This is a genomic window from Aromatoleum toluvorans (genome assembly GCF_012910905.1).
GTDB lineage: Bacteria > Pseudomonadota > Gammaproteobacteria > Burkholderiales > Rhodocyclaceae > Aromatoleum > Aromatoleum toluvorans.
Window position 1 is genome coordinate 1 of record NZ_WTVN01000023.1, and the last position, 57,671, is coordinate 57,671.

Annotated in this window: 44 protein-coding genes and 1 pseudogene (1 of these 45 running past the window's edge); 19 read left to right on the top strand and 26 right to left on the bottom strand. The window is 68.9% G+C overall.

The genetic code is table 11. The annotated features are described in order from the left end of the window. The 7 genes from GPA22_RS14720 to GPA22_RS14750 form a co-directional block, all read right to left on the bottom strand. Nucleotides 1-1,340: VWA domain-containing protein (locus tag GPA22_RS14720; protein WP_169256822.1), on the bottom strand; the 1,340-nt coding region annotated here is incomplete at its 3' end. Next, nucleotides 1,337-2,329: a VWA domain-containing protein gene (locus GPA22_RS14725; protein WP_169256823.1), complete on the bottom strand. Its 993-nt coding sequence runs from the start codon at nt 2,327-2,329 to the stop codon at nt 1,337-1,339. The genes GPA22_RS14720 and GPA22_RS14725, both read right to left, overlap by 4 nt. Continuing rightward, nucleotides 2,326-2,805 carry a DUF4381 domain-containing protein gene (locus GPA22_RS14730; protein WP_169256824.1) on the bottom strand — a complete coding sequence of 160 codons (480 nt, stop codon included), beginning with the start codon at nt 2,803-2,805 and terminating at the stop codon, nt 2,326-2,328. The genes GPA22_RS14725 and GPA22_RS14730 overlap by 4 nt, the downstream gene beginning before the upstream one ends. Then, a complete protein-coding gene (locus GPA22_RS14735; protein ID WP_169256825.1) occupies nt 2,802-3,713 on the bottom strand; it encodes a DUF58 domain-containing protein in 912 nt (303 codons plus the stop codon). The genes GPA22_RS14730 and GPA22_RS14735 overlap by 4 nt, the downstream gene beginning before the upstream one ends. A gap of 48 nt (nt 3,714-3,761) precedes the next feature. Next, a complete protein-coding gene (locus GPA22_RS14740) occupies nt 3,762-4,772 on the bottom strand; it encodes an AAA family ATPase (protein WP_169256826.1) in 1,011 nt (336 codons plus the stop codon). Between the two features lie 7 nt (nt 4,773-4,779). Next, nucleotides 4,780-5,946: a hypothetical protein gene (locus GPA22_RS14745; RefSeq protein WP_169256827.1), complete on the bottom strand. Its 1,167-nt coding sequence runs from the start codon at nt 5,944-5,946 to the stop codon at nt 4,780-4,782. Beyond that, complete coding sequence (locus tag GPA22_RS14750) at nt 5,943-6,698, bottom strand: polyprenol monophosphomannose synthase (protein WP_169256828.1); 756 nt, start codon at nt 6,696-6,698, stop codon at nt 5,943-5,945. Before GPA22_RS14750 ends, GPA22_RS14745 begins: the two co-directional genes overlap by 4 nt. A gap of 137 nt (nt 6,699-6,835) precedes the next feature. On the opposite strand from GPA22_RS14750, the pseudogene GPA22_RS22785 reads away from it, so the two are divergent. Continuing rightward, nucleotides 6,836-8,383: pseudogene (locus GPA22_RS22785) on the top strand (glycosyltransferase); the annotation flags it as partial. Between the two features lie 531 nt (nt 8,384-8,914). Here the strand turns inward: GPA22_RS22785 and GPA22_RS22790 are convergent. The 11 genes from GPA22_RS22790 to GPA22_RS14805 form a co-directional block, all read right to left on the bottom strand. After that, a complete protein-coding gene (locus GPA22_RS22790; RefSeq protein ID WP_246264411.1) occupies nt 8,915-10,090 on the bottom strand; it encodes a glycosyltransferase family 87 protein in 1,176 nt (391 codons plus the stop codon). A 56-nt stretch (nt 10,091-10,146) separates the two neighbouring features. Then, nucleotides 10,147-10,971 (bottom strand): cytochrome c biogenesis protein CcsA, encoded by an 825-nt coding sequence (gene ccsA / locus GPA22_RS14760; RefSeq protein ID WP_169256830.1) that lies wholly within the window; start codon nt 10,969-10,971, stop codon nt 10,147-10,149. Next, on the bottom strand, nt 10,968-11,813 hold the full coding sequence (locus GPA22_RS14765; RefSeq protein ID WP_169256831.1) for a hypothetical protein: 846 nt from the start codon (nt 11,811-11,813) through the stop codon (nt 10,968-10,970). Before GPA22_RS14765 ends, ccsA begins: the two co-directional genes overlap by 4 nt. Continuing rightward, nucleotides 11,810-12,757, bottom strand: a complete 948-nt coding sequence (locus tag GPA22_RS14770) for a formylglycine-generating enzyme family protein (RefSeq protein ID WP_169256832.1) — start codon at nt 12,755-12,757, stop codon at nt 11,810-11,812. Before GPA22_RS14770 ends, GPA22_RS14765 begins: the two co-directional genes overlap by 4 nt. A 12-nt stretch (nt 12,758-12,769) precedes the next feature. Next, nucleotides 12,770-13,618, bottom strand: coding sequence for a formylglycine-generating enzyme family protein (locus tag GPA22_RS14775; protein ID WP_169256833.1), 849 nt, complete (start codon nt 13,616-13,618; stop codon nt 12,770-12,772). Next, nucleotides 13,615-14,601, bottom strand: coding sequence for a cytochrome c biogenesis ResB family protein (locus tag GPA22_RS14780; protein ID WP_169256834.1), 987 nt, complete (start codon nt 14,599-14,601; stop codon nt 13,615-13,617). The genes GPA22_RS14775 and GPA22_RS14780 overlap by 4 nt, the downstream gene beginning before the upstream one ends. Before the next feature lie 24 nt (nt 14,602-14,625). After that, on the bottom strand, nt 14,626-17,229 hold the full coding sequence (locus GPA22_RS14785) for a cytochrome c3 family protein (RefSeq protein WP_169256835.1): 2,604 nt from the start codon (nt 17,227-17,229) through the stop codon (nt 14,626-14,628). Nucleotides 17,230-17,260: 31 nt separating this feature from the next. Further along, a complete protein-coding gene (locus tag GPA22_RS14790; RefSeq protein ID WP_169256836.1) occupies nt 17,261-18,853 on the bottom strand; it encodes a B12-binding domain-containing radical SAM protein in 1,593 nt (530 codons plus the stop codon). A gap of 153 nt (nt 18,854-19,006) precedes the next feature. Then, a complete protein-coding gene (locus GPA22_RS14795) occupies nt 19,007-20,377 on the bottom strand; it encodes a LuxE/PaaK family acyltransferase (protein ID WP_169256837.1) in 1,371 nt (456 codons plus the stop codon). Between the two features lie 116 nt (nt 20,378-20,493). Beyond that, nucleotides 20,494-22,998: a cytochrome c3 family protein gene (locus tag GPA22_RS14800; RefSeq protein ID WP_343036058.1), complete on the bottom strand. Its 2,505-nt coding sequence runs from the start codon at nt 22,996-22,998 to the stop codon at nt 20,494-20,496. A 328-nt stretch (nt 22,999-23,326) separates the two neighbouring features. Then, a complete protein-coding gene (locus GPA22_RS14805; RefSeq protein ID WP_169256839.1) occupies nt 23,327-24,757 on the bottom strand; it encodes a diguanylate cyclase in 1,431 nt (476 codons plus the stop codon). 294 nt (nt 24,758-25,051) lie between these two features. Between GPA22_RS14805 and GPA22_RS14810 the strand changes: the two genes are divergently transcribed. The 3 genes from GPA22_RS14810 to GPA22_RS14820 are packed head-to-tail and all read left to right on the top strand — an operon-like array spanning nt 25,052 to nt 28,925. Next, nucleotides 25,052-26,311 carry a glycosyltransferase family 9 protein gene (locus GPA22_RS14810; protein ID WP_246264404.1) on the top strand — a complete coding sequence of 420 codons (1,260 nt, stop codon included), beginning with the start codon at nt 25,052-25,054 and terminating at the stop codon, nt 26,309-26,311. Then, nucleotides 26,308-27,510: a DegT/DnrJ/EryC1/StrS family aminotransferase gene (locus tag GPA22_RS14815; RefSeq protein ID WP_169256840.1), complete on the top strand. Its 1,203-nt coding sequence runs from the start codon at nt 26,308-26,310 to the stop codon at nt 27,508-27,510. The genes GPA22_RS14810 and GPA22_RS14815 overlap by 4 nt, the downstream gene beginning before the upstream one ends. Then, on the top strand, nt 27,507-28,925 hold the full coding sequence (locus tag GPA22_RS14820) for a B12-binding domain-containing radical SAM protein (protein ID WP_169256841.1): 1,419 nt from the start codon (nt 27,507-27,509) through the stop codon (nt 28,923-28,925). The genes GPA22_RS14815 and GPA22_RS14820 overlap by 4 nt, the downstream gene beginning before the upstream one ends. A 31-nt stretch (nt 28,926-28,956) precedes the next feature. Here GPA22_RS14820 and GPA22_RS14825 read toward each other — a convergent pair whose 3' ends face one another. Beyond that, nucleotides 28,957-29,313 carry a DUF2249 domain-containing protein gene (locus GPA22_RS14825; RefSeq protein ID WP_169256842.1) on the bottom strand — a complete coding sequence of 119 codons (357 nt, stop codon included), beginning with the start codon at nt 29,311-29,313 and terminating at the stop codon, nt 28,957-28,959. A gap of 330 nt (nt 29,314-29,643) precedes the next feature. On the opposite strand from GPA22_RS14825, the gene GPA22_RS14830 reads away from it, so the two are divergent. Next, the gene (locus tag GPA22_RS14830; RefSeq protein WP_343036059.1) at nt 29,644-32,784 is read left to right on the top strand and encodes a bifunctional diguanylate cyclase/phosphodiesterase; all 3,141 of its coding nucleotides are present in this window, start codon (nt 29,644-29,646) and stop codon (nt 32,782-32,784) included. 10 nt (nt 32,785-32,794) lie between these two features. On the opposite strand, the gene alr is transcribed toward GPA22_RS14830, so the two are convergent. Both alr and GPA22_RS14840 read right to left on the bottom strand, forming a co-directional pair. Beyond that, complete coding sequence (alr, locus tag GPA22_RS14835; RefSeq protein WP_169256843.1) at nt 32,795-33,856, bottom strand: alanine racemase; 1,062 nt, start codon at nt 33,854-33,856, stop codon at nt 32,795-32,797. Next, entirely contained in the window at nt 33,853-35,154 is a 1,302-nt protein-coding gene (locus tag GPA22_RS14840) for a D-amino acid dehydrogenase (protein ID WP_169256844.1), read from the bottom strand. The genes alr and GPA22_RS14840 overlap by 4 nt, the downstream gene beginning before the upstream one ends. 134 nt (nt 35,155-35,288) lie before the next feature. Here GPA22_RS14840 and GPA22_RS14845 point away from each other — a divergent pair, with 134 nt between their 5' ends. Continuing rightward, nucleotides 35,289-35,753, top strand: coding sequence for a winged helix-turn-helix transcriptional regulator (locus GPA22_RS14845; protein WP_169256845.1), 465 nt, complete (start codon nt 35,289-35,291; stop codon nt 35,751-35,753). 3 nt (nt 35,754-35,756) lie between these two features. Here the strand turns inward: GPA22_RS14845 and GPA22_RS14850 are convergent, their stop codons facing one another. Together GPA22_RS14850 and GPA22_RS14855 are read right to left on the bottom strand one after the other, a co-directional pair. Continuing rightward, a complete protein-coding gene (locus GPA22_RS14850; protein ID WP_169256846.1) occupies nt 35,757-36,482 on the bottom strand; it encodes a hypothetical protein in 726 nt (241 codons plus the stop codon). Between the two features lie 4 nt (nt 36,483-36,486). Then, nucleotides 36,487-36,801: an EF-hand domain-containing protein gene (locus GPA22_RS14855; RefSeq protein WP_169256847.1), complete on the bottom strand. Its 315-nt coding sequence runs from the start codon at nt 36,799-36,801 to the stop codon at nt 36,487-36,489. A gap of 404 nt (nt 36,802-37,205) precedes the next feature. Here GPA22_RS14855 and GPA22_RS14860 point away from each other — a divergent pair, with 404 nt between their 5' ends. The 3 genes from GPA22_RS14860 (at nt 37,206) to GPA22_RS14870 (ending at nt 40,713) form a co-directional block, all read left to right on the top strand. Then, a complete protein-coding gene (locus GPA22_RS14860) occupies nt 37,206-38,384 on the top strand; it encodes a porin (protein WP_169256848.1) in 1,179 nt (392 codons plus the stop codon). Nucleotides 38,385-38,519: 135 nt separating this feature from the next. Continuing rightward, entirely contained in the window at nt 38,520-38,933 is a 414-nt protein-coding gene (locus tag GPA22_RS14865) for a TerB family tellurite resistance protein (protein WP_246264406.1), read from the top strand. 145 nt (nt 38,934-39,078) lie between these two features. Then, nucleotides 39,079-40,713, top strand: coding sequence for a sulfatase-like hydrolase/transferase (locus GPA22_RS14870; protein WP_169256850.1), 1,635 nt, complete (start codon nt 39,079-39,081; stop codon nt 40,711-40,713). Between the two features lie 10 nt (nt 40,714-40,723). Here the strand turns inward: GPA22_RS14870 and dmeF are convergent, their stop codons facing one another. Together dmeF and GPA22_RS14880 are read right to left on the bottom strand one after the other, a co-directional pair. After that, on the bottom strand, nt 40,724-41,707 hold the full coding sequence (dmeF, locus tag GPA22_RS14875; RefSeq protein WP_169256851.1) for a CDF family Co(II)/Ni(II) efflux transporter DmeF: 984 nt from the start codon (nt 41,705-41,707) through the stop codon (nt 40,724-40,726). Nucleotides 41,708-41,736: 29 nt separating this feature from the next. Continuing rightward, complete coding sequence (locus GPA22_RS14880) at nt 41,737-42,057, bottom strand: cupin domain-containing protein (RefSeq protein WP_169256852.1); 321 nt, start codon at nt 42,055-42,057, stop codon at nt 41,737-41,739. A 324-nt stretch (nt 42,058-42,381) separates the two neighbouring features. Between GPA22_RS14880 and GPA22_RS14885 the strand changes: the two genes are divergently transcribed. The 7 genes from GPA22_RS14885 (at nt 42,382) to GPA22_RS14915 (ending at nt 50,574) form a co-directional block, all read left to right on the top strand. Continuing rightward, entirely contained in the window at nt 42,382-43,305 is a 924-nt protein-coding gene (locus GPA22_RS14885; protein WP_169256853.1) for a hypothetical protein, read from the top strand. Between the two features lie 215 nt (nt 43,306-43,520). Further along, a complete protein-coding gene (gene nosR / locus GPA22_RS14890; protein WP_246264417.1) occupies nt 43,521-44,819 on the top strand; it encodes a response regulator c-di-GMP phosphodiesterase, NosR family in 1,299 nt (432 codons plus the stop codon). A gap of 67 nt (nt 44,820-44,886) precedes the next feature. Next, complete coding sequence (locus GPA22_RS14895; protein ID WP_169256855.1) at nt 44,887-45,468, top strand: response regulator; 582 nt, start codon at nt 44,887-44,889, stop codon at nt 45,466-45,468. Further along, nucleotides 45,468-46,121, top strand: coding sequence for a GTP-binding protein (locus GPA22_RS14900; RefSeq protein WP_169256856.1), 654 nt, complete (start codon nt 45,468-45,470; stop codon nt 46,119-46,121). The genes GPA22_RS14895 and GPA22_RS14900 overlap by 1 nt, the downstream gene beginning before the upstream one ends. Further along, nucleotides 46,118-47,305 (top strand): sensor histidine kinase, encoded by a 1,188-nt coding sequence (locus tag GPA22_RS14905; RefSeq protein WP_169256857.1) that lies wholly within the window; start codon nt 46,118-46,120, stop codon nt 47,303-47,305. The genes GPA22_RS14900 and GPA22_RS14905 overlap by 4 nt, the downstream gene beginning before the upstream one ends. 7 nt (nt 47,306-47,312) lie before the next feature. Continuing rightward, the gene (locus GPA22_RS14910; RefSeq protein WP_169256858.1) at nt 47,313-49,553 is read left to right on the top strand and encodes an ATPase, T2SS/T4P/T4SS family; all 2,241 of its coding nucleotides are present in this window, start codon (nt 47,313-47,315) and stop codon (nt 49,551-49,553) included. A gap of 31 nt (nt 49,554-49,584) precedes the next feature. Next, complete coding sequence (locus GPA22_RS14915; protein WP_211169145.1) at nt 49,585-50,574, top strand: ATP-binding protein; 990 nt, start codon at nt 49,585-49,587, stop codon at nt 50,572-50,574. Nucleotides 50,575-50,616: 42 nt separating this feature from the next. Here the strand turns inward: GPA22_RS14915 and GPA22_RS14920 are convergent, their stop codons facing one another. Beyond that, nucleotides 50,617-52,674, bottom strand: coding sequence for an ATP-binding protein (locus GPA22_RS14920; protein ID WP_169256859.1), 2,058 nt, complete (start codon nt 52,672-52,674; stop codon nt 50,617-50,619). Between the two features lie 97 nt (nt 52,675-52,771). Here GPA22_RS14920 and GPA22_RS14925 point away from each other — a divergent pair, with 97 nt between their 5' ends. From GPA22_RS14925 to GPA22_RS14935, 3 genes are all read left to right on the top strand, one after another. Then, nucleotides 52,772-53,365, top strand: coding sequence for a hypothetical protein (locus tag GPA22_RS14925; RefSeq protein WP_169256860.1), 594 nt, complete (start codon nt 52,772-52,774; stop codon nt 53,363-53,365). A gap of 259 nt (nt 53,366-53,624) precedes the next feature. Next, complete coding sequence (locus tag GPA22_RS14930) at nt 53,625-56,816, top strand: EAL domain-containing protein (RefSeq protein ID WP_169256861.1); 3,192 nt, start codon at nt 53,625-53,627, stop codon at nt 56,814-56,816. 83 nt (nt 56,817-56,899) lie between these two features. Continuing rightward, nucleotides 56,900-57,671 carry the 5' portion of a CheR family methyltransferase gene (locus GPA22_RS14935; protein WP_169256862.1) on the top strand. 692 nt of this gene lie beyond the right edge of the window, so only the first 772 of its 1,464 coding nucleotides appear in the window; the start codon lies at nt 56,900-56,902; its stop codon lies off the right edge, out of view.

Genomic DNA, 57,671 nt, shown 5'->3' on the forward strand with positions numbered 1-57,671 from the left:
GTTTCGGGCGGGGGCGGGCGCTGCATCAGTTCGCGCACCAGCTCGCGGTTGTGCAGGATGTCGGGATCGTCCGGGCGTCGTTGCAGGGCCGCCTCGTAGGCTTGCAGGGCGTCGTCCAGGCGCTGCAGGCGCGCCAGCGCGTTGCCACGGTTGTAGAGGGTGTCGGCATCGCCGAAGGGCTCCAGCAGCGCCGCTGCGTCGGCATATTTGCCGGCGCGGTAGTATGCGACGGCTTTCCAGCGCGCGTCCGCGAATCGTGCGGCGGCGGCTTCGGCGGCGCCGTCTTGCAAGGCCTGCATTGCGCGCTGGTCGGGGCGCTGCCACCAGTCGGCGAAGTCGCCGGCCTGCGCGGCGGGCGGGGGCAGCAGCAGGACGGCGACGAACATCGCGACGACGCCGCGGCGGAAGGCGAGGGCGGCGAAGGGCAGCAGCAGTGCCAGCAGCCAGGGACCGAGGTCGCGCGGCGTCGCGGTTGTCGGGACCTGTTCCTGCCGCAAGGGCATCGCAGCTTCGAGATGGGCGAGGAGGGTGCTGACGTCGCGGTCGTCCGTGCGCCGGGCGAGGTCGAGTCCACCGCTCGCGAGGACGGCGTCGTGCAACGCGGCGGTCGGGTTATCACTGCCGCTGTCAGCCAATCGCAGCCGCGAGACGCGCACGCGCGCAGCATGCAGATCGGCGACGGCCTGCAAGGTGGGCGCTGTCGCGTCGTCAGTGGCGCTGAGCCAGAGCACGTCCCGCGTCGTCGTGTCGTTGTGGGCCAGCAGCTTCGCCGCCATCTGCAGCGCGCGTTCCGGCCGGTTTCCGGCGACCGGGAGGACGTCCGGCGTCAGTTCCGCAACGAGCAGGCGCAGCGTCGCGGTGTCGGTGGTCGGTGGCGCGACGAGGTAGGGTTCCCCGGCGTAGGCGATCAGTGCGGTCTGGCCGTCGGGCATGCGGGCGAGAAGATCGAGCAGCTTGATCTGCAGGGCTTCGACGAGGCTGCCGCCGGGCGCGTGCTCCGAGGCGGGCGACAGGTCGGCGACCAGCACGCGCATCGCGTCGCTGCGCAGGGCGACGTGCGTCCGGCCCTGCAGGGCGGGGCCGGACAGCGCAAGGATGGCGAGGGTCAGGCCGGCGGCGATCAGTGCACGCACGGTGCCGGTGCGCGTCGGCCTTGCCGGTTCGACCAGATGCGGGAGTAGCGCGGCATCGACCACGCCTGTCCAGTTGCCGAACGGGGACGGTGGTGTGCGGGACAACCGCCCGAGCAGCGCCCAAGCGGGCAGCAGGGCGAGCAGCCACCACGGACGCAGCAGGGTGAAGCCTGCGAAGCCGATCGCGAGATTGTCGGCGGGATTCATGCGCGGTGCGCCTGTGGTGGCGCCGGTCGACGACGCAGGGCGAGGATCGCGACGACGAGCAGCGCGGCGGCGAGCGGCCAGGGGTAAAGCTCGCGCGCGGGCCGCATCGCGATCTGGCCGAGGGCGAGCGGCTCGAGGCGGTCGACGAGGCGGTAGAACTCGGCCAGCGCCCGCCCGTCGGTGGCACGTCGATAGGTGCCGCCGGTCTGGTCGGCGAGCGCACGCAGCGTTTTTTCGTCGAGATCGGCTGCGGCGTTGGCGCTGTTGCCGCCTCCCGGCCCCGTGCCAATGCCGACGACGTGGATGCGTAATCCTTCGCGCTGCGCGATCCAGCCTGCCTGTTCCGGTGACAGCTGGCCGGCAGTGTTGGCGCCGTCGGTGAGCAGGACGAGCACGCGCTCGCTGCCGCGGAACTCGCGCACGCGGGTGGTGGCGAGGGCGATCGCGTCTCCGAGGGCGGTTTCCCGGCCGGCCAGGCCGATGGCGGTGTCGTCGAGCGCGGCGCGCACGGCCCGCAGGTCGAAGGTGAGCGGAGTGTGCAGATAGGCCTGTTTGCCGAACACGATCAGGCCGACGCGGTCGCCGTCGCGGCGGGCGATGAAATCCTGCGCGAGCCGGCGCGCGACGTCCAGGCGGGTCAGGGGCGGGCCGTCGAGCGCGAGATCCGTGGTCCCCATGCTCGCCGACACGTCCAGCGCGAGCATCAGCTCGCGGCCGCTGACGGGCAGCACCTGCGAGTCGGACGGGCCCAGTGGCCGCGCGGCGGCAAGCACCAGCAGCACCCAGGCGAGCGTCGCGAGGAAGAGGTCGAGACTGGCGCGCGCGTGTGCGGTCCGTGACGCGGGAGCTTCCATGCCGGATGTCCCGGCCGCGAACGGCGCGAGCGACGGGACGCGCAGGGCCGCATTTCCGTCCGTCGGCGGCAGCCAGCGCCTGACCAGCCAGGGTAACGGCAGGAGCGTCAGCAGCCACGGCCACAGGAAGCTCATGGCGCGTTGCTCCTCAGCCAGCGCCGCGCGAGCGCCAGCAGGGCCTCGGCTTCGCCCTGGCTCAACGCTGGCGCTGCGGTCGCGGGACGATACGGCAGGGTGTCCAGCACCGCGCCCGCACCGGCGACGAATGCACCGTGCCCGCCGTGCGCGTCGAGGAAGTCCAGCCATGCGGGACCGCTGAGGCCCGCTATCCGTGCGTCCGGAAAGCGCCGTCGCGCATAGCGGCGCAGCACGGTGCAGACCCCGCGCGCGAGTTCGACGGCATCGTGCGTCTGCGTGTGGGCGCGTGCGACGGCGTCGAGGTCGCGCAGGGCGGTCCGCAGCGGTTTGCCGCGCCGGTGACGGTACGCGAGCCAGGCGGCGACGGCGATTCCGGCCGCGAGGAGAAACCACCAGCCGGGCGCGGGTGGCCACGCCGCAGGGGGCGGCGGCAGGTGGATGTCCCTGAGCTGATCGATCGAAGGCGGGATCATGCGGCGGCTTCCGGTCGCAACAACGAGGCGAGGATTCGCCGCGGGTCGTCGTGCGTGGCCAGGGGCAGGCGTGTCGCGCCGAGGCGTTGTGCCAGTGCGGCCAGCTGCGCGCTGCGTTGGCGAAACGGCGCGCCGTAGGCGTCGCGTACGGCCGGGTCGCGCAGGTCCAGCGTCCGTTCGCCGTCCGGGGCGGTAATGCGGTAAATGCCCGGCGGCGGCGGCGAGGCTTCGAGGGCGTCGAAGACGTGCACGAGCGTGATGCCCGAGGCGCCGCGCAGTGTGGCGAGGGCGCGTTCGCCTGCCGCATCGAGATGGTGGAAATCGGACAGCACGATTGCGCGGGTGCCCGGCCGAACGGAGTGCGCAAACGCACGCAGCGCTGCCGTGAATGGCGCCGGAGCGGAGGTCGGAGTTGGTTCCGCGGCAGCCGCGACGAGCTGATGGATCAGTCCGAGGGCACCGCGCTCGCGTCCGCACGGGGGCTGTTCGCGATGGGTGTGCCCGTCATGGACGGTGCCGCCGATGCGATCGCCGGCGTCGATGGTCGCCCACGCGAGGAGTGCGGCCGTGCGCGCGGCGATTACCGACTTGAACGCGTGGCGGGTGCCGAAGCGCATCGTCGATCCCAGATCGACGAACACGCGGACCGGTCGCTCGCGTTCCGCGTGAAAGAGCTTGGTGAAGGGGCGGCCGCGCCGGGCCGTGTGGCGCCAGTCCATGCTGCGCAGATCGTCGCCGCCCTGGTACGGGCGCACCTCGGCGAAGTCCAGCCCCGCGCCGAGTCCGGGGCCGCGATGCGCCCCGGCGCTCGTGTCGCGCCCGGCGTTCATCGAAATGCGCAACGCGGCAGCCTGGGCCCGCAGCGCGATCAGGTCGCGTGGTGTCGGAGCGATGGCGCTGGTCGGCACGGTTGGCTGGCGGGTCGTGGCGGGATGCGTTGGGATCGCGACCCGCGTTTATGGCGCCGGGACGCGTTCGAGCAGCGTCGCCGTCAGCGTGTCCGCAGTGAGGCCGTCGGCGATCGCCTCCCAGCCGGGCAGGATGCGGTGGCGGAGCACGTCCGGGGCCAGCGCCTGGATGTCGTCGGGCGACACATAGTCGCGCCCGTGCAGCCAGGCGCGCGCGCGGGCGCAGCGGTCGAGCGCGATGCCGGCGCGCGGGCTGGCGCCGAAGCGCACGGCGCCAGCGAGATCGGGGCCGTACTGCTCCGGCGTGCGCGTCGCCGCGACGAGCCGCAGGATGTAGTCCTCGACGTTGGGGCTCATGTGTAGGTCGAGCACAGCGCGGCGGGCGGCGAACACCTGTTCCTGCGTGATCGCGGGTGACAGCGCGGGGCTGGCGGGGGACGCGATCCCGGCCCGGGCTTCCGCGCGGGCGAGGCGCAGGATGTCGCGCTCGACGGTCGCTTCGGGATAGCCGACGCGCACGTGCAGCAGGAAGCGGTCGAGTTGCGCCTCGGGCAGCGGGTAGGTGCCTTCGTGCTCGATCGGATTCTGCGTCGCGATGACGAGGAACAGGCGCGGCAGCGTGTGGGTCGTCTGTCCGATCGTCACCTGGCGCTCGGCCATCGCTTCGAGCAGCGCCGACTGCACCTTGGCCGGTGCGCGGTTGATCTCGTCCGCAAGCAGCAGGTGATGGAACAGCGGGCCGCGTTCGAAGTGGAAGCTGCCGTCCTGCGGGCGGAAGATCTCGCTGCCGGTGAGATCCGCCGGCAGCAGGTCGGGCGTGAACTGGATGCGGTGGAAGTCGGCGTCGATCAGCGCTGCCAGCGCATGGGCGGCGCGCGTCTTCGCGACGCCCGGCGGTCCCTCGACGAGGAGGTGGCCGTCGGCGAGGAGTGCGACGAGGAGGCGCTCCACCAGGACGGCCTGCCCGAGCACGGCGCCTTCGAGCGTGCGGCGCAGCGTGTGGAAGGCGTCTGCGAGTGTCATGGGGCGGATCGGGGCGGGGGCGTCGGTCGATTTCATGGTGACCTCATGCGGGCTGCGCGGCATCCCGCGAGCGGAAGGCGAGCCACACGAGGGCGGCGAGCAGGGCGGCGAACAGGAAGGCGCCCTGGTTCTGCACCAGCCAGCGCATGTCGACGAGGCTCCGCCACGTCGCCGGAGCGGTCCCCCAGACGAGCGCGAGCTTGCGCAGCCACCAGATCGTGGCCGGCAGTGCGATGCCGAAGCCGCCGACCAGCGCGAGCCATTCGCGCCGCTCGCGGGCGTCGAGCGTCGGCCACAGCGCCAGGGCGAGCGGGATCAGCATGAGGCAGTCGTATTCCTTCAGGCGCGGCAGCAGCAGTGCCGTGCCGGCGACCGCCACGAGTGCCCGCAGCAGCGGCGTTGGCGCACGCGCGACTGCGCGCAGCGTGAGCACGACGGCGAACGCGGCCCACAAGGCGTAGGCGGCGACGATCGCCGTCCCGCCCTGCAGCTCCATGCCGGATTTACGCACCAGCATCGAGAAGCCGAAGCCCGGAACCTCGTTCGCGTGCCCGGTGGCGGCGCGCAGCCAGTCGGCAAAATGCACCGGAAAAAGCAGCGCGTCGCCGCCGTACCAAGCGGCAACGGCCAGCGCTCCGGCGAAGGGGAGGAGGATCTCGCGGCGCTGGAAGAACGGCAGCAGCAGGTAGGCCGCATACAGCGGCTTGAACGGCGCCATCGCGACGCCCAGCGCGGTGACGGGCCGTCCTCCGGCGCCGCGCCAGATCAGCCACAGCAGTGCGCCGTAGAAGGGGACGCCCATGTTGCCGGACACCAGTTCCGATACGAACACGCCCGCGGCCGGCGCCAGCACGAGCAGTGCGACCGCCCGGGTCGATCCGCCGATGCGGCCGGCCGCGTACAGGAAGAGGGCGCTGCCGGCGGCGTACGCGAGGACGTAGGCGTAGCCCAGCAGGGGCGTGCCGGTCATGGTCGCGAGCCCGGCGAGGAGGCGCGTGCCGGCGTAGGGATAGGTGTGTGGCAGGAAATAGCCTGCACAGTCGCCGACGAAGCGGTACGGGTCGTCGTGCGCGAGGGTCGCGTCGATTGCGCAGCGATAGACCGTGGCATCCCACAGCCAGGCGTGGTGCTCCAGCAGGAGGGACAGCCCGAACAGCACGCCCGGGACAAGGCACAGCGCAAGGCCGGTGCGCATCAGGATCGCGTTCATCGTGCCTGCTGCTCCGCAACGCGCGAGCGCGGTGTGGCCACGGCGCCGTGCGCCAGTGCCCAGCGCGCGAACTCGACGATCTCGCGCAGGCCGAGCTTCGATGCCCCGACCTCGCGGTCGGGAAAATGCACCGGAATCTCGCGGACCTTCGCGCCGGCGCGCGCAGCGTTCTGCAGCATCGCGACGATGAACACGTAGCCCTGGGCCCTGACGTCGGCGAAGCGCGATTGGCGCAGCGCGGCGGTGCGCCATGCGCGGAAACCGGCCGTGCAGTCGCGCACCGGCGCGAGGCCCAGCCAATGGCGGGCGACCCGGTTGCCGGTCCACGAGAGCAGGCGGCGGCGCCAGCCCCAATCTTGCGGCGTGCGGTTGCCGTCGAGGTAGCGGCTGCCGATGGCGACGTCGGCACCGTTCCCGATGGCGGCGAGCAGGCGCGGCAGGTCCGATGGGCTGTGCGAGAAATCGGCATCCATCTGGATCACGACGTCGGGGGCGTGATGGGCCAGCGCGTGATTCAGTCCGCGCACGTACGCCGCGCCGAGACCGACGCGCGGGCCGCTCAGCAGCGACACGCCGGGCAGCCGTGCGGCACACGCGCGTACTTCCGCGGCGGTGTCGTCGGGAGACTCGTCGTCCACCACGAGCACCTGCACCTGCCGGTCCGGCGCCGCGAGCGCCGCGTGCACCGCGCCGATCAGGCGCCCGATGTTGCCGCGCTCGTTGTAGGTGGGGATGACGACGACGATCTTCATGGAAATTCGTTGCCCGGCCGTGGCTGCGCGGGGCGGACGTCGACCAGGCACGTGGCGACGGCTGCAGCTGCCGGGGCGCGTAGAATACAGGCCCACGCCCACCGGATCCACTCGCGTTTCATGCAAACGTCAAGCGCATGAAGATTTCCATAGTCATTCCCGCGCACAATGCCGCGGCCCTCATCGGCGGGCTGCTCGACTCGCTCGAAGGGCTGCGGCTCGACGGCGTGGACGGCTGCGAAATCATCGTCGTCGATGATGGCTCGAGCGACGGGACGGCACCCCTGCTCGACCGTCGCCCGGCCGTGCGCGTGCTGCGTCACGAGCGCTGCGCCGGCGCGGGAGCGGCGCGCAATACCGGCGCGCGCGCGGCATGCGGCGAGTGGCTGGTGTTCCTCGATGCCGATACGCGCATCCGCGACCGCGACTTCCTGCGGCGCTGCGTCGCGCTGGCTGCGCGCCACCCCGAGTACGACGCGTTCTCGGGCTGCTATCACGACGAGAACCCGGGCGGAGGGCGCTTCGCGCGCTACCTCGACGCGTGCGAGACCGTCATGCGCCGCGGCAGCCTCGATCGCAGCGCGCCGGCTTGTCTCGGTGGCTCGGTGTGCGCGATCCGCCGCTCCGTGTTCCTCGAGCTCGGCGGTTTCAGTGAGGACCGCCGCGTCGCGCTGGAGGATCCCGAGCTCGGCTGCCGGCTGGCCGCGGCCGGTCACCGGCTGTGGCTGTCCGGCGAGCTGCGCGTCGAACACCGACAGCCCCGCTGCCTCGACTACCTGCGCGAACTGGTGCCCCGCACGCGCCACTACCTGCAGCTTATCCGCCGCTACCGCAGCTTCAACCCGATGATGGGCGGGGCCGGCGAAGGGATAGGGCGCGGGGCGCTGGTCCTCGGGCTGCTCCTCGCGCCGGGGGGCATCGTGTCCCCGGCGTTGCTGGCCGCAGCCCTGCTGCTGCTGGGCGTGGCGGGCTGGCAGGGTCGTGCCCTGGCGCGGGAGCTCGCGCGCCGGCACGGCTTCGCCTTCGTGCTGCCGGGGTTCGCGTTCCACGCGCTGGCGAGTGCGGCAATCGTGGCCGGCGGCCTGCTGGCGCTGCGGGACATCGCGGCGCATACGCTGCGCAGCCGCGCCATCGATCTCGCGGTCGTGCTCGCCTACCTCCGCAGCCTGCTGTCGCGCGGCTCGCCGGGCTACCTGATCCAGTTCCTGACGCACCGCTGCAACGCGCACTGCGGCCACTGCTTCGACATGCCGCAACGACACGCGATCGGGCGCGACCGGGAGCTCGACCTCGCGCGCATCCGCCGTGTTGCGGCGAGCACCGGGCCGGTCGGCCACCTGTCCCTCACCGGCGGCGAACCCCTGTTGCGCGACGACCTCGTCGAGATCCTCGCCGCGTATTACGGGGCCGGCGTGCGCTCGTTCAGCGTGTCGACGAACGGCTCCTACCCGGAGAAGATCGCCGCCCTCGTGGCGCGCCTCGCGGGCATCGCGCCGTTCGGGCGCGTCATGGTGACCGTTTCCGTCGACGGCGTCGGCGCCGCGCATGACCGCCTGCGCGGCGTGCCTGGCCTCTTCGCGAAGGTCGAGCACTCGCTGCGCCTGTTGTGCGAGGCGCGCCAGTGGCTGCCGCAGTTGCGCGTGCATGCCTGCATCGCGGCGACAGGGGAGAACGTGCAGGACGTGCCGGCGATCGTCGCCCGCCTGCGGCGCTTTCCGCTCGACCAGCTCGAAATCACCCGCCTGCGCGGCACGCCCGCCGATCCGGCCGTGCAGGGGATCGACGACGCGACCTACGCGCGCGCGGGCGCCGCGGTCGCCGCTGCGAACGGCGGCGCGACCGGCCTGTCGCGCGTGTTCGCGCTGCTCGACCGCGCGATGTATATGATCGTGCGCTCGCCCGACGAGCCCTGGCCCTGCGGCAGCTGCCTCGCCGGACGTCGGCTCGCGGTGATCCGCGCGGACGGCGCGGTCCTGCCCTGCGAGATGATCCGCGACGTCCGCGCGCAGGATGCCTCGACGCACGGCGACTTCATCATCGGCCGCCTGGACGACCATGGCGACGACCTGCGCGCGCTTCTGGACGGCCCGCAGGCGCGCCGGATCACCGATTACATCCGCGACTCGCAATGCCGCTGCTCCTTCGAGTGCGCGATCTTCGCGACGATGAGCTACCGCCCGTGGACGCTGCCGCGTTTCCTGCTGCACGGTGCCGGCTCACTGCGCGCACGTCTCGTTGCGCCGCAGCGCGGCGAGGCAGCGGCTGAGCGCGAGTCCCAGCAGCAGCGCGAGGATCCACGGCGCGATCAGGACGGGGAGCACCTTGGCGAGTTCCTTCGCGCCGAGCAGCGCCGCGAGCCCGCCCGCGAGCAGCCAGTACTCTTCGCGCCGCGCGCCGCGCTGCCGCATGTCGGCCCACAGCCAGGCCGCAGCCGGCACGATCAGCGCGAGGTCGTACAGGAAGGCTAGCGGCAGTGCGAGCGGCGTCGCGAGGCACAGCACCGCCGCCTGCAGGCCGTGCGATGCCGCGTGTCGCCGGCCGCGCCACCACACCCACGCGACAACCGCCAGCATCAGTGCGCTGACGAGGGACTGCAGCACCCATGCCTGCTCCGTCGTCATGCCGGCAAGGCGCGCGGCCGCCCACGGGGTGGTCATCGCCGGCAGGGCGAAGGCGCCGACCGAAAAACCTTCGAGATGGAAGAGGCTGGTGCCGATGAAGGCGAACCAGGGATCGTCGCCGAGCGCTACCGCGCTGAGTGCGATCAGCGCCAGCACGCTGGCGCTCGCCGCGCCGAAGGCGCGCCAATGGCCGCCGGCGAGCAGCGCGAAGGGGATCAGCGCGCCGAAATGCGGCTTCACGCTCGCCAGTCCGATCAGCACGCCGGCCCACACCGGCCGCCTGCGCAGGAGCAGGAGGCCCGAGCCGATGAGCCCGGCGGTGAGGAAGCCGGTCTGGCCGTACATCACGTTGAAGAGCGCCGGCGGGGCCGCGAGCGCGAAAGGCAGGCCGAGGCGGTCCGGAAGGATTCTCCGCACGGTCAGCAGGTAGGGCAGGGCCGTGACGCCGAGCCATCCCGCCCAGGCGGCCAGGTAGGGCAGATAGGCGAGCGGCAGCACCAGCAGGATGAAGGTGGGCGGATACATCCACGGCGCGAAGCCGACGACGCCAACCTGCTGGTCCGTGAGCGTGCCATAGATCCGGCGCGCGGCTTCCCTGCCGGCCGCGACCATCGTGCGCGGCAGGTAGACGAACTCGGCGGGGAGCTCGCGCACGATCATCGAGGCTGCATACGTCGGGGTGAAATCGGTGAACAGCGGCGTGTCGCCACGTGCGGCGTCGCGGTATCCACCGACGATCTTCGCGCCGACGAAGATCGTGTACCCGACCATCACCAGCCACAGCAGGACGCGCAGGGTTCGCAGCCCCTGTCCGGGAACCGGGGTGTTCAGATCGCCCCCTTGTGCAGCGCCGTGGTCACGAAGGGAATGCCGAAGAAGGTGAAGAAGGCGACGACGAAGGTGCCGGTGACCAGCAGCGAGTTCGTCAGCGGCGGCGTGCGGAAGGACGCCCGCACGTGCAGCGTCAGCCCGATCGCCAGCCAGGTCACCAGCGACCAGACTTCCAGCGGATCCCACGACCAGTAGCGGCCCCACGCATCCTGCGCCCAGATCGCGCCGGCGACGATGCCCAGCGTGTCGAAGATCAGCGCCAGCGCCATGCAGCGGTAGGCCGTGGCATCCAGTTCGCGGTCGCCGGGGAAGCGGGCGAGCGCCGCGGTGCCGATGCCGAGCTGGCGGAAGATCGTGATCAGCGCGATGCCCAGCGCGACGAAGGCGGCGCCGAGGAAGATCTTCAGGAACGCGATGTGGATGAACAGCCACACCGTCCGGTAGGTGGGCGGCAGCGAGGACTCGTCCATCGGGATCAGCATCATCCAGCCCATCAGCATGGTCACGACGGGCAGCGCGAAGGCGGCGAAGGCGCGCACGCGCGGCAGCAGCAGGTAGCCCAGCCACACCGCCGCGACCAGCCCCCAGACGTTCGCCGACAGCATCTCGAAGGTGTTGATCACAGGCAGGTGGCCGATGCGCAACCAGCGCGCGCCGAAGGCTGCAGTGTGCAGAAGCCATCCGCCGATCAGCAGCGCCAGGACAAGGCGTGGCCAGTCGCGGCGGAACACGAGCCCGATGATCGCCGCCGCGGTGGCGACGCTGTAGGCGATTACCGAGGCCCAGAAGGCGATCAGTTCGGTTTGCAGCAGATCCGTCATTCTTTCTCGTACATCCTGATCTTGTCGGCGTGCTTTATCTCATATTTCGTCACGCCATCCTTGTCCGCCGTACCGGGAATCGGCATTTTCACCGCGACGCCCTTGCCGTCGCGGCGCAGTTCCGCCTCGGTGAAACCGGGTGGAATGCCGTGGCTCGGCCCCCACGGGCCGCGGCCCAGTTGCGACTCCCATTCCCAGATCGCCGAGCGCGCCTGGGCGACCCTGAGGCGAAAAGGGTCCTTGTCGGCGACCACGTGCAGATAGCTGCGCATGCCCCCGAGCGCCGACTCGAGGTCACCCATCGCTTCCGATGCCGTGGCGTGGCTGAAATACGCATCGGCGCGGAGCCGGTCGCGGTCGATCGCGGACTCGTAGTACTGGCGTGCCTCGCCGAAGCGCCGGCGCTGCATCATCGCGTCGCCCATCAGGTGAAACGCCTCGGCATCGTCGGGCGCGAGGTACATCGCCTTCAGCAGCGATTGCGCGGCTTCGTCCGCCTTGCCCGCCTGCAGCGCGGTGCGGGCCATGCCGTTGAGCGCATCGACGGTCACCCGCCGCACTTCGTCGAGATGGCCGGCCCTGTCCTGCGCCGGGTCGATGCGAAGGGCCCCGCTGCCGGTCGGCGCGGGCGCCTGTTCCTCGCCGCGGAAGCGCGCCGGGCCATGCGGCGCCATCGACGGGAACGCCGACGTCTCGCTACCCGGATGGCCCGACTCGACCCCGCGCCCGGGCATCAGCGAGACCACGGTCGCGAGCAGCGCCACCGCGAACGGCACGGCGAGGATCGCGCCGCGGCGATAATCGCGGACCGCTGCCGGCCGCGCGAGCGCTTTTCCCGTCATTTTTCGGCGACCACTTTGGCCGTGCCGGCCTTCAGATGCTGCCGGACCGTCGCCTCGTCGACCGCGAAGCGCGTGCCGAAGCAGATGAACCCGCCCTCGGGGCGGTGAAGCGTGCGGGCGTAGATCGACATGCCCTGGGCATGGGTCGACCACCGCCCCCCCTTGAGCACCCGCATCGGGTGGTCGAGGTCCGCGCCGGTCGTGCCACCCTTCGGCGGCGCGGGATTGCGCATGCCGTCCTTCAGCGCAAGGTCATGGGCGTTGTTGTACCAGTCGGCCACATGCTCGAACACGTTGCCGCCCATGTTGTAGAGGCCGTAAGCCGAGCGGCCGTTGGCGAACGCGTCGACCGGAGCGGGGCTGCAGCCCGCGTGCGACTTGAAGCCGGCGAAGGTGTCGTCCGGGTATTCGTCACCCCACGGGAACATCCGCCGGTCGGTCCCCCGCGCCGCCTTGACCCACTCCATCTCGGTGGGAAGCCGGAAACCGAGCCATTGCGCCAGTTCCTTCGCCAGGTCGTTCGACAGGTGCGTGGCCGGCAGATCCTGCTCCGGGGACTTCAGCGTGTAGCCGCCCGCAGCGTCGCCGGTCAGCGAGCAGCCCTCGGTCTCGCCGGCGTACTTGCTGCGCCGCTTGAGCCCCGGCTGCTCCAGGAAGCGCTTGAGGTCACGTGCGCGCGCCTCGAACTTGGCCATGTAGAAGCCGTCGAGCCAGATCTCGACGTCACGGTAATGCTTGCCGTTCACGGGCTTCTGATTGTTGAGGTAGTCGACGTTCTCGACCCCGTACCAGAAGTTTCCGGCCGGAATATGGACGAACTCGACGCCATTGATGATCACTTCGCGCGGCAGCGTTGCCGCGGGGGCTTCCGCGAGGGCGCCGGCGGAGATGGATGCCGCTGCGACGAGCGCGGCGAAGCGGGCGAGGAGGCGACTCGGTTTCATGGCGTCAGGTCCTCATTCTTCGCGCACGAGGCGCAGCCCGAGGAGGTCGAGCGTGTCGTGCTTGGGGTAGCGGCCGCGCATCGTGCAGCGCGTCTGTACGAATTCGGTGCGCGCGCTCCCGCCCCGGATCACGGCCTTGTCGGTGCCGGCGCTGTGGCGGGGGTTGTACAGGGCGTGGCGCCGATAGCCGTCGGCGGCGTAATCGTCCGCCGTCCATTCCCACACGTTGCCGAGCAGGTCAAAAAATCCGGCGCCATTCGCCGGCCGGCTGCCGACCGGCTCGGGGGGGACCGGCGCTTCGATGGCGGCGACCGCGAGGCGACCGAGTTCGTCTGCGGCCGCCGCGATTTCCTTGTCGAGGGCTCCGGCCTTCGCCCCGCGGCAGGCGAACTCCCATTCGGCCTCGGTCGGCAGGCGGAAGCGATAGCGTTTCTTGTGCAGGACGGTCATCCGGTCCGCGAAGGCCCTGGCCTGTTCCCACGTGACACGGGTGACCGGGGTGTTGTCGGGCAGCGCGGCGTTGCTGCCCTCGGGCAGCGAGCCCATCACCTGCTTCCATTGCTTGCGGGTCACTTCGTGACGCCCGAGCCAGTAGGCGTCGACACAGACCTCGTGCACCGGCCCCTCGTCGGCCGACAGGGACTGCGTGTAATTCAGGCGCACCCATCCGCCGTCGGGCTCCGGCGGTATCGCGGTGTCGTTGCCCATGCGGTAGCAGGCCTTGTCGACGCGGACGAATTCGAGGCCGACCTGCGGGTCTTGCCAGAGGTGCGGCGGGTTGTCCTTGGCGGCATGGACGCCGGCCGCGATCAGGCTGCCGGCGAGGAACAGGACGGCGAGCGTCGGTCTGGTCGGTTTCATGTGGGGGATGGGGCTGAGGGAATGGGCCGGAAGACGATGCGCGCATAGAACCACACGAGCGCGATGACGCCGAGTGCGACGGCGCCGAGGAGCCAGGGGCGGGTGGGATCGGCGACGATGCGGTATCCCATCCAGGAATCGAGCCGTACGTAGGTGAGCGTGCCGCCGGCGAGTTCGAGCTGGTCGCCGGGGCTGAGCGTGTGCCGTGCGTCGTCGATGCGCAGGATGAGGCGCTGTGCCTCGCCGCCGGCGCCGAGGTTGGTGCGCACGTGCGCGCCCTCCCGCGCCGCCGCCGGGTCGTCGGTGTCGACCATCAGCCACGCGGTCCGGCCATCGGGCAGGGTCCAGTCGTTTGCGCCGGCGAAGGCGCCGTTGTTGCTGTCGCGCAACTGGACCGTTCCCCATTCGTCGGTGCCGGCAGCGGCCGTCCAGCGGAACACCGGGGAGAAGCCGCGATAGCGGCTGGTGTAGATCCGGTAGCCGGCGAGCACCAGCGGCACATCGTCGCCGATGTCCGCCGTCTGCGTGCGGCCGTCGCCGGACTGCCAGCGGATCCGGTTGTAGGTCGTACGGTAGCGCCCGCGGTCCGGCTGGTGCTCGGCGAAGCCGAGGTTCGTGAAGCGGAGCTCGGCGACGCGGCGCGTATGCAAGGGGCCGCTTTCCTCCGCGATCAGGTTGCCGTCGAAGCTGGTGCCGACGGTGACCGCCGCCTGACCTTCGAAGTACGTGAGGCGCGCGACGACCAGCGTGACGGCCAAGGCCAGCAGCGCGAGGTGGAACACCAGCAGCGGCAGGTCCGCGCGGAAGCGCCGGTTGGTGACGATGGCCGCGAGGAGGTTCAGCGTCAGCAGCGAGAACGGTACAAGCATGGCCAGCGTCGCACTGTGCCCGGGAGCCTTGGCCCACAGCGCGCCGGCGGCCATGATCACGAAGAAGACGGCGGACAGTTTCGGCGAAGCCAGCGCGAGCAACCATCGGTCCATGCTTTCGAACGCCTTCGCTGCGCTTCAGTTCTGGCAGCCCGAGAGGTCGGACATCCAGTCCTTGCCGCCGTAGCTCGGGGCGCCGCAGCTGGTTTCCGTCCATTGCCCGCTCGCCTGCCAGGTGCGGATGCGCAGCACGGCCGAGTTGTAGTACGGGGCGATGGTCTCGGTGCTGGTGCTCGTGCCGCCGGCGGTATCGTTGCCGACCGGCGTGCAGCCGGTTCCCTTGCCGCCTTCGGGCCCGACGCACTCGAGGTTCACGAGGAAGGCCTTGTTCTTCCAGCCGTGCGGCACCGCGATATGGCAGCGCATGCACGGACGTGAGCTCTTCGTCGTGAAGGAGTGCGACGCTTCCGTTGCAGAGCCGTCGAAGCCGCTGTTCGCGTTCGGGTTGTGGCAGCGCCCGCAGATACCGCCGCTGGCGTTGCCGTCGCGTGTTGCACTCGGCGTGACCGTGAGATCCCACACGCCCTTCAGGATGAAGTTGGCCGAGGAGCCGTGCGGCCCCTGCACGGCAGCGAGGTTGGGCGCGTTGGTGGGGTCGCTGGGTGTCGTGCCCTGGGTCCACGAGCCGGTGTGGCCATGGCAGTCCGAGCAGTGCATCGTCTGCACGCCGACGTTGGCGTCGCGGAAGGGCGGGCGGAAGTTGTCCATGCTCGTGCCGGAACGCGTGCGTTCGGCGACGTCGCGTCCCGTCGGCCAGATGACCGGGTGCCAGGAGCGATGGTTGTTGCCGCTTGTTCCGCCGCCGACCGGCGAGGTGCCGTTGGGGTCGCAGTCGAAGCCGCCGCAGGCCGTGCCGGCATTGCCCTGCTCGCCCTGGTCGCCGCCAGAGCTGGGGGGATCGGTTGCCTTCACAGCCGAGAATTCCGCGGCGACGTTGGTGTATGTCGACATCCCGTTCGTGCCGCTCGCCGTGCCGCCGGTGTAGCTGCCGAGCGAGGGGAAGCTCGTGCCCGCGCCGTAGTCGGAATGGCATTTGAAGCACAGCTGGTATTCGCGGGTCAGGTAGGGATTGGTGCGCGCAGTGTCCACGCTGGCGCCCGGGTCGCCACGCTTGACAGTGTAGCTTGCCGGTCGTTCGGGAAAATCGGTGGCGGTGGATACCGAAGCTGCGGTCGGTTCGACGCCCCAGGTGCCGCGCAGCGCTCCCGACGCGATGTTGCCGCCGACGCCGCCGGGCACGTGGGTGCGGCGCGTGGCTGCACCCGCGCCGTTGAACAGCGCGTTCTTGATCACCCGGTGCGGGTTGTGGCAGTCGGTGCATTCGACGTGGCGGTTCGCGTGATTGCCCGCGCCGAGCAGGGCGCGCTGCTCGATGAAGTCGGCTCCGCACTTGTTGTTCGTGCCGCTGCAGTCGATGAAGGTGGCGTCGTTGAAATTGCCGCCGATGTCATGCTTCTCGGTGCCCGTGATGGGCATGGTCTTGCGGCCCGGCGTCGTGAATTCGGTCTTGATGTCGGGCACCCCGGTGGTGGCGGTCATCGTCGGGACCCCCTGGAGGATGCTCGCGGTCGTGGTGGTGTGGCACTGGTAGCAGGTTTCCTCGATGGCGGGATTGCCGCCCGCCTTCGGCGTCGAGGTGCTGTCGGTGCCTTCGCGCAGCAGGCGGCGCGAGCCCGGCACGGTGTGGGTGTCGTGGCAGTTGAGGCAGCCGGCTTCCCACACCTTGGTGCCGGTCGGGAACTCGCGTTGCGTTGCTGCCGTTCCCTGGTATGCATAAGTGGCGACACCGGGGTTGGCGTGAACCGAGTTCGACCACGCGAGGTAGGGGGTGCCTTGCGAATCCTTGTTGCGGTCATGGCAACCGAGGCAGATCTGGTCGGTCGCCGGGTTGAAGGTGGTGCCGGCACTGGCGGTTTTCTGGAAGCGGTTCAGGCGCAGGAACTTGCTCGCGTCGAGGTGCGGATCGTGGCAGCTGGTGCATTGCACCTTGCCCTCGTGGTCGAGCGGCAGCATCGGTTTGTTGCCGGGCGTGCGGATGCCCACGATCGTCTTGCCGCCGGCGGAATAGGGGGGCGTGCGGAATTCGCCGTCGCGGGTGGCGAGGGTGCTGTTGAAGGTGAAGGAGATCGGATGATCGTTGGTGAGGTCGGTGCCGAGGTTGCGCGTGAAGCCGGTCGTGCTGTCGGTCGTCGGCATCTTGCTGTCGACCGTGGTGCCGACCATGGAGACGGTCTTACCGGTGCCGCTGCCGGGCGAGTTCGCGACGGCGCCGAGCGCGAGCGTGCCGTCGTGGCAGGACAGGCACAGCTTGGAGGCACCGCCGGGCTGGCCGATCGAGCCGTTCAGGATGTCTTCGGCGTCGAGCGAGTTCGACGTGTAGGGCGTGTAGGTCGCCGTCGACAGCGCGCGGTTCCACAGCGGGCCGGGGGCGGTGGCGTTGGCGGCGTGCGGCGTGTGGCAGAAGACGCAGATCTGGTCGGTGCCGCTCGCGCCGGTCGCGGCCTTCACCGGGCCGGGGCCGGTTGCCGACAGGTTGTGCTTCGTGCCCTTGATGTTCGCATTCGTGTTCTGCGCCGGCGCCAGCGCGCCGTACCCGAGCAGGGCTGCTGCGACGAGCATCAGGGCATGGAATCTCGGGAAATTCTTCATAACCTTGCGGTTGATGCGGGTATCAGGGCGCATCCGTGAATGCGAAACGGATAATGCTAAACGATTATGGTATCGGTGCGAAGTTGCGCGGCTCGGCGCCGGCCTGCACCTTGAGGTCGCGGCGCGTGGCGTTGACCTTGCGCAGCATCTGCTTGACCGCTTCGGGCATGCGCTGGCCGGCGGCCATCTCCTGCATCTGCCCCGAGAGGTAGGAGTGGTTGATGAGGATGTCGAACACCGCCAGCATGAACTCCTGCTTCCACGAGGACAGCTGGTCGAGGTTCTGGAATTTGTGCATGAAGAAGTTGCGCGAAGCGCGGCCGAGTTCGCGTTCGACTTCCTCGAGCGTCATGGCGTCGGGTTTGACGACGGGCTGGACGAGGTTGTACTTGCTGTAGTCCTTCGTCGCGACGTGGGCCTCGAGTTGCGGGTAGAGGTCCGCGTAGGGCCATGGCGCGATCGCGAGGAAGAAGGCCATGTCGGGGTTGTAGAGCTTGGCGAGCTCGACGGCTTCCCTGAAGGTTTCGGGCGTGTCGCCCGGCATGCCGAGCACGAAGGAGGTCTCGGAGACGATGTCGGAGCCGTTGATGATCTCGATCGCGCGGCGCGAGTCTTCGGCCTTCGAGCCCTTCTTGAAGAGGTCGAGCGTCGCCTGCTGACCGGCCTCGACGCCGACGTAGATGTGCTCGACGCCGGCTTCGGCGTAGCGGTCCATGATGTCCGCGTCGCGCACGATGTCGTCGACGCGGGTTTCCATCAGGAGGCGCACGCCGGGTTTGCGCTCGATCATCAGCTCGAGGATGCGTTCCCAGCGGGCGCGGTCGAGCGTGGGGATCTCGTCGGCGAGCATCGCGACCTGCACGCCGTATTTCCGGTGCAGCATCTCGATTTCCGCGACGAAGTTCTCGGCGCTGCGCGCACGCCAGCCGCGGCGCCAGAAGAGCTTCTGCGAGCAGAAGGAGCAGTCCTGCTGGCAACCGCGCGCGGAGGACACGATCGCCAGTCGCGCGTCGTTCTTCGCGCGGTACTTGTAGATCGGCCACTCGACGAGGTCCCACGCCGTCGGCAGCGCGTCGAGGTCGCGGATGAAGGGCGCCGAGCGCGTCGCGATGACGCCGCCGTCGCGCCAGAAGGCGAGGCCGGCGACCTTCGCCGGGTCGTCGCCGGCGTTGAGGCAGTCCAGCAATTGCGGCAGCGTGCGTTCGCCTTCGCCGCGCACGACGAAGTCGATGGCGTCGTGGTCGATGCGCAGCATCTCCTGGTAGCAGAAGGTGGCGTGCACGTTGCCGATCGCGGTGACGATTTCCGGATCGATTTCCTTGGCGAGGCGCAGCAGCCTGGTTGCTGCGACGATCGCGGCGGTGAAGGCCGAGGTGCATACGACGTCGGGGCGGAAGTCCTCGAGGCGCTTGCGGATCTGGTCCTCGTCATGCCACAGGGCCATCGCGTCGTAATAGTCGACCTCGTAGCCCGCTTCGCGCAGGGAGCCCGCGATGTAGACGAAACCGACGTTGAGCCAGGTGCCGGCCGATTCCACGACCCCCGAGTGATAGGGCACGGTGACGAGCGCGACGCGCTTGATCCTGCGCTGGCGCGGCACGACCGGGGCGGTGCGCGGCGGGGGGACGAAGGTGATCGGGGAGGCTGCGTTTCCCATTATTCTCGGCAAGCAGGCGTGTCGGGGGCAAAATGCCGGCGATAGTAGGCGAGCGCGCCGCCTCGGCGCTTGACATATATCAACGGCATTGCCGATGGCGTAGCGGGGCCGCGCACGGGGTTGGCCCGTGCGCGGGGAAGTGGCGGACGAGGATCAGCGGGCAGGCGAGCTGGCCTCGGCCGCTGCGGAACCTTGCGGGAGCGGATTGGCGAGCATCTCCTCGCTCAGCTCGTCGCAGGGGCAGACGGGCGGCGTCATCGGCAGCGGCGCGGGCAAGGCATGGTCGGCTACTGCGGGCTGGCGTGCGCGGGCGAGGCCCATCTTGAAGCGGATCGAGAAGTTCACGTAGGCCTCGAGGAAGCGGAAGATCCGCTTGTCGCCCATCGGGCCGACCGGCCGCTCGCTCGGCAGCGGTGCGACCTTGCCGTCGACGATTTTCGCGCGCCCTACGATCTGGAAGCTGCCGTCGTGGTCGACGTAGCCGAGGTTGTCGGTCTGCACGGCCAGCACGGTCGGCAGGTTGGCGAGGTCATAGTGGCGCAGCAGGCCGACCTGGCCGGGGGGCAGCGGTTGCAGGTCGTCGAGGCCGACGGCGGCGACGCGCGCCCACGGCGGGGTGAGGCGGCGGCGCTGCGATGTCCGGCCCTGGACGGCGGCGCGCAGGGTGTCGTCGAAGTAGTTGGTGGCGCTCTCGGCCATGCCGAGCACATTCACGCAATGCGAGGCCGGGATGCCGAGGATTTCTTCGGCGAGGCGGAAATAGTCGTCCTGCGTGAGTTCGCCGAAGCGCCCGCGGTAGCCGCCGCCGTCGCCGATGCGGCTGCCGGCGGGCAGGCGGAAGCGCAGGCTGCGCGCCTTGCAGGCGTTGAAGAAATACACGAAGGCGGAGGTCGACCCGATCATCGCGAGCGGGACGCCGGTGGCTTCGGATTGTTCCAGTGCCGCGATCAGGCCCTTGATGTCGAGGCCCGAGTAGTCGAGCAGGAAGCGGCTGTCAGGGGTGCCGAAATGGCGGCGCGTCTCGTCCATGCCGACCGCCATGCCCATCGACGGGGCCATTTCCGGGCTGGGGGCGAGGATGAGGATGCGGCAGCGCTGGCCGCGGGCGAAGTCGGGGAAGAGATAGGCCCCGGTCATCGTGCGGTTGGCGGTGAGGATGAGCTCGCGGCCGATGTCGTCGCGGAAGATCTGGCCGCGCCGGTTCGCCGTCGTGCCGCTGGTGATCTGCGCCATCACCGCCTGTTCGGGCGGGAAGGACGTGACGATGGCGGTCTTGAAGCTGTCGGTCGGGAAGGCGGGGATCTGGCGCCAGTCGGTGACGTGGGTCGGAGTGATGCCCTTGGCTTCGCAGAACTCGCGGTAGGGCGTATTGCGCTCGAACTGCCAGGCGAAGATTTCCGGTGCGAGTTCGTCGAAGGGACTGCGGTCGGCGTCGACGCCGGCGGCGATCATCGTGCGGATGCGCGCGGCGAGGCGCTCGCGCACGGGGTCGGGCTGGATGTCGGGAGTGGCGTTCGGAGTCATCTGGGGCGCGCGGACGACAAAAAAAGTCCGCGCACTCTAGCAACAGTTGCCGCGCCACCGGTTGACGAGGATCAGGCGTAATCGATGCGGCATATGCCGATCATGCCCGATCCGGGCTAGGGCGGACTCGAACAGGTGTTGGTCATCCAGTCCCTGCCGGTCGCCGGGTTGGTGTTGTTCGTGGTGTTGCCGTTGCTGGCCGGGATGCGGTCGGCCGCGGCCTTGACCGACGAGCCGCAGTCCGAGTCGGTCCACTGGGCGTTCTGCTTGAAGTTCACGATCTTCAGTTTCGCCCGGCGGTAATAGGGGCCTTCGCTATAGTTGTCCGCGCTGCCGCTGGTCGCGACTTCCTTGCTGCCGGTTTGACCCGCTTCGGGGCCGACGTCGTTCAGGTTCACTAGGAAGGATTTGTTCTTCCAGCCGTGCGGGACCGCCACGTGACACCAGTTGCAGCGCATGCTGCCGACCTTGTTGCGGTGTACGCTGTGGCCATCGCCTTTGTCAGTGTTGAACCCGGTTCCGCCAGTGGTGCCGGCATAGCGGTTCACATCGTGACACCTGAAGCACAGCCCCGAGGTGTCCGGGCTGCCGGTGCTGGAGTTGTACGGCCCCTTGAGCAGGAAGTTGTTGGTCGAACCATGCGGCCCCCACGGGTTGGGGCTGGTCGGCGTGATCGTGTTGGCGGCAGTGGCGTTGCCGTGGCAGTCGGTGCAGTGCATGGTGTTGGTGCCGACGCTGGCGTTCCACGGCGCGAGCCAGGCGTTCGCGTTCATGTTGTTGCGCTGCGAGACGGTGCGCCCGGTGCTGTTGATCACCGGGTGCCAGGAGCGGTGGTTGCCGGTGTTGTAGGCGGCACCGGCACCGGCGTCGCTGCCGAGCGGGCCGGGCGCGCCCTGATGCGCGAGCGGTGCCTGGAATTCGCGTGCCTGGTTGGTGTAGCGCGTGTAGTTGTTCCTTTCGGTCACCGCGCTGCCGGAGGTGGTGCCGGGTGCGCCGAGTTCGGGGCGCTTGAGGCCGCTCGGATACACATTGTCATCGGGATAGGCGTAGTCGGAATGGCACTTCAGGCATACCTGGTATTCGCGCGTCACCCACGTGCTGGTGACGGCGGTGGCGGCGCCCTGTCCGCCGTCGCCGACCTTTTCGGTGTAGCTGTTGGGCAAGGCGAAGAAGCTGCGCAGGGCGTAGACCGGTTCGACCCCGAAGGCGCCGCGCAGGGCGCCCGATGCGATGTTGCCGTTGGCGCCGCCCGGAACATGGGTGCGCTGGTCGACGCCGGTGAGGTTGAACACGCTGTTGCGCGTGACACGGTGCGGGTTATGGCAGTCGGTGCACTCGGCGTGACGGTTGTTGACGTCGATCTGGCCGAGCAGCGTGCGGTCCTCGACGAAGTTGTGGTCCTTGATGTCGTGCGTCTCGACCCCCGATTTCTGCTCCGTGGTCGTGATCGGCATGTGCTTGTTCGCGGTACTGAAGTCGCTCTTGATGTTCGGGACGGCGCCGGTGGCCGTGCCGATGATGCTCTCGGCGGCCGGCGAGTGGCACTGGTAGCAAGTATTCTCGATCGCGGACGCGGAACTGGGCGCGGCCGTCGAGCCGGGCATGAAGCTGCCGACGCCGGTGCCGACGGGGGTGCCGCTCACGCCTTCGCGCAGCAGGCGGCGCGCACCCTGCACGGTGTGGGTGTCGTGACAGTTGAGACAGGCGGCCTGCCAGACCTGTGTGGTCGTCGGGAATTCGCGGCGGTTCGCGGCGTCGAGCTTGTACACCTCGTCACCGATCGTCTGCGACGCGTGCGAGGATTGCGACCACGCGGTGCCGAGCTTGTCGTGGCAGCCGAGGCAGATCTGGTCGGAGGCGGCATTGAACGCGCCGCCTGCCGGATTGGCGGTCTGGAAGCGGTTCAGGCGCAGGAACTTGGAGACGTCGAGGTGCGGGTCGTGGCAGGTCGTGCACTGCACCTGTCCCGCTCCGGCGGTGCCGGTTGGCTGTAGCGGCAGCAGCGGCTTGTAGCCGGAGCTGCGGATGCCGATCACGGTGCCCGAGGCAGGGGGGTGGCGCTGTTGCGCGTCCATGCGCCGCAGTTCGCCGTCGGCCGCCGCCAGCGTGTCGTTGAAGGTGAAGGAGATCGGGTGGTCGTTGCGCAGGTCGATGCCGAGGTTGCGTGTGAATCCGGAGGTGGCGCCCTGCGGCCCGGCGGGCATCTTGCCGAGGTCGGTGCCGCTCATCGTGATCGCCACGTTCTTCGTGCCGCCCAGCACGCCGACGGTGCCGATCGCCATCGTGCCGTCGTGGCAGGACAGGCACAGCTTGGAACTGCCGCCCGGCTGAGACAGCGCGCCGAAGATCGTCTGGGCGTCGAGCGAGTTCGAGGTGTAGGGGGTGTAGGTCGCGCTGGACAGCTCGCGGTTCCACAACGGCGCCGGGGCGGCCGCATTGGCGGCGTGCGGCGTGTGGCAGAACACGCAGATCTGGCTTTCGGAGGCCGCCTTGACCGTGCCCGAACCGGAAGTGGACAGGTTGTGCTTGGTATTGGAGATCTTCGACTGCTGGGCGGTCGCGGGAGCGATGCAGACGACCGCGAGGAGGGCGAGTGCGGCGATGTGCAGGGCGCGCAGCACGCCCCGCGCAGCCCCGGTCCGGTGCGCGGGGCGGCTTGCCCGTGGGGGCGGTGCGCCAGCGAAGGTGCCTGCGTTGCCGGGCTCGTTCATCGTCTGTCAGATGTGCGTTTGACCTGTGGGCTGCCCGCACGCCGTCGAAGGCCGGACTGCATCAGGTAGTCCCGTATCGACGCCGCCTCGGGCGTGCAAGTCCCGTCGGGCTGTGACGGTTCGTCGCGCATGCTTGCGCGAGACTTGCTCCTTTTGGATGATTATCGAGTACGGCGAGGTGAATGCAAAGCGCTGAAACGTATCCTTTTTGCAGGCGATGCGCCGCCGGGGGCGGCTTTCATGCGCAGGGCATTGCATTTCCGGTGCCGGGGAGCACTTCCAGGTACGGGAAATACTGCCGGTCGGCGCCGACGAGGTGTTGGGCGACGACGTCGTAGGCAAGGAACTCGAAGACGTCCGCCACCGGGACCTCGGCATCGTCCCGGGCGCGCTCGAACAGCCGGCCGGCCCGTTCGAGCAGCCGTCCGTGTTCGGCGGCGTGGGCTTCGCGTGCCGGAAAGCCGATGCTGCCGTGCAGGCGTTCCTCGTCCTCGAAGTGTGCGCGGATGTCCTCGACCAGCGCTTGCATCGCTTCCAGGACCTCGTCGCGCGCGGCGTGCGAGATGAGGGCATGCAGCAGCCGGTTGGCGTGCTCGAAGAGCTGCTGGTGCTGGCGGTCCACGTGCTCATTGCCGCTGCGGTAGCTGTCGCGCCAGATCAGCTGCACCGGCGAGCATGCCTGGCGCGTGCCGTCTGCCGCGTAGGCGGTGAACGGGTCGAGGACGACGCGATTGCGCCCTGCGTTCTTGGCCCGGTACATCGCGCGGTCGGCGCGTCCGAGCCAGTGTTCCAGGCTTTCGCCGCAGCGGTATTCGGCGACCCCGACGCTGATCGTGACCGGCCGGGCACTCGACAGTTGCGCTTCGGCGACGCGTGCGCACAGCTTGCGCGCGAGCAGTTCGGCTTCGCGCAGCGGCGTGTCGGGTGCGAGCACGACGAACTCCTCGCCGCCCCAGCGCGTGACCGTATCGGCGCGGCGGATGTCGCCGCGGATGCGGCGCACGAGTTCGACGAGCACGTAATCGCCGACGGCGTGGCCGAACTGGTCGTTGATCTCCTTGAAGTGGTCCACATCGAGCACGAGCAGGGACGCGGCATGGCCGTGGCGTTCGGCACGGGACATTTCCAGCAGTGCGGCGTCTTCCAGGTGGCGGCGGTTCCATGCGCCGGTGAGGCGGTCGGTGTACGCGAGGCGCTCCATCTGTTCGAGGGCGTGCAGCAGCTCGGCGTGACGCGTATCGGCGTGTTCGGCGTGTTCGGCGGGGTTGGCGACGGTGCCCGTGCGGTTGCCGATCTCGGTGGCGATCATCCCCGCAGCGATGGTCCCGCCGTCGGCGCCGCGCAGCGGGAAACGCGTGACGAGAAAGCGGCGCGCTCGCCGCCCGACGATGGCGTCCTCCTCGCCGAAGGTGACGGCAGTTGCGGCGTCGCCGCCGATGCGCAGGGCGCGCGGAACGCCGGCCGTGCGCAGAACGTCCTCCTCGTGGCGGCCCGGCAGGGATTCGGCGGGCAGGCCCAGCATCTGCGCGAAAGCGTCGTTGGCGTAGAGGTAGCTGCCGTCGTCGCCGCGAATGGCGATGAGTGCCGGTGACTGGGCAACGAGCGAATGCACGAGGGACGCGTGAGCGTTCCCGACCGGGATATCCGTTTGGGCCAGGGATTCACTCATTCAAACCGTTTCCCGTGTGCGTGAGGACGAAACCGCACTCCGTTCAGTGGCTTGCGATTGAGCCGGATTCTAGCGGTATCGGGATCGCCGTGGCGTGATTCCGGTCACGCGCCCGGGTGGGCTGGAGCAGGCCACCGTCGGGGCAAAGCGCGGTATAGTCCGCTCCGTTCAGAACCACCGGGATTGCCTGTTTGTACGCCGTTTCCATCCGATTCCGAGTGCATGCCGCAGCCATGACGGGCAGGTGCGTGCAGGTGATCCGGCGGCAGGGAGGCTTCCACCGCAGGAGCGGCCATGGTCGGTCATGAGGCGATGCGTCGCATCGACCGCTGGCTCGGTGTGCCGGTGTGTGCCGCGTTGTCGGGCACGCGGCGGATCGCGCGATGGTGGGGGGGAGGTGCGCCCGGGCGCGAGCAGGTGGTGCGGCGCGTGCTGTTCGTGCAGCTTGCCGAATCGGGGAGCATGGTCCTCGCCGATCCGGCGATGCGTGCGCTGACGGCGCGCAGCGGCGCACAGGCGTACTGCCTGACCTTCGCCCACAACCGCGACAGTCTGGCGATCGCCGGTACGGTGCCGCCCGAGCGCGTGTTCTCGATCCGGACCGCCTCGCTCGGCGTGCTGATCGCGGATACCTGGCGATTCCTGCGCGAGCTGCGGCAGGCGCGCATCGACGCGATCGTCGACCTCGAACTGTTTTCGCGCCTGACGGCGGCGCTGTGCCTGCTCACCGGCGTGCGTCGCCGTGCCGGGTTCCATCGCTTCGACGGAGTCGGCCTGTATCGCGGCGATCTGTACACGCATCCGCTCGCGTTCAACCCGCAGCTGCACATGGCGCAGAACTACCTGATGCTGGTCGAGGCGCTGTTCGCCGAAGGTGCACCGCGCGTGCCGGCGGCGATGCTGGTGCCGCGCGTGCGGCGGCGCGAGATCGGTGCCGCGGAACTGTCGGCCGTGAAGGTGCGCCTGACACCGCTGATCGGTACCGAAATCGGCCGCGAGCGCCTGATCCTGGTGAATGCCAACGCGAGCGCCATGCTGCCGCAGCGGCGCTGGCCGCAGGCGCATTTCGTGGCCCTGGTGCGTGCGGCGCTCGGGCGTCATGCCGACGTGCGCGTGCTGCTGATCGGGGGCGAGGACGACCGGGCGACGACCGCGGCGATCGCAGCGCAGGTCGCCGATCCGCGCTGCGTGGATGTCGCGGGGCGCTTCGCGCTCGGCGAGCTGCCGGCGCTCTTCACGCTGGGGGAGGTGCTGATCAGCAACGACTCGGGGCCGGCGCATTTCGCGGCGGTCACGGCGCTACCGGTGATCGCGCTGTTCGGCCCCGAGACGCCGGTCCTGTTCCGCCCGCTGGGGGATGTGACCGTGGTCAGCGCGGGGCTCGCGTGCTCGCCGTGCGTGCATGCGGGCAATCAGCGGCGCACGCGCTGCGCGGACAACCAGTGCATGCAACGCATCTCCGTCGCCGAGGTGTTCGGCGAGCTGTGCCGCGTGCTCGATGCGCGGGCGGTGGGGGCGGTGCGAAGCGCCACGCTCGTGGAGGCCGGGGCGTGATCCCGCGGCGGCGCATTCCGCTGGAGTGGGCGGATCTCGCGGACGCGTTGCGCGCGCTCGGGGGTTCGGCCGATGCCGCCGCGCAGGTCGCGGCCTTCGAACGCGCGTTCTCGGCCGAAGTCGGTGTGCCGCATGCGATTGCCACGGCGAGCGGCCGCGACGCGCTCGGCCTGATCCTCGACGGCATGGGACTGGGCGCGGGCGACGAGCTGGTGATCCCCGCCTACACGCTGGGCGAGCTGGTGCCGCTGGTGCAGGCGCGCGGCATCGTGCCGGTGCCGGCGGATGTCGATCCCGACACCTTCAACATGACGGCCGACAGCGTCGCGGCGCGTATCGGACCGCGCACGCGGGCGATTTTCGTCGTGCATCTGCTCGGCGCGCCGTGCGACATCCGCGGCATCTGCGCGCTGGCGGACGCGCGCGGCATCCCGGTGATCGAGGATTGCGCGCATGCGTTCGGCGCGCGCATCGATGGTCGCCCGGCCGGGAGCTTCGGCCGCGCGGCGCTCTTCAGCCTGGAGGCGACGAAGGCGGTCGCAGCCTTCGGCGGCGGGATCCTGGCGACGGCGGACGACGGGCTGGCCGCGGCGGTGCGGGCGCGGGTCGCGGGCCGCGCGCGGCGCGAATGGCCGGCGGTGCGCAAGATGCTGCTGAAATGCGTCGAGGAGTTCGCGGTGCGCAGTCCGGCGTACGCGATCGCCGCGCGCCTGATGTTCTCGCCGCGCAGCGCGGGCGGCTTCGACCGCCTGTACCGCCAGGCGCATGACCGGGTGCGCAGCCGCGCGGCGGCGTTCAGCGGCTTCCAGGCGCGGCTGGGGCTGCGCCGGCTCGCCCGCTCGGCCGCGCGCCAGCAGCGCCTCAATGCGCAGTGGGAGACGCTTGCGCGCAGCCTGCCGTCGCGCTTCCGCGTGCAGCGGCGCAGTGAGTGCGGCGAACCGGCCTTCTATAATTTCGTTGCGCGCTTCGACGGCGACATCGCCGCCTTGCGCGCCGCGGCGCAGCGCCGCGGGCTCGATCTGGGTATCGGCGGCGAAGTGATGGACGACACGGCGGCGATGCTCGGTTTTGCCGACTGCCCCGGCGCGGCGGCCGCGGCGGCGCAGGCGGTGCTGATTCCCTTGTACGACGGCCTGTCGGAACGGCGGTTGCGGCGGACGGTCGATATTCTCCACCGGCTCGCGGAGGAGCTCGAATGAGTGACGTGCATCCGGTTGTCGTGCTGCGCATCGACCGCGAGGCGAGGCGTCATACCGGCCATCCGCGCCATCTGCATCCGGCGCTCGACCTGAAATACGTGCAGGCCCGGCTGGAGTCGGCGCTGAAGGTCCCGGTGCCGCTGCTCGACGGCTGGCTGGCGGACTTCTCCGTTGCGGCCTTCGTCGCGCAGGCGTTGGCGCTGCGGCCGCGCGTCGCGGTGATCCGCGCCGTGACCTGGTGCCTCGAGGAGTCGGTGCAGGTGGCGGCGGCGCTGCGTGCGGCAGGCATCGTCACGATTGCGGTCGGCCAGCAGGTGCAGCACGTCGCGCGCACGGGTTTCGCCGGCTGGGACGAGGCCTACGACCTCGCCATCGCGGGCGAGCCGGAGGAGGCGGCGCCCCGCCTTGTGCTGCGGGTGCTGGCGGGCGCAGACGTGGCGGCCCTGCGGGACGAATCCCGGCAGCGCATCGCGAGCGGCGCAATCGCCCTCGTCGCGGCGCCGGACGTGTTGCCGTGGCCGCAGGTTGCGCGCGAGGAGCTGACGGCCTACGCCTTTCCGTTCCCGGTGCGCGGGCGCCCGGTGTCGCGCTGGGCTTACGTGCTGACGGCGTGGGGATGCCCGCGTCCCTGCCGCCACTGCACGGCGATCGTGCGCAAGAGCGTCGGGCGGGACCTGCGCGTGCGCACCGTCGACGCGGTCGTCGACGAGGTGCTTGCGCTGAAGGACGCGGGCGCGCAGGCGATCGCCTTCGAGGACGATTCCCTGCTGGTGCATCGCGGCCGCTTCCTGCAGTTGGCCGATACGCTGGTGCGGCGCGGGGTGGCGCTGCCGTGGATGGCGAACGCGCGTCCCGACGAACTCGACGCCGAACGCGTCGCCGCGGCGTCCGAGGCCGGCGCGGTGTTGCTCAAGGTGGGGGTCGATAGCGGTTCGGCGCGCCTGATCGAGCGTCTGGGCAAGACAGCCGACGGCGCGGGCTGGATCGCGGCGACCGAGTCGGCGTTCGAACGCCTCGACCGCGCGGGTATCGGCTCGGTGGCGCTGTTCATGGTCGGCATGCCGGACGAGACCGAGGAGGACGCGGAGGACACGCTCGCGCTGGCGCGGCGCATCCGCCCCGACTACCTGCAGATGCAGATCTACCGTCCGTATCCGGACGTGCCCCTGTGGGGAGAACTGCCCCGGCAGGTGCGCACGCATGGCGCGGACTACCATTACCTCGCGTCGGCGAGCAGCTGCAGCCGCATCCCGCCGGCGGCGGTGGCCGCCTTGCAGCGACGCTTCTATCGGACCTTCTATCTGCGCCCGGGCTTCGTCGCGCGGCATCTCGCGCGCCACTGGCGGCACTACCTGTCGAGCGCCGGACTGGCGCGCGCGCCCGGCGCGCTCGCCTATCTGCTGCGCGGCGCCTGAGCCCGGCGCGCGGCCGGGCCCGGGCGGGGGGTCAGTGGCCCGAGCAGCCGCAGCCGCCGCCACCGCCGCCGCAGCCACCGCCCTGGCGGGCCGGTGCCTGTGCCTGCGCCGGCGTCGATTCGGCGTCGCGCGGCTGCAGCTGGATGCGGAAGTCGATGACGATGTTGCCCGGTTCGCGCGCGACGTACTCGATCGCGACCTGCGCGCCGTAGCGCTGCTGGATCTGGCCGAGCAGCGGCAGGGGGTCGTGATCGTTCACGAAGCGCATCGTCTCGCCGTCCTCAAGCGATTCGAGGGCGCCGAAGATCGCGGCGTGGCGGAAGCGTTTGGCGACGCCGCGGGCGTCGAAGGGAAAGATCGCGTTGTCGAACATGGGAAGGTCGCTCATGGCTGGGGTCTCCGGGGTGGGCGGTCAAATGGGGACCGCAGGGTGCCGATCGTAGGCGGCGCACATGCCCCGCGCCTTGAGCCAGAACAAGAATCGGACCGCGTCGCACGACCCGGGAGCGCCGAATTGTTTCTTTTGGTGATATGACAATGTGCAGGTTCCGGGCGCCTGTGCTATCTTTCGGTAAAACAAGAACATATTCGAGATACGAGGATGAAGGAGCTTGGTCACCGTTCCGCCGGGGACTGCGGCCGGGATGTGGCCGTGACGACTGCCGTGCACGCAGGGCGCGGAGCGGTCCTGTCGAGGTGGGCATGAGCCGGGCGGTCGATGCGCGCTGACCCGTCCGCGGCAGCCCGCGAGCCGGGCGAGGCCCCGCCCGCGCGGAAAGGCATGCGGCTGGGCCTGCGCGGGCGCTATACGCTGTATGGCGCGGCGCTGACAACGCTCGTCGTCGTGGTGATGACGGCCTCGTCGTACTTCAACGCGCGCACGCTCGCGCACGGCATCGCCGAGGGGCACCTCGCGCAGATCGCCGCCTCCGTGTCGGAACGCATCGAACGGACCCTGGACCTCGCGCATCGCGAACTGGCGGCCCTGGCGGAACAGCCGCTGCTGTCGAACGCCCTGCTCGATTCACAGGGGCGCGACACCTACCTGAGACCTTACCTCGCCCGGCATGCCTTGCCGGTCTCCATCGACTACAACCTGGTCCTGACCGACTACCGCGGCGAACCCGTCGCCGCCCGCAAGGGGCCGCGCAGCTACCGCAGCGAGGCCTGGCTGGCGGAGCGGGTGCTGCGCGGCGAGACGTATGCGGCCATCGACCGGCGCGGCACTGATGCGATCCTGCGCATCGCCGTGCCGATCCTGTTCAGCGCCACCGGCACGTTCGAGGGCGCACTGGTGTTCGAGGCCAATCTCAGCCAATGGCTGCTCGGTGCCGGCTCGCCCTTCGATCTGCAGGACGACGGCGTGATCGGCGTGGAGCTGGCCGCCGGGGGCACTCCGCTCGTGAAACGCGCCTTTCCCGGCGAATCGACGCGGCTGGTGTCGAGTTCGCGTACCGTCAAATCCGGGCCGCCGCTGTCCGAGCCGCTGCAGGTGAAGGTCAGCATGGACGCCGAGGTGTTCGAGCAGCCGATCGAGTCCCTGCTGATCGAGCATGTGGGGTGGGGCCTGATCGCGATCCTGCTGGTCGGGGCCGCCAACGGCGTGCTGGCGCGCGCGCAGACGCGCCGCATCGAGGAGCTGGCGCAGGAGGCGGGGGTGGTCGCGCTGACCGGGCTGTCGCGCCCGGGGTTCAGCCCGGGGCGCTTCGGCAACGACGAGGTCGGCGATCTCGCGGCCAGCATCGTGAGCCTGCTCGAGGTGCTGAAGGCGCACGAAAGCGAGCTGGAATCGCTGGTCGAGGAGCGCACCGCCGACCTCAACCGCGCGCAGGCGATCGCGCACGTCGGCAGCTGGGTGTACCTGCCACGCGCGCGCAAGCTGGAACTGTCGGCCGAGGCACGCCGCCTCTTCGCGCTCGCCGCGGACCGGCCGCTGTCGTGGCAGATCCTGCTCGAGGCCGTGCACGTCGAGGACCGCGCCGCGGTGCGGCAGGCGTGGAAGCGGGTGATCGCGGGCGAAGCCTTCGACATCGAGCATCGCGTGGTGCTGGACGGCGAGGTCCGCTGGGTGCGCGAGATCGCCGAACGCATCCGGCTGCCGGGCGAGCCGCTGCGCTGCGTCGGCACGGTCGAGGACATCACCGTGCGGCGTCTGACCGAGGCGCGCATGCGCGAGGCGATGGTCGTGTTCTCGGCATCGAGCCAGGGGATCATGACGATGGATGCCGAAGGCACGATCACGTCGGTGAATCCCGCCTTTTGCCGCATCACCGGGTATTCGGCCAAGGAGGTGATCGGCCGCCAGTCCACCGTCTTCCGCTCCGAACGTCAGGAAGATGCCTTCCACGAGGCGATGTGGTCGGCGCTGCGGAGCGTCGGCGAGTGGGAGGGCGAGATCTGGAACCGGCGCCGCAGCGGCGAGAGCTACCCGCAGTGGCTCACGATGTCGGCGGTGCGCGGCGAGGGGGGCGACATCGTCGAATACGTCGCGCTGTTCAGCGACATCACCGAGCGCAAGCAGCACGAGGACGAGATCTGGCGCCAGGCGAACTTCGATGCGCTGACCGGGCTCGCGAACCGCAGCCTGCTGTACGACCGCCTCGACCGCGCGCTGGCGCAGGCACGGCGCAAGGGCTGCAGGGCGGGGCTGCTGTTCCTCGATCTCGATGGCTTCAAGTGGGTGAACGACACGCTCGGCCACGACGTCGGCGACGAGCTGCTGGTCGAGGTCGCGCGCCGCCTGCAAGGCTGCGTGCGCGAGCAGGACACGGTGGCGCGCCTGGGCGGCGACGAGTTCACGATCGTCGTCGGCGAACTGCGGGACACCGAGGACCTGCGCACGGTGGGCGACAAGGTGCTGGGGGTGCTGGCCGAGCCGATCGTGCTCGCGGGCTCGCGCCACCAGATCTCGGGGAGCATGGGCATCACGGTGTACCCGGACGACGGCGAGGACGTGCAGAGCCTGCTGCGCAACGCCGACATCGCGATGTACAAATCCAAGCAGAACGGCAAGAACCGCTTCCACTTCTACGCGCGCGAGATGCAGTCCGACGCGCTCAAGCGCATGCAGATCGAGGCGGACCTGCGCGCGGCGCTCGCGCAGAGCGAGTTCACCCTCGAATACCAGCCCATCGTCGCGGCCGACAGCGGCGAACTGTTCGGCGCCGAGGCGCTGATCCGCTGGCTGCATCCCGAGCGCGGAGCGGTGGCGCCCGCCGATTTCGTGCCGGTGGCGGAGGACAGCGGCCTGATCGTGCCGATCGGGACCTGGGTGCTGCGCGAGGCGGTGCGCCAGATGCACGAATGGAACCAGCGCGGCCATGTCCTGCCGCATCTGGCCGTGAACGTGTCGGGCGTGCAGTTCCGCGATCCGGCGCTGCCTGCGCTGATCGCGGACGTGCTGGACGATCATGCCGTGGCGTCGGGCGCGCTGACGCTGGAAATCTGCGAGTCGGTGATGGTCGATGCGAACAGCGCCACCGAGATGCGCATGCGCGCACTGAAGGAGCTGGGTGTCGACTATTCGCTGGACGACTTCGGCACGGGCTTCTCGTCGCTGTCCTACCTGAAGCGCTTCCCGGTCGATATCGTGAAGATCGACCGCAGCTTCGTGCGCGACTGTCCCGACGACCGCAGCGACGCGCACCTGGTCGAGGCGATCATCAACATGGCGCACAGCCTCGACCTCAAGGTCGTCGCCGAGGGCGTCGAGACGCAGGCGCAGGCGGATTTCCTGCGCGAGCTGGAGTGCGACTACCTGCAGGGCTACCTGATCTCGCGGCCCTTGCGTGCGGAGGCCTTCGAGGCGCTGCTGGCGCCGGGCCGCGGCTTCCGGGGCGAGCTCGCGATGGCGGGGTGAGGGCGCGGCGTCAGCCGGTGTATTCGAAGCGCACGCGCTTGACGTTGCACAGCAGCTCGTAGGCGATCGTGTGCGCGGCCTCGGCGATGCGATTGACCGGGACGTTGTTGCCCCACAGTTCGACGCGGCTGCCCAGCCGTGCCTCGGGCAGGTCGGTGATGTCGACGGTGAGCATGTCCATCGACACGCGGCCGATCAGGCGCGTGCGGATGCCGTCGACGGCGACCGGCGTACCGTCGGGCACCGTGCGCGGGTAGCCGTCGGCGTAGCCCATCGCGACGAGGCCCACGCGCGTCGGGCGCTCGGCATGGAAGCGTGCGCCGTAGCCGAGCGGTGCGCCCTCGGGAATCTCGCGGATGGCCATGATCGCGCTTTCGAGCGTCATCACCGGGCGCAGGCCGTTCGGTTCGCCCGGCATGGGGTCGGCGCCGTACAGCAGGATGCCCGGGCGCGCCCAGTCGCGGTGCGCATCGGGCCAGCCGAGGATCGCACCGGAGTTGGCGAGGCTGCGGGGGCCCGGCAGGTCGCGCGTCGCGGCGTCGAAGGCGGCGACCTGCTCGGAGGTCGCGAGCACGTGCGGTTCGTCGGCGCACGCGAAGTGGGTCATCAGCGTGATGCTGCCGACCCGGCCGTTGTCCTTGAGGCGCTGCCACGCGGCGCGCAGTTCGTGCGGCAGGAAGCCGGCGCGGTTCATGCCGCTATTGACCTTGAGCCACACGTCGAGTGGCAGTGCGGGCTTGGCGTGGTCGATGATGCGGATCTGCTCGGCGTGGTGGACGACCATCCACAGGTCGTGACGCACGACGGCGTCGAGTTCGTCGGCGTCGAAGATGCCTTCGAGCAGCAGGATCGGTTGTTCGATGCCGGCCTCGCGCAGCTCCAGCGCTTCCTCGAGGAAGGCGACGGCGAAACCGTCAACCTCGGGGGCGAGGGCGCGCGCGCATTCGACGGCGCCGTGGCCGTAAGCGTTGGCCTTGACGACGGCGAGGGCCCGGCCGCCGTGGCGGCCGCGCGCGAGGCGGTAGTTGTGACGCAGGGCGTCGAGGTCGATCAGGGCGCGGGAGGGTCTCATGCGACGGGAGAGAGGTTAAGGCCTTGGGAGCGGGAAGCCGCTACTTTGCCATAACGCGCGAGTCCCAGATCGCGATGACGGATCGCCGGCTGCTTGCCGGTGACCAGATCGGCCATCAGTTGCCCGGAGCCGCAGGCCATCGTCCAGCCCAGGGTGCCGTGGCCGGTGTTGAGGTAGAGCTGGGGATAGGCAGTTTCGCCGACGATCGGGGTGCCGTCCGGCGTCATCGGACGCAGGCCGGTCCAGAATTCCGCGGCGGGCAGGTCGCCGCCGCCGGGGAAGAGGTCGCCGACGACCATTTCCAGCGTGGCGCGGCGGCGCGGGTTGAGCGAGAGGTCGAAGCCAGCGAGCTCGGCCATGCCGCCGACGCGGATGCGGTCGTCGAAGCGGGTGATCGCGATCTTGTAGGTCTCGTCGAGCACCGTGGACACCGGCGCCTTCGCGGCGTCGACGAGCGGCACCGTGAGCGAGTAGCCCTTCAGCGGATACACCGGCAGGTCGAGGCCCAGCGGCTTGAGCATCTGGCGCGAATAGCTGCCGAGCGCGAGCACGTAGCGGTCGGCCGCGAGCACCTCGTCGCCGACCTGCACGCCGATGACGTCGCCGCCGCCCGTCAGCACCTCGCGGATGTCCTGGCCGAAGCGGAACTCGACGCCCAGCGCGCGCGCCTTCTCGGCGAGCCGCGTGGTGAACAGCTGGCAGTCGCCGGTCTCGTCGTTGGGCAGGCGCAGGCCGCCGGCGAGCTTGTCGCGCACCGCGGCCAGCGCCGGTTCGGCGCCGGCGAGCGCGTCGCGGTCGAGCATCTCGAAGGGCACGCCGCATTCCTGCAGCACCTCGATGTCACGCGCCGCGGCATCGACCTGGGCCTGGCTGCGGAAGAGCTGCACGGTGCCGCGCGTGCGTTCCTCGTAGCTGATGCCGGTGTCGGCGCGCAGGTCGCGCAGCACGTCGCGGCTGTACTCGGACAGGCGCATCATGCGCTCCTTGTTCACGGCATACCGGTCGGCGGTGCAGTTCCTCAGCATCTCGGCCATCCAGCGCAGCTGGAAGAGGCTGCCGTCGGCGCGGATCGCGAGCGGCGCGTGGCGCTGGAACAGCCACTTGATCGCCTTCAGCGGGATGCCCGGCGCAGCCCACGGGGTCGAGTAGCCGGGCGAGACCTGGCCGGCGTTGGCGTAGCTGGTCTCGAGCGCCGGGGCGGGCTGGCGGTCGATGACCGTGACCTGGGCGCCGCTGCGGGCGAGGTAGTAGGCGGTGGTGGTGCCGACGACGCCACTGCCGAGGACGAGAACGCGCATGACTGTCTCCGTGACTTTCGATTCATTGAATATCGCCAGTCTATTGATGGTTTAGTAGTGAAATTCACTTAAGTGGCTGCGCGATGAAGTGAATTTATGTATGTTTGGGCGGTGATTTCCTTCGGAACAGTGAAATGCGCGAACTCGACCGCATCGACCGCAAGATCCTCGATCTGCTGCAGAAGGACGGCCGGATTTCGATGACCGATCTGGCGGCGAAGATCGGCCTGTCGGCGACCCCCTGCACCGAGCGCGTGCGGCGCCTGGAGCGCGAGGGGGTGATCACCGGCTACCACGCGCACGTGAACCCGCACGCGCTGGGCAAGAACCTGCTGGTGTTCGTCGAGATCAAGCTGTCGGCGAAGTCCGGCGAGGTGTTCGACCGGGTGAAGAAGGAGCTGAGCTTCGTGCCCGAGGTGATGGAGTGTCACCTCGTGTCGGGCGACTTCGACTATCTGGTGAAGGCGCGCATCACCGAGATGGGCGAGTACCGGCGCCTGCTCGGGAACATCCTGCTCAAGCTGCCGTCGGCGGCGGAGTCGCGCAGCTACGTGGTGATGGAGGAGCTGAAGGAGACGCTGTACGTTCCCGCCGAATGAGCGTCAGATGAGGCCGGGAATCTCGGGGCGGAACAGCGAGTCGGCGAGCGGGGTGTCGAACTCGACCGTCTCGATCTCCGAGCGGCCGATGTAGCGGCCCATCGCGTAGTGATGCTCGATGGCGGGGTAGAGCCGGCCGTCGACGCTGCGGAAATCCTCGTACACGGTGCCGAACACCATCTCGCTGCCGCCCGGGTGGGTGAGGATGCCGCGCGAACGCAGGATGCGGCCTGAAGCCGGTTCGACTTCGGCGACGACGCGCAGGGTGTCGCCGAGCGGCATCTCGATGAAATGCAGGCGCACGTCGCCGATGAGGTGTTCGCCGCCGTCGCGCAGCCGCTCGCGCGCCGCGAACAGGTTCCACGGTAGTGCGATGCGTGCTGCCTGCAGGATCAGCGCGCCGCGAAAGGCCTCGCTCATCGGTTTGCTGCGCTGCCAGGCGACGGGGCCGTCGACGATGCGGATCTCGACGCCCGCGGCGTAGCGGATCTCGTTGCGGAAGCGCTCGGCGCCGCGATAGGCGCGCAACAGGGAGCCTTCGCCGCGGCTGAACGAGATCGTGCGTCCGCGCTGCAGGATGGAGCTCGGCAGCGTCGTCGTGCCGTAGGCGCGTTCGATGCGCTCGAGCAGCGGCCCGAGGTCGGCCGCCGCCGCCGCACCGGCGCAGGCGAGCAGCGCCGCGGCGAGCAGCAGGCGCAGCCAGCGTGCCGGGGCGGAGCTGCCGCGCATCGCGCTATTCCTTCTTCCAGCGGTCGTGGCCGATGAATTCTTCCCAGTCGATGGAGCCGTCGCGGTTCTTGTCGAGCTGGTCGAAGTTCTCGCTCAGGTAGGGGCGGCCGCTGACTTCCTCGCGCGAGAGCTTGCCGTCCTTGTTCGCGTCGGCGCCGTCGAAACGTTCGACGGCTTTCTGGCGTGCGGCGCGCCCCACTTCGCCGAGGCGGTCGTCGCGGTCGAGCGAGGGGATGCGCGACTGGGCCGTCGCGGCCAGCGGGGCGGCCAGCGCGAGCGCGAGCAGGGTGGCGGTCAGGGAATGTGCTGGGGAATTCATGATGGCCTTGATGCCGGAGCGGGGATAGCGTCGGCGTGTCGTACACGCCGGGTGTCGAAACGATGTTCCGCCAAATCCCGGGCGCTGGCAATCGCGAACGGGTAAATGGCCCCGCCCGCGCAGACCGAAGGTGTTCCAGCCTGTAACAACTGTGCCGCCGGGTGTTTCGCTCCTGTATCAAAGCGGATCACTTTTATGCGGCGATCTGCGAGTAATGAGTAGAGAAAATCAGTAAAACAGCCGGCAAATTGCGCTAATCCGGACTTGGCCCGGAGTTTGCGAAACCCCGCCCGGGCACGCCGTCTGGCGTGGCTGCGCGCACCGCAGGTCGCCCTTCGGGACAGGGGCACGGGTGCGGAACGCAAACAAACAAGGCATCAAAACCAAAGGCCAAGGAGGAAAAAATGAGGATTCGTGCGAAATCGGCGGTGTTGGGGCGGACCGCGGTCGCGGGCGCGCTGTGTGCGCTCGGGCTGGGGCAGGCGCAGGCGGTGAGCTTCTCGCAGGGCGACGCGACGCTCGACATCAACGGGACGATCAACGGCTTCTACTCGAGCCGCACGGCCGAAGTCGGCGGCGTGAAGACGACGAACTCGGCGCTCACCAACGGCCTGCTGCCGGGCTGGATCAACTTCGTGTTCACGACCAAGGTCGAAGGGCTGGACATCAAGGCGCACGTCGGCTTCGCGCCCGGCATCAACGACAAGTCGGACGTCGTCGGCCTGCCGAGCAACCCCGGCTGCAGCGGCGCGACCGGGTGTGACAGCCCGTTCACGCAGATCGACACGCGCAACCTGTACTTCCAGTTCGGCGCGCCCGACTGGGGCACGATCAAGCTCGGCCGCGACATCGGTCTCTTCGGCCAGAAGATCATCCTCTCGGACATGACGCTGCTGGGCCTGGGCGGCAACACCTTCGCCGCGACGCCGTTCAACACCACCTTCGGCATGATCGGCCACGGCTACATGTACACCGGCTTCCAGCCGCAGATCACCTACACGACGCCGACGATGGGCGGCTTCTCGGCGTCGGCCGGCATCTTCGATCCGAACAAGTTCGCCGGCAACGAGACCAAGGATCCGGGCTTCCAGGCGATGCTGAACTACGACTGGAAGGCGGGTGCGAGCACGAGCGGTTCGCTGTGGGCGGGCCTCATCAGCCAGGGCACGAGCGGCGCGGGCAGCTTCGACGCGCGTGGCTACGAGCTCGGCGGCAAGATCGGCATCGGCAACTTCGAGGCGGTGGCCTACGGCTTCGACGCGAAGGGGCTGGGCCTGTCGACGGTCGGCGCGCTGTTCTTCTCGCCCTTCGAGAAGACCAAGGGCAGGGGCTACTTCGTGCAGGGCACCTACAAGTTCGGCAAGACCAAGGTCGGCCTGAACTACGGCGAGAACCGCGACAGCGACGGCCTGCTCGCCGACACGAACAAGTTCCGCTCCGCGACCCTGGGCGTGTATCACAGCCTCAACAAGTACATCACGCTGGTGGCCGAGTACAACCGCGAGAAGGGCACGGGCGCGGACGTGTTCCCGGGCGAGCTGAAGACCCGCACGATCTCGCTGGGCGGCATCCTGTTCTTCTGATCGCGTCGATTGCGTTGCAGTATGGCCGGCGACCCGCAGGGCGGGGTCGCCGGCACCGCGGAGAAACCATTCGTTGCAGCGTGCGGTCACGGGCGCGCTATCCTTCAGCATTTTTGCGCACCCGCCTTCCTGCCGATGACCGACCCGACCGACCCCAACTACGCGGCGCAACGCGCCGTTGCCACCGAACTGGTGGCGCTGATCCTGCTTGCCGACGGCGTGCTCGCCAGCCGTGAGCTCGAGGCGCTCGACCGCCTCGGCATCCCGCAACTCCTGGGCGTCGAGCGCGACGCCCTGATCCAGGCCGTGATCGACCATTGCCGCCGCCTGCTGCAGCGCCCCGAGCGCGTCGATCCCGTACGCATGCTGGATATCGAACGCTTCGAGATGATGCTCGACCGCATCACCGATCCCGCGCTGCGCGAAACGGTGTGCCGCGCGATGCTGGTGCTGGCGAAGGCCGACGGCGTGATCTGCCAGCCCGAGCAGACGCTGCTGCGCGACGTCCTCACGCGCTGGGGCATCGCGCTGGAGCAGCTGCGCGACTGATGTCCTCGGCGCACGCCGAAAGGCGCGCGCAGGCTGCGGAAAACTCAGGGCCAGCCGTCCAGTCTACGGTCCTGACGTTGCGGTAATATTGCGCACCTTCCGGTGCGATGCCGCCGTCCGGAGGCCCGCCGGAGTCGTCCTGTCAATGCGTGTTCGAAAACTGCTCAAACCTCTGGCGATCCTCGTCGGCTGCCTGCTGTATGCCGTCCCCGACTGGCTGACCGACGAGTTCGGTTCGGTGACGATCGACCAGGTGCTCTATCACCTGCGTTTCGGCACCGAAGGCCTGATGACCAGCGATCCCGAGCTGACGCGGCGCTTCCTGTGGCGTGCCTTGGCCTTGCCGCTGGCACTGGCGCTGGTGCTGTGGGGGCTGGACGAGTGGGTGAACCGCCTGCGCGCGCACCCCGAGAAGTGGCCGGTGCCCTGGCTGCGGCGCGGATGGTACTGGCTGCGCGTGGGCATGCGCCGCGTCGGGCGCGTGCTGGTGCGCGTGACGCGGCACGGGGCGTCGCGCGCGATTCCGCTGATCGTGCTCGGGGCGGGCGTCGCCTATTTCATCGACAGCTTCTCGCTGGCGCGCTACGTGCGGGCCTATTTCGGCGAGGACTACTTCGCCGGCTCCTACGTCGATCCGGCCCGCGTTTCGATCAAGCGCGGCAAGGAGCAGCCGAAGAACCTTGTGCTGATCTACGTCGAGAGCCTCGAGAACACCTATTCCGACCCCGCGCTGTTCGGGCATGACCTGCTGCACCGGCTCAACGCCTACAAGGGCAAGCCGCGTGTGGTGTCGTTCGACAACTACCACGAGATGCGCGGCGCGCACTTCACGATCGCGGGCATCGTGTCGACGCAGTGCGGGTTGCCGCTGAAGTCGGTGGCGCTGTTCGGCGGCAACGCGCAGGGCGAGCAGATCGAGAGCTACCTGCCTAGCGCGCGCTGCCTCGGCGATATCCTCGCGAGCAACGGCTACACCAACGTCTTCCTCAACGGCTCCAGCCTCGCCTTCGCCGGCGTCGGCAAGTTCTTCAAGGATCACCATTACGCCAAGGTGATGGGGCGCGAGGAGTGGGTGAATGCGGGGGCGCGGCCCGAGCTGATGAGCGGATGGGGGTTGTACGACGACGACCTCTTCCGCAATGCGCGCGGCGAGCTCGACCGGCTGATGAAGACGAAGAAGCCCTTCAACCTGACGATCCTGACGATCGACACGCACCACCCCTACGGCCACCTGTCGGCGGCCTGCGAGCGGCAGGGCTATACGGATTTCGAGGGGATCGTCGAATGCACCGCCGGGCAGGTCGCGGACTTCATCGAGTACATCAACGCCAAGGGCTGGTCGGACCGCATCGCGGTCCTCGTGCAGGGCGACCATCTCGCGATGGGCAACACCTCGTACGACAAGCTCGTGAAGAATCCGAACCGGCGCGTGTTCAACCTGCTGATCGGCGCCGACAAGAAGCTCGTGAAGAACACCGACGAGGTCACGCACTTCGACATGCTGCCGACGATGCTGCGGGCGCTCGGCTTCGACATCGAGGGCGAGCGTGCCGGGCTCGGCTACGCGGCGATCGGCCCGGCCGTCGTGCCGCGGCCGGCGGACCGCCTCGCCCGGATGACCGAGCAGCTGATGAACTACAGCGCGACCTACCGGGCGTTGTGGGAGCTGCCCGCCACGCAGCCCGCTCCGGCCGGCGCGACGCCCGAAGGCGTCGTGGTGACGCCGGTGCCGGTGCCGCCGCGCGCGGCGGTGCAGCGCGACATCGTGCGCGAGCGCTGAGGCGCCGGGGTCAGCGCGCGTCCTGCGGGCGATTCACCTCGACCGAGATGTGGATCAGCTCCTCGTGCGGCGCCAGCGCGCGCTTGATCGAGGTCGGGGTGATCGTCGGGTCGCCGCTGAGCACGCCGACGATGGCAGCGAAGCGGTTGCGGCCGACGCGCCACACGTGCAGGTCGACGATGCGCGGCGCCTCGGGCCAGTGCGGATGGCGCGCGAGGGCTTCGCGGATCTCGCCGACGACCGGGTGATCCATCTCGCGGTCGAGCAGCACGCGGCCGGTGTCGCGTAGCAGCCCGCGCGACCAGCGCGCGACGAGCACCGCACCGACGATGCCCATCACCGGGTCGAGCCAGTTCCAGCCGTACAGCATCCCCCCGAGCAGCGCGACGATCGCGAGCACCGAGGTCGCCGCGTCGACCACGACGTGCAGGTAGGCGGCGCGCAGGTTCAGATCGTGGTGATGGTGGTCGTGGTGGTCGTGCGCATGGGCATGATCGTGCCCGTGGTGGCCATGTCCGTGGCCGCCGTGCGAGTGCTCGCCGGCGCGCGCGAGGATCAGCGCGCACACGATGTTCACGACGAGTCCGAGCACCGCGACGGCGATCGCCTCGTGGAAGCGGATTGCCTGCGGCGCGAGCAGCCGTTCGACCGAACCGATGACCATCGCCAGCGCGACGCCGACGAGGAAGATCGCGCTGGCGAAGCCGGCGAGGATCTCGATCTTCCACGTGCCGAAGGCGAAGCGCGGGTCGTCGGCGTAGCGGCGGGCGGCGGCGTAGGCGAGCGCCGAGAGGCCGATCGCGAGCGCGTGCGAGCTCATGTGCCAGCCGTCGGCGAGCAGCGCCATCGAGTTGAACCACCAGCCGGCGGCGATCTCGACGACCATCGTGATCGCGGTGATGACCAGCACGAGGCGCGTGCCGCGTTCGCCCGCGACGTTGCCGTCGTCGAAGCTGTGGTTGGACGTCCAGTATTGCGGGGATTCGGGCGACATGAAGGGCGCAGGCGTCGTTGAGCGATGGCTCAGGAGTCTACATGCACCGCGAGCCACACGGTTGCCGGTCCGGTCGATTCGACGCGATGGCGGCGGTGGGGGGCGATCGTGACCCAGTCGCCGGCCGCCATCGCCCGGCGTTCGCCGTCTTCGAACGCGAGCACCGCCTCGCCCCGGACGACGATTACCCATTCCGTCTGCGCCTGGTCGTACCAGAAACCCGCGGGGCTCGCGTGGCCGTGCGAGACGATGCGCTCGATGCGCATGCCGGGGCGTTCGAGCAGGGTGTCGAAGGCTTCGTCGCTGCCGGGCGGCGGCAGGTCGGCGTACAGGTTTCCGTGCGTGGGCATGGCGGCGGCTCGCTCTGAAATGAGGTCAAGCATAGCGGCGATGGGCCGGAGTGGGGCCGGAGTGGGGCAAATGCCCGTTTTGGGTGGGGGAAAGGACCCCGTCGGTCGCGAACCGCGTTGCGGCAGGGCGCGGGCGTCCTTGTCTGGATGGCAAAACATTAGCAAAAACAACAGATTGAGAAATCCTGCGCAGGACGTGGGGTGCTGGCATCCGATGTGCTTATTGCCGTGCAAGTGGGAAAATTTCCCACTGGCTAAGGTGAAACCCCCAACCCCTGTCAAGCCGTACGGCGGATTACGCGCCTAACTGCCCTGGAGACGAAAATGCAAGCCAATCTGAAGAAACTACGACTGCACGTGCTGGTCCTCGCCGTTTTCGGCGGTGTCGCCGCCGGTGGGGCGCTCGCCCAGACCGTGAGCGATGATCTCACCGCCGACGGGGTCAAGCTGCGCGGCGACGGCACGGTGGACAACATGCAGCCGGCCGGCGCCGTCAGCGGCGTCGATCTGCGTGGTGACGGCACCGTCGATGATACCCAGCCGGCAGGCGTTGCAGCGGGTGTGAAACTGCGCGGCGACGGCACGGTGGACGACATGCAGCCGGCCGGCACCGTCGGCGGCGTCGATCTGCGTGGTGACGGCACCGTCGATGATACCCAGCCGGCCGGCGTTGCAGCGGGTGTGAAACTGCGCGGCGATGGCTCGGTGGACGACATGCAGCCGGCTGGCGCCCTCGGCGGCGTCGATCTGCGCGGTGACGGCACCGTCGATGACACCCCGCCGGCGGGCGTTGCAGCGGGTGTGAAGTTGCGCGGCGATGGCACGGTGGACGACCACCAGCCGCCGGGCGTCGCACTCGGCGTGAAGCTGCGTGGCGACGGGAGCGTCGATGACAATTTTGGCTCGGTAGTCCGCGAGGCGGCGCGCGCGATGCGGGGAGGCAGGGCGGATCGCCCGGAAAGAGGCGAGCGCGCCGAACGCGCGGAGCGTCCCGAGCGTCCCGAAGTCGAGCGTGCAGAGCGCCCGGAACGGGTCGAGCGCGCAGAGCGCGTGGAACGGCCTGAGCGAGTGGAACGCGTCGAAAGGGTCGAACGGGCCGAGCGGGTTGAGCGTCCCGAGCGCGTCGAGCGTGCCGAACGCGTGGAGCGCCCTGAGCGGGTCGAACGTGCGGAACGCGTGGAGCGCCCGGAACGCATCGAACGTCCGGAAAGCGTCGAACGTCCGGAAAGCGGCGAGCGCCGCGGCTGAGTTCGCGCAAGTCTTCGGCGCCGGTGGCACGCACCGCCGGCGCTGCGTTCAGCGGCTCCGCTTCAGTTCGAACAGTGGCACGGCATCCGGCTGATCATGTCGGGGCGATCGGAATAATGTCATCGAATTGCGCAGGCTATAATCTGCGCGCGACAGCAACCCCTTCGCCCCCGCATGCCGGGGCATGCATAGCGAGATCGAACGGAATGACGGAGATGTCGGGTGTGGCGCCGAGCATTTTGCTGGTGGACGACGAGGCGAGCATCTTGTCCTCGCTGCGCCGGCTGTTGCGGCCGTCGGGCTACACCATCCATCTGGCGGAAAGCGGGAAGGCCGGCCTCGAAGTGCTGGAGCGGGAGCACATCGATGTCGTCATCTCGGACATGCGCATGCCGGAGATGGACGGCGCACAGTTTCTCGAGCATGTGCGAACCCGCCGCCCCGAGGTCATCCGGCTGCTGCTGACCGGCTATGCCGACATGAGCTCGACGATCGATGCGATCAACCGCGGCGAGATCTACCGCTACATCGCCAAGCCCTGGGACGACAACGACCTGATGCTGATCCTGCGCGATGCGCTGGAGCGGCGCCGCCTGCAGAGCGAAAACGAGCGCCTGCAGGCGCTCACGCAGGCACAGAATGCCGAATTGAGGGAACTGAATTCGGGGCTCGAGCGCAAGGTGCAGGAGCGGACGCGCGAACTCGAGCAGGCCAACGCCTCGCTCAAGGGCGCCAACGAGCGCCTGAAGCAGAATTTCCTCGTTTCGATCAAGACTTTTTCGGGGCTGATGGAACTGCGCAGTGGCGGCGTGGCGGGTCACGGCAGACGGGTCGCGGATCTCGCGCGCAAGCTGGCCCTGCGCCTCGAAGTGGATGCGCGGGAGCAACAGGATGTGTTCTTTGCCGGGTTGCTGCACGACATCGGCAAGATCGGGTTCTCCGACGCGATGCTCGCGAAACCGGTTGCGCGGATGACCGGCGAGGAGATGGCGCTGTATCGCAAGCATGCGCTCGCGGGCGAGGCGGCGCTGATGCCGCTCGATGAGCTCAAGGGGGCGGCACAGATCATCCGCTCGCACCATGAGCGCTTCGACGGTCAGGGTTTCCCCGACGGTTTGCAGGGCCTGGCGATTTCCGTCGGCGCGCGCATCCTCAGCGTCGTCAATGATTACGACGGGCTGCAGATCGGCACGCTCGCCGACAAGCGCCTGAACCGCGACGAGGCGCTGGCGATGCTGGTGCACGCGCGCGGCAAGCGCTACGATCCGCAGGTCGTCGATGCGTTCGTCGAGCTGCTCGGCGGGGTCGCGCAGGAGCCGCCGTCGCGCGACATTGCCGTCGCCGCGATCGACCTGCGGCCGGGCATGGTGCTCGCGCGCGATCTGGTCGGGCGCGATGGCGCGCTGCTGCTCGCGGCGGATTACATTCTCGACGAGTCGCTCGTGCGCCAGATCCAGAACTATGCGCGCCGTGAAGGCATCCCCCTGGTGCTGCATGTGCGAGGCGACAAGTGACGAGGGAAATGAACGAAAAGCCGCGCGGTCGGCCTGCGCGTCCGTGCGGCGATACCGAGGAGGACCGATGAGCCGAATCCTGATCGTCGATGACGAGGAAGCAATCCTGAAATCCTTGCGCCGGCTCTTGTCGCTGACGCCGTGTGTCGTCGGCAGCAGGGTCTATTCCCTGCACGTGGATACCTTCAGCGTTGCCGCCGAAGCGCTGGAAAAGGCGCGCCACACCGCCTATGACCTCGTGCTTTCCGACTACCGCATGCCGGGCATGGATGGCGTCAGCTTCCTGAAGGCGTTCCGCGAGATCCAGCCGGATGCCGCGCGCCTGATCCTGTCCGGCTATGCCGATCTCAACGGCCTGATCGGCGCGATCAACGAGGCGGGCATCAGCCGTTTCATGTCCAAGCCGTGGAACGACTACGAGCTCGTCGCCGCGATCGGGCAGGCGCTCGCGCTGCGCGAGCTGACGCTCGAGAACCAGCGCCTCGCCGACCAGGCGCGCGTCGCGATGGGCTCCTTGTCCGCCGCCGAGCTCGAGCGGCGGCGCCTCGAGGCCGAGGAGCCGGGCATCACGCACGTGATCTGGGGGGAGGACGGCTCGGTGCTGCTCGACGAATCGCTGCTCGACGAGTCGGGCCGGGAGCGGAGCTGATGCCCGAACTCGAGCGCGAGAGCGGGCGCCTGACCTTCAAGCTCGTGTATTACGGTCCGGCCCAGGGCGGCAAGACCACCAACCTGATGCAGCTGCATGATCGGGTCGGTGCCGAGATGAAGGGCGAGCTGATGACGCTCGAGACGCAGAACGACCGCACGCTGTTCTTCGACCTGCTGCCGCTGGGTTTTCGTGCCCCGTCGGGACTGACGATCCGCTTTCGCCTGTTCACCGTGCCCGGCCAGGTGGCCCACGACGGCACGCGCAAGGCCGTGCTGTCGCGCGCCGACGGCGTCGTGTTCGTCGCCGATTCGCAGCGCACCGAATCGATCAACAATGGCGAGTCCTTCCAGAACCTGGTCGAGAATCTCGGGCGCGTCGGGCTCGATATCGATCGTCTGCCGCTCGTGGTGCAGTTCAACAAGCGCGACCTGCGGACGATCCTGAGCGAGGAGGAGGTGCGCGAGCGCTACGCGGGGGCGCCGTGGCCGCTGGTGTTCGCGTCGGCGATCCGTGGCGAGGGCGTGCTGCAGACCTTCGCCGCGCTGCTGCGCGGCGTGTGGCGCGGCTACGCACGGGAGCTCGAACTCGACACCACTCACGGCCTGAGCGAGGCGGCTTTCGTTGCCGCCGCCACGGGGGATATGCAATGAGCGTCGAGCCGGGATTCGATCGCGAATTCGTGCTGGCCGAGCTGATCACGCCGCGCGACGCCGACGAGATCTGCGCCCAGCTCGCGACCGTGCTGGGTCTGCCCGTGGCGATGCTGGACGCCGCAGGCGTCCCGTTCGGCGGCGACGCGGCGGCCGGGCGCAGTGCCCGGGCGCCGCTGACGCTGGAGCTCGAGCCGGTCGGCTTCCTCGCCTGCGACTGCGACACCGCGGCATTGAAGGGCGCCGCGCGCGTCGTGCGCTGGGGCTTGCTGTCGCGGGCGCGCTTCCGCATGGTGTCCGACCTGCACCTCGAGGCGGTGCGCGCCGACTATGCGAAGCTGCAGCAGCAGAACGAGGCCCTGAAGGCGTCGGAGGCGAAATACCGCGAGCTCGCGGAGGTGCTTGATGCCAAGGTCAAGGAGCAGGTCAGGATCATCGACGAGCGCCAGCGCCAGCTCTACCAGGCCGAGCGCCTCGCGTCCATCGGCCAGCTCGCGGCGGGCGTGGCGCACGAGATCAACAACCCGCTCGGCTTCGTGACCAGCAACCTGTCGGTGGCCGAACGCTACGTCGCCCGGTTCGCCGCGCTGCGCGATGCGGTGCCTGCAGACACCTGGAAGGCCGCCGACCTCGACTTCGTGCTGGACGATTTCGCCGAACTGCTTACGGACTCGCAGCAGGGGGTCGCGCGCATCGCGCGCATCGTCAAGGACCTGAAGGGGTTTTCGAGCGTCGATCAGCCCGACGTGCAGCTCACCGACCTCAACGCCCAGCTCGAATCGCTGTTTGCGGTGATCGCCGGACAGCAGCCCCCGGGGGTGACGCTGAAGAGTGAGCTGTCGCCGTTGCCGCCCGTGATGTGCCTGCCGGGGCTCCTCAACCAGGCGTTTCTCAACGTGCTGCAGAACGCACTGCAGGCGGTGGGCGAGGGTGGTAGCGTGACGCTGCGCTCGGCGGCCACCGACACCCACATCGTCGTGCAGGTCGATGACGACGGCCCGGGGATCGCCGACGAGGTGCTGCCTTACATCTTCGATCCCTTCTACACGACGCGTGGCGTCGGTGGCGGCACCGGCCTGGGCCTGACCGTCGCGCGCGACATCGTGGTCACCCATGGCGGCACGATCGCCGCGATCACGCGCCCGGAAGGGGGCGCACGGGTCACGGTGGAGCTGCCGCTTTAGGAAACCGATGAGCAATTACGCCGCCTTCTTCACCGGCCAGAAAGACGCCGCCCCGCCGGCCAGCACCGCTGCCGCGGCACGGGCGCGCTACCGCATCCTGTTCGTTGACGACGAACCGGCAATCCTGAAGGCGCTGGTGCGCATCTTCCGCGGCCAGGCGTACGACATCCTGACCGCGTCGAGCGGCGCGGAAGCGCTCGCCCGGCTCGCCGAGGGGCCGGTGCAGGTCATCATCAGCGATTACATGATGCCGGGCATGAACGGTTCCGAACTGCTCAAGCAGGTCAAGGCGCGTCATCCGGACACGATCCGCATCATGCTCACCGGCCACGCCGACACCGGTGCGGTGATGGGGGCGATCAACGACGGCGCGGTGTACAAGTTCATCCTCAAGCCGTGGAACGACGACGACCTGCGGGTCACCGTCTCGCTCGCGCTCGAGCAGTTCGACCTCGTGCAGAAGAACCGTGCACTGACCCAGGAGAACGCGAAGAAAACCAAGGAGATCTCGGCGCTGTCGCGCATGGCGGTATCCAACCGCAGCCAGCTCGGTACGATGCTGCACAAGAAGGGGCTGATCACCAGCGCGCAGTGGCAGGAGCTCGCCCGTCAGCAGGGCATCCAGAAGGAGCCGCTGATCCGGCTCCTGCTCGATCGCGGCTGGGTCGCGGAACAGGCGCTGCGCAAGATCCTGCGCGAGGATCTGCTGGTCGAGGAGGTCTCGCTCGGCGAATTCCGCGTCGATCCGGCCGTTGCCGACCTGATCCCGCGCAGTTTCTGCCGCAAGCAACTGATCGTGCCGCTCAAGCTCGAAGGCCGGCGCTTGCTGCTGGCGGTTGCCGACCCGATGGATGCCGGCCTGCTCGACGATATCCGGTTCACCGCCGGCCTCGACCTCAGGGTCGTGATGGCGGACTCCGCGGCGATCGAAGCGAAGATCGCCGAGGTCTATGGCAGCGACGACGGCGTCGACATCCGCGACATCGCGACCATGGTCGGTGGCCCCGATCCGTACGAGGGCATCGAGATCGTCATCGACGACGACGAGGCCGTGCCGCTCGACGAACTGCTCGCCGCCACCAACGAGCCGCCTGCGATCCGGCTCGTGAATGCGATCCTGCTCGAGGCGATCCGGCTGGGCGCCTCCGACATCCACATCCAGCCCAAGACCAAGAACGTCGTCGTGCGTCTGCGCATCGACGGCGTGCTGCAGGACAAGATCCAGATCCCGCACGCGCTGCACAGTCCGCTCGTGTCGCGGCTGAAGATCATGGCCGAACTGGACATCTCGGAGCGCCGCCGTCCCCAGGACGGACGCATCACCGTGAAGTCGCCGCTGCGCATCGTCGACCTGCGCATCTCGACGCTGCCGACGATCAACGGCGAGAAGGTCGTGATGCGCATCCTCGACCGCAATTCCCAAGTCCTCAGCCTTGCCGGCCTCGGCTTCGGCGAGGCCGGCCTGGCCAAGGTGCGGGTGATGGTCGACAAGCCGCAGGGCCTGCTGCTCGCGACCGGCCCCACCGGCAGCGGCAAGACCACGACGCTTTACTCCCTGCTGCAGGCCAACGCCTCACCCTCGAAGAACTACATCACCATCGAGGACCCTGTCGAGTACTACCTCGATAATGCGGGACAGGTTCTGGTGCGCGAGAAGATCGGCCTCACCTTCCCCGTCGTGCTGCGTTCCATCCTGCGTCAGGATCCCGATGTCGTACTGATCGGCGAGATCCGGGATTACGAGACGGCCGAAGTTGCATTCCATACCGCATTGACCGGGCATCAGGTACTATCGACGTTGCATACGAACTCCGCGCTTGCAACGATCGCCCGGCTGCTTGATCTGGGCCTCAAGCCGTTCATCGTCGCCAGTGCGCTTGAAGGCGTGATTGCCCAGCGCCTGGTGCGTCGGATCTGCCGCCAGTGCCGGCGCGAGGTCGCGGTGGACCGGACCCTGGCAGCCCGTCTGGGGCCGCGCTTCGGCACGCTGCAGGCTGCGTTTGGGGGGGAGGGCTGCGTCCAGTGTGGCGGAAGCGGCTACTACGGGCGGCTCGGGCTGTACGAGATCCTGTTGCCGGATGAACACATGCGCGACCTGATTACCCGTGGTGCCACCATCCGCGAAATGACTGCCCACGTGCGTTCGACCGGGCACGAGTCGCTGTGGGACGATGCACGCAAGAAGGTCGCCCTCGGTGAAACCTCGCTCGAGGAAGTCCTGCGCGTTCTGGGTCCGGAACCGGAATGAATCGTACGACATAGCGACAGGAGTTTCGGGGATGAATAATGCAAATGGCATTGATGCCCTGACGACGGGCAACGCCGAAATCGATGAACGTCTGCAGCGCATGATGCGCGAGCACGAGGCGCGCATCGCGGAGCTGGCGCGCGAACTCGAGCGCGAACGCGCGTTGACGGCGGAGCTGGTGGCGCGCGTGGAGCGCACGCAGAGCCAGTTGCTGCAGTCCGAGAAGATGGCAGCGATCGGCCAGCTCGCCGCGGGCGTCGCGCACGAAATCAACAATCCGGTCGGCTTCGTCAGTTCCAACCTCGGTTCGCTCGCCTCGTACGTGGAGCGCCTGTTCGGCCTGCTCGCCGCCTACGAGCAGCTCGAGCAGGAACTGCCGCCCGATCACGCGGCACGCGCGCAGATTGCGAAGGCGCGCGATGCGGCCGAGATTGACTACCTGCGCGAAGACATTCCCGATCTGCTGCGCGAATCGGCCGACGGCGTCGCGCGGGTCCGGCACATCGTCAACGACCTCAAGGACTTCTCGCGTGCCGACGAGGGCGAGTGGCAGGAGGCGGACCTCAACCGCGGGCTCGAGAGCACGCTCAACGTGGTCTGGAATGAAATCAAGTACAAGGCCGAGGTCGTGCGCGAGTTCGGCGAGCTGCCGAAGGTGCGCTGCATTCCGGCGCAGATCAACCAGGTCTTCATGAACCTGCTGGTCAACGCCGCGCAGGCGATCGATACCTCGGGAACCATCACGCTGCGCAGCGGCGCCTCGGACGAGGAGGCGTGGATCGAAATCAAGGACACCGGCAAGGGCATGCCGCCCGACGTGCAGGCGCGCATCTTCGAGCCGTTCTTCACGACCAAGCCCGTCGGCAAGGGGACCGGCCTCGGCCTGTCGATCTCGGCCGACATCGTGAAACGCCACAAGGGCGCGCTGCTGGTGGATAGCCAGCCGGGCGGGGGCACGCGTTTTCGCATCGTGCTGCCCTTGCGTACGGAAGGCGCGGGAGATCAGACCGCCGCGAAGTGAGTGCGCCGCTTCGCGGTGCTGCTCGTCCGCGAGCGACGAACTTCATGCCATGGTGCAGGCGGGGCCCCCGACCGGTAGCCACACGCGCACCGTGGTGCCCTGTCCGGGGGCACTGTCGACCTCGAAGCGACCGTTGTGCCGCTGGACAATGCTGTAGCTGACGGAAAGTCCGAGACCGGTGCCCTTGCCGACGGGCTTGGTCGTGAAGAAGGGATCGAACATGCGCGCCCGTTCCTGTTCGTCCATGCCGCGCCCCGTGTCGCGGATCTCGACGCACACTTCGTCGCCGCGCTGGCGCGTGCTCACGGTGATCGTGCCGCGCGACTCGATCGCATGCACCGCGTTGAGCAGCAGGTTGACGATCACCTGATGGATCTGCCCGGCCTGGCAGCGCACTGCCGGCAGGGGGGCGCAGTCGCGCACGACATCGGCCTTTTCGGCGATTGTTGCGTGCATGACATTGAGGGTGCTCTCGAGCCCCTGCACGAGATCCGTCTCGGCCAGTTCCCCGTCCTCGTCGACGCGCGAGAAATCCTTCAGGTCGGCGACGATGCGCGCCACCCGGCGCAGGCCGTCGCGGCTTTCGGCGGCCAGCGTGCGCAGGTCGTCGCGCACGAAATCGAGATCGGCCTTCTTGCGCAGCCGGGCCGCGGCGTCGCGCAGGCTGGCGTCGGACCGGCCCGCGATCAGTGCTTCGTAGCCGTCGATGAGCGTGAAGAGGTCCTGCAGGTATTTCTCGAAGGCGCCGATGTCGGACTGGATGAAGGCGATGGGATTGTTGATCTCGTGCGCGACACCGGCCGCGAGCTGTCCCAGGCCGGCGAGCTTCTCGGCCTGCACCAGCTGCCCCTGGGCTTCGCCCAGACGCATGTTCGTATCCCGCAGCTCGGCAACGGTTTCGCGCAGCAGGCGGTCCTGCTCGATGCGCTCGGTGATGTCGTGGAGCACCACGACACAGCCGGGCGATTCATCCGCGGTGCGCAGCGGCGCGCTGGTGTACTCGACGGGAAAGGCATTCCCGTCCTTGCGGAAGAATACCTCGCCGACGCGCCGGCTGACGCATCCGGTGCGGCGCGTCGCGGCGATCGGGCATTCCTCCAGCGGATAGGGGCGCCCGTCAGCGTGATGATGGTGGAACAGCTCGTGCGCAGACGACCCGAGCACTTCATGCTCGGCGTAGCCGAGCATCGCGAGGGCGGCGGGGTTGGCGAACATGATGCGCCCGTCGGCGTCGACCCCGTAGACGCCTTCCGCGAGAGATTCGAAAATGGTGTGCTGGCGGCGCAGCAGGATGGCGATCGCCTCGTGGCTTTCACCCAGTTGCGCGGCGGTGCGCCCGATCGCATCGGCAATACGCGACATTTCGGTCTCGCCCGGGCGACGGGACATCGCCACCGTCGCCGTGCCGGCGGCCATCTCATCGAGCGCGTGCTCGATCGCGGCGATGCGGCGCGTGACGTAGCGCTGCAGCCCGAGCGCGAATCCGCCGAGAAGTACCATCCCGGCGGCGAGCAGGGAGCCCACGAGTATTGCGGAATGCTGTCGCGATTGCTGCAGATCCTGGAGCGCCAGGTCGATGTGGCGATCCTGCGTGGTCGCGAGTTCGCGCAGGTTGCCGAAGAGCGTCGGCTGGAGTCCTGACCAGTCGCTGCCCACGAGCCGCGCCAGTGCTGCGCGATCGTCGGTGCGGCAGGTCTCGCCCGCCCGTGCAAGAAAGTCCCACAGGGCGGGCAGGTGGGCCTCGAGGGTCGCGATCAGCTGTGTTTCGCGGGCGTCGTGCAGCCAGTTGCGGTGGTCGCGCCGAAAAGCCTCCCACCCGGAGCGGAGTTGTGCACCCTCGCGGACCAGGATCTCATGCATCGCGGAGGGGGGCGTGGCACCGAGAAGCACCGCCTGCAGCTGCGCCTGGACCGAAAGCAGGCGCCGCTCGACCTCGCGCAGCGCGGTGCCGGGCGCCAGTTCATGGTCGAAGATCAGCCGTTCGGCGCGATCGGTGTGCTGCTGCGAAAAGACGAAGACCAGCGATAGCGCGAGCATCACGCCGCCGGTGAGCAGCACGTGAAGCGCGAGGCGGCGGCGGATGCTGAGCCCACGGGGCATGTCGGGTCGGTCGGCGTTGAGAGTTGCCGGATATTCTAATGCACGCACCCGGCGCCGCCAGCGGCTGCTGGCTTTGCAGCCGTCTACGTGATTCTACGTGGACGACCGCGCAAATTTGCGAATTTTCCGCGTTGATGCCTGCATTTATGCTTTGACCATCAACAACGTGGTCAAGCTGCATATGCACTCTTCAAGTGTGGTGGCGGTTTTCCCGGCGCGCGCGCGGACGGCAGTCCTCCGTGCGGCTCGCCGCTGGCGGGTCGTCGGCAAGCTGCTGCTGGCGCTCCCGGTTACCGCTGCACATGCGGAGGCGCCGGCGGTGACCCCCGTCAGCTGGATCTGCTGGTACGCGAACGGGACCGCAGTCTCCTGTCGGCTGGGACCGCCGGATGCCTTCATGCCCGCGCCAGCCGAACTTCAGCCCGGTGCTGCCGACGCCGGCGCCTTGCTCCCGGCGGGAAAGCGGCCCTTGCCCCAGATCGTGCGCACGATCCTGCAAGAGCCCGAGAAGCTCGCCGACCGGACCATTTCGATTCCGCTATTCGCCGAGTCTCACGACACGGATTTCGTGCGCGAGCTTGCGGAAGCCGTGATGTGCGGGACGCGCAAGCTGTGCCGCGTGCTGTTCCTCCGCTCGTCGACCGATATCGCGCTGACGCTCGACGCGGTCGAGGATCCCGCTCTCAATTGACGCGGGGCGAACGAGGGAGGGGCAGATAGACAACGCCAATCCGGTTCTGCCGGCGCGAGTCGCCGGCGCTTCTGCGGGCACCCCGACTACCGTGCTTCCTGTAGTGCCCGCCGGGGGAGGCTCCTTTATGCTATGGCGCGACTGTAAAAAAATGTAATTTACGGCGTATCGATGGTGCGTACTCGGGAGAGGGGCGGGGAGAGGGCCGAAACACGGCCGCAGCCATGCAGGACGCCAGAACAATGAGAATGACTCCGACATGAATTTCAGATGGCTTGCCCGGATGCACGTCCGTCTGCTGCTGCTGGTCCTCGCGGCGGTCCTGCCTGCCATTGCGATCATCGTCGATATGGGTGCGGAGCAGCGCCGCGGGGCCATGGCGGCCTCGGAGCGGCTCGCGCTATCCACGGCGCGCCAACTGGCGACACGCCAGCGGGACATGATTTCCTATGTGCACGAGGCGCTGCAGGGGCTGGCAGACGCACCCGAAATCCGGGGCCTGCACTCGACGCGCGACTGCAGCCGCTGGCTCGCGCGCGTGGCGACGCTGGGCAAAGTCTATTCGGGTCTCTTCGTCGTCGACCGCGGCGGGGAAGTCCTTTGCAGCGCCAAGCCCTACGGCGACCGCGTCAATGTGGCGGATCGCGCCTACTTCCGCCGCGCCCTCGAGCGGCGCGACTTCGCCATCGGCGACTTCAACATCAGCCGGATGAGCGGCAAGCCGATCGTGGCGTTCGCGCACCCGGTGTTCGACGAGCGCAACGAAATCTCCGCGGTCGTGGCGCTCGCGGCGGAGCCGCCGGCATTCGGGGCGCTGCTGCGCGAATTGCTGCTGCCGGACGATTCGGTGGTGACGGTCGTCGACAGCCAGGGCGTGATCCTCGCCCGCCTGCCGGATCCGGATGCGCTGGTGGGGCGCACGATCCCGGAACTCACCGAGTTCAAGGCCGCCACCGTCGATGCAAGCGAGGTGGTGACCGAAGCGCAATGGCTCGACCGGGTCCCGCGCCTGACGGCCATCGTGCCGGTGCTCAGCACCTACGGCGACCTGTACGTGCGTGTGGGCATTCCCACCGCGATGGCGCAGGCGAACGCCGCGGCGGTCGCCCGGCACAATCTCCTGCTGGTTGCCGCGGCGGCGGGACTGTTGCTGCTTTTCGGCTGGATGGCGGCGCAGCGGCTGGTGCTGCGGCGGGTGCGCGATCTTGCGGACACGGCCCGACGGATCGGCGCGGGGGACCTTCAGGCCCGCTGCACCCTGCCGCCGGATGGCGGCGAACTGGGAGAACTCGCGCGGGCGCAGAACGACATGGCGGAACGCATCGAGCATGCGATGACGCGACTGCAAATGGCCGCGGAGGAAATCCGGCTGCGCAACCGCGCCATCGATGCGAGCCGCAACGGCCTGGTGATCTACCGCTATGCTCCCCCGGTCGGTATCGTCAGTGCCAATCCGGCGCTGCTCGCACTGCTCGCGATCACGCCCGCGGAGCTCGCCGCGGCCGATCTGGCTGCGCTCGGGCAGCGGGGTTTCGATGCCGGCGGCTGGGAGCAGCTGGAGGCGCTGCTCGTGGCGCGGCGCGAGGGCGAGGTCGGACTGCGCCTGACGCGCGCGGCGGAGGACGTCGTGTGGCTCGACGCCGGCGTGACCCTGGTTGCGAGTGCGGGCGGGGAGGCCGATCACGCAGTCGTCGAATTCCGCGATGTCACCGAGCGCCACCGCTATGAGGAACAGCTCGCCCATCAGGCCAACTACGATACGCTGACCGGCCTGCCCAACCGCAACCTGCTGGTGGACCGCCTGCAGCAGATGCTTTCCCCTGCGCCGCGCGATGGCGGCTGCTTTGTCCTGTGGCTCGATGTCGACCGCTTCAAGGTCGTGAATGACAGCGTTGGCCGCCGGGCCGCAGACGCGGCGCTGGTTGACGTCGCCCGCCGCCTGGCCGACGCGGCGCCGGAGTGCACGACCGTTGCGCGCGTGACAGGGGACGAGTTCGTGCTGATCGCCGACGAGTTGTCGGGCCTGCAGGCGGTGGTGTCGCTCGCCAATCGCCTGCTGGAGGCGGTGCGACAGCCGCTCGTGGTCGGCGGCGAAGTGCAGCGGTTCACTGCCAGTATCGGCGTGGCCGAGCGTGGCGCGGCCGGACAGGGTGCGGATGCGTTGCTGCACAACGCCCGTGTGGCGATGAACCGCGCCAAGGAGATGGGGCGCGATACCTTCTGCTTCTACGACGCGAACATGAACGCCCGGGCGGCGCCGAGACTGCGGCTCGAGCTCGCGCTGCGACGCGCGATCGAGCGGCAGGAACTCCATCTGGTGTACCAGCCCAAGGTCGACCTCCTGACCGGCGAGGTGATCGGCTGCGAAGCCTTGTGCCGCTGGCACCACGCGGAACTCGGGCTGGTGCCGCCGGCGGAGTTCATCCCCGTCGCCGAGGACAGCGGGCTGATCCTGCGGATCGGGCGCTGGGTGCTCGAGACCGCGTGTGCGCAGATGCGCGCCTGGATCGATGCCGGGATCACGTGCCCGCGCATGGCGGTCAATGTGGCGCCGCTGCAGTTCCTGCGCGATGACCTGGTGGCCGAAGTGTCGGCCCTGCTGTCGCGCCATCGCCTCGATGCGGGTGTGCTGATGCTGGAGATCACCGAAAGCACGCTGATGCGCGACCCCGGGCGTGCGGTCGCGGTGATGAAGGGGCTCAAGGCCATCGGCGTGCGGCTGGCAATCGACGATTTCGGTACGGGCTATTCGTCGCTCAGCGCGCTCAAGCACTTCCCGATCGACTACCTGAAGATCGATCGCGCCTTCATCTCCGATCTGACGACCAACGCGAGCGATGCCGCGATCGCGGTCTCCATCATCGCGCTCGCGCGCAGCCTCAACCTGCGCGTGATCGCCGAAGGGGTCGAGAGCGAAGGGCAGCTGCTGTACCTGCGCGGCCGCGGCTGCGACGAGATGCAGGGCTACCACTTCTCGCCGCCGATCGCGCCCGAGGCCTTCGCGGACATGCTGTCCGGCGGGAGGGGGCTGGCGCTGCCGGTTCAGAAGGACCTTCCCGCGCGCACCCTGCTGCTGGTCGACGACGAGCCGTCGATCCAGTCGGCCGTGCGCCGCATCCTGCGCCGCGAGGGATACACGCTGCTGTTTGCCGGCAGTGCCGCCGAGGCGCTGGAGCTGCTTGCGCGGCATGCGGTGGGGGTGGTGATCTCCGACTTCCGCATGCCGGGCATGGATGGCGTGCAGTTTCTCGACAAGGTGCGGGGGCTCTATCCGCAGACCACCCGCATGATCCTGTCGGGTTATGCCGATGTTGCCATGATCACCAGCGCGATCAATCGCGGGGCGATTTTCCGCTTTCTGCACAAGCCGTGGGACGACCGCGAACTGCTGGAGGCGGTGCGCGACGCGTTCGAGTATTTCGAGCTGCAGGTGCTTGCAGCGGCGGCCTGAGGCCTGGCCGGGGGAAAATCCCCGTGGGCTTGGCAAGCTGCTGTTAAAATTCCTCTGTCCTGATCTGTGAGGATCCATCCGTAATGTACGGGCACGATGCTGGCAACCTCGATGGGGCCGCCGCGACGGTCCTGGGGGTGGCGTTACCCGGGGCCGCGGAGGCCGATCCGTGCCGGCGCATCTTCGATACGATCGGCCTGCGCCGGCGCGCGGGCGACGAGGCGCGGCTGAGCGGCTGGCTGCAGCCGCGGCTGCACGCGCTGCGCCTGCCCTCCGTCGCTGCCTATGCGGACCTGATCGCCGCGGGGGGCGAGCCGGGCCGGCACGAGCGTGAACGGCTGATGGAGCACTTCTCCACCGGTGAAACCTATTTCTTCCGCGACCAGGGCCTGTTCGGGCTGCTTGCGGCCCGCATCCTGCCCGAACTCGTCGCACGTCGTTCGGCGCAGCGCACGCTGCGGCTGTGGAGCGCGGGCTGCGCGAGCGGGGAAGAGGCCTATACGCTGGCGATGCTGATCGACGAGATGGCGCCGGAGCTTGTGGGCTGGGACGTGCGCATCGCCGGAACCGACATCAACGGCGACGCCATCGCCCGTGCACGGCGCGGAGCCTATGGCCAATGGTCCTTCCGCACCCTCGACGAGGCGCGCAAGGCGCGGTATTTCCGCAAGAGCGGTCGCGAATGGCAGATCGACGCGCGCCTGCAGGTGATGGTCGATTTCGAGCGACGCGACCTGTTGCAGGACGACGCCGGCGAGGCCGGCGGATTTGACCTGATCCTGTGCCGGAACGTGTTCATCTACCTGACTGCGCCTGCAGTGACGAGCATCGCGGAAAAACTGGCGGCGGCCTTGT

What these genes read in the sequence shown, in the direction of transcription:
- GPA22_RS14725 (WP_169256823.1), bottom strand. Translation starts at nt 2,329, where the DNA reads ATGAGCTTCCTGTGGCCGTGGCTGCTGACGCTCCTGCCGTTACCCTGG.
- GPA22_RS14730 (WP_169256824.1), bottom strand. Translation starts at nt 2,805, where the DNA reads ATGATCCCGCCTTCGATCGATCAGCTCAGGGACATCCACCTGCCGCCG.
- GPA22_RS14740 (WP_169256826.1), bottom strand. Translation starts at nt 4,772, where the DNA reads ATGAAATCGACCGACGCCCCCGCCCCGATCCGCCCCATGACACTCGCA.
- GPA22_RS14745 (WP_169256827.1), bottom strand. Translation starts at nt 5,946, where the DNA reads ATGAACGCGATCCTGATGCGCACCGGCCTTGCGCTGTGCCTTGTCCCG.
- GPA22_RS14750 (WP_169256828.1), bottom strand. Translation starts at nt 6,698, where the DNA reads ATGAAGATCGTCGTCGTCATCCCCACCTACAACGAGCGCGGCAACATC.
- GPA22_RS22790 (WP_246264411.1), bottom strand. Translation starts at nt 10,090, where the DNA reads ATGGTCGGGTACACGATCTTCGTCGGCGCGAAGATCGTCGGTGGATAC.
- ccsA (WP_169256830.1), bottom strand. Translation starts at nt 10,971, where the DNA reads ATGACGGATCTGCTGCAAACCGAACTGATCGCCTTCTGGGCCTCGGTA.
- GPA22_RS14765 (WP_169256831.1), bottom strand. Translation starts at nt 11,813, where the DNA reads ATGACGGGAAAAGCGCTCGCGCGGCCGGCAGCGGTCCGCGATTATCGC.
- GPA22_RS14770 (WP_169256832.1), bottom strand. Translation starts at nt 12,757, where the DNA reads ATGAAACCGAGTCGCCTCCTCGCCCGCTTCGCCGCGCTCGTCGCAGCG.
- GPA22_RS14775 (WP_169256833.1), bottom strand. Translation starts at nt 13,618, where the DNA reads ATGAAACCGACCAGACCGACGCTCGCCGTCCTGTTCCTCGCCGGCAGC.
- GPA22_RS14780 (WP_169256834.1), bottom strand. Translation starts at nt 14,601, where the DNA reads ATGGACCGATGGTTGCTCGCGCTGGCTTCGCCGAAACTGTCCGCCGTC.
- GPA22_RS14785 (WP_169256835.1), bottom strand. Translation starts at nt 17,229, where the DNA reads ATGCGCCCTGATACCCGCATCAACCGCAAGGTTATGAAGAATTTCCCG.
- GPA22_RS14790 (WP_169256836.1), bottom strand. Translation starts at nt 18,853, where the DNA reads ATGGGAAACGCAGCCTCCCCGATCACCTTCGTCCCCCCGCCGCGCACC.
- GPA22_RS14795 (WP_169256837.1), bottom strand. Translation starts at nt 20,377, where the DNA reads ATGACTCCGAACGCCACTCCCGACATCCAGCCCGACCCCGTGCGCGAG.
- GPA22_RS14805 (WP_169256839.1), bottom strand. Translation starts at nt 24,757, where the DNA reads ATGAGTGAATCCCTGGCCCAAACGGATATCCCGGTCGGGAACGCTCAC.
- GPA22_RS14810 (WP_246264404.1), top strand. Translation starts at nt 25,052, where the DNA reads ATGGTCGGTCATGAGGCGATGCGTCGCATCGACCGCTGGCTCGGTGTG.
- GPA22_RS14820 (WP_169256841.1), top strand. Translation starts at nt 27,507, where the DNA reads ATGAGTGACGTGCATCCGGTTGTCGTGCTGCGCATCGACCGCGAGGCG.
- GPA22_RS14825 (WP_169256842.1), bottom strand. Translation starts at nt 29,313, where the DNA reads ATGAGCGACCTTCCCATGTTCGACAACGCGATCTTTCCCTTCGACGCC.
- GPA22_RS14830 (WP_343036059.1), top strand. Translation starts at nt 29,644, where the DNA reads ATGCGCGCTGACCCGTCCGCGGCAGCCCGCGAGCCGGGCGAGGCCCCG.
- alr (WP_169256843.1), bottom strand. Translation starts at nt 33,856, where the DNA reads ATGAGACCCTCCCGCGCCCTGATCGACCTCGACGCCCTGCGTCACAAC.
- GPA22_RS14840 (WP_169256844.1), bottom strand. Translation starts at nt 35,154, where the DNA reads ATGCGCGTTCTCGTCCTCGGCAGTGGCGTCGTCGGCACCACCACCGCC.
- GPA22_RS14845 (WP_169256845.1), top strand. Translation starts at nt 35,289, where the DNA reads ATGCGCGAACTCGACCGCATCGACCGCAAGATCCTCGATCTGCTGCAG.
- GPA22_RS14850 (WP_169256846.1), bottom strand. Translation starts at nt 36,482, where the DNA reads ATGCGCGGCAGCTCCGCCCCGGCACGCTGGCTGCGCCTGCTGCTCGCC.
- GPA22_RS14855 (WP_169256847.1), bottom strand. Translation starts at nt 36,801, where the DNA reads ATGAATTCCCCAGCACATTCCCTGACCGCCACCCTGCTCGCGCTCGCG.
- GPA22_RS14860 (WP_169256848.1), top strand. Translation starts at nt 37,206, where the DNA reads ATGAGGATTCGTGCGAAATCGGCGGTGTTGGGGCGGACCGCGGTCGCG.
- GPA22_RS14865 (WP_246264406.1), top strand. Translation starts at nt 38,520, where the DNA reads ATGACCGACCCGACCGACCCCAACTACGCGGCGCAACGCGCCGTTGCC.
- GPA22_RS14870 (WP_169256850.1), top strand. Translation starts at nt 39,079, where the DNA reads ATGCGTGTTCGAAAACTGCTCAAACCTCTGGCGATCCTCGTCGGCTGC.
- dmeF (WP_169256851.1), bottom strand. Translation starts at nt 41,707, where the DNA reads ATGTCGCCCGAATCCCCGCAATACTGGACGTCCAACCACAGCTTCGAC.
- GPA22_RS14880 (WP_169256852.1), bottom strand. Translation starts at nt 42,057, where the DNA reads ATGCCCACGCACGGAAACCTGTACGCCGACCTGCCGCCGCCCGGCAGC.
- GPA22_RS14885 (WP_169256853.1), top strand. Translation starts at nt 42,382, where the DNA reads ATGCAAGCCAATCTGAAGAAACTACGACTGCACGTGCTGGTCCTCGCC.
- nosR (WP_246264417.1), top strand. Translation starts at nt 43,521, where the DNA reads ATGTCGGGTGTGGCGCCGAGCATTTTGCTGGTGGACGACGAGGCGAGC.
- GPA22_RS14895 (WP_169256855.1), top strand. Translation starts at nt 44,887, where the DNA reads ATGAGCCGAATCCTGATCGTCGATGACGAGGAAGCAATCCTGAAATCC.
- GPA22_RS14900 (WP_169256856.1), top strand. Translation starts at nt 45,468, where the DNA reads ATGCCCGAACTCGAGCGCGAGAGCGGGCGCCTGACCTTCAAGCTCGTG.
- GPA22_RS14905 (WP_169256857.1), top strand. Translation starts at nt 46,118, where the DNA reads ATGAGCGTCGAGCCGGGATTCGATCGCGAATTCGTGCTGGCCGAGCTG.
- GPA22_RS14910 (WP_169256858.1), top strand. Translation starts at nt 47,313, where the DNA reads ATGAGCAATTACGCCGCCTTCTTCACCGGCCAGAAAGACGCCGCCCCG.
- GPA22_RS14915 (WP_211169145.1), top strand. Translation starts at nt 49,585, where the DNA reads ATGAATAATGCAAATGGCATTGATGCCCTGACGACGGGCAACGCCGAA.
- GPA22_RS14920 (WP_169256859.1), bottom strand. Translation starts at nt 52,674, where the DNA reads ATGCCCCGTGGGCTCAGCATCCGCCGCCGCCTCGCGCTTCACGTGCTG.
- GPA22_RS14930 (WP_169256861.1), top strand. Translation starts at nt 53,625, where the DNA reads ATGAATTTCAGATGGCTTGCCCGGATGCACGTCCGTCTGCTGCTGCTG.